Here is a 53,937-nt window from a genome sequence, read left to right on the forward strand (position 1 = left end):
AAAGCCTGCTGTGCGACAGCGGTTACGTGGGCCAGCCCTTCGCGCAGGGAGTGCGGGAGATTCTGGGCGGGTATGTGACGGTACAGATCGCGAAGAGAAGCGAGCTGCATACGTTCAAGGTGATGCCAAAACGATGGATTGTGGAGCGCAGCTTCGCTTGGTTGGAAAAGAGCAGAAGGCTGTGGAAGAACTGTGAGCGGAAACTCAATACCAGCTTGCAGTTCATCCACTTGGCTTTCCTGGCTCTATTGCTCCGGAGATCGTAAACAGGTTCTAAGCCCGCGCAAGCGGCGCCGTGTCTTCGCGGCGCGGCCGCCGCAACGCCTCTTTGCCGACCCCGCGGCAATGGAAGCGCTTTACGCCGGACGCCAAACCTGCCTACGATTCAGCAATAGGCCCTCGAGGCCCACAACAATATCGAGCGGAGACGCGGCGCACGCCGCGCTCCGTACGGGCAGCACGCATGCCGCGCGCACAGATTGAGCAAGGATTCGGGGAAATGATGAGACTTCGCAGCTGGCTGCTGGGCAGCCTGGCTGTAGTCCTGCTGGCGGCAGCTCAGCCGCAGGCCGCGCCACGTCTGAAAATCACCCTGTCCAACCAGGAGTGGCCGCCCTATATGGGCAAGGAACTGCCGTATGACGGCATTTTGTCGCGTCTGGTCAAAGAGGCGTTCGCCCGCGCCAACGTCGACGTCGCCTTCCGTTACTACCCCAACAACCGCACGCTGCAATCGGCGCGCAACGGCACCGTGGACGGGAGCTTCGGCTGGGCGCCGACGCCGGAACGCAAGCAGGATCTACTATTCACCCAACCCATGCTGCATGCGCGCATGGTATTTTTCCAGCGCCGCAACGCCACCTTCCCCTGGAACGACTTGTCCAATCTGCGCCACGCGCGGGTGGGCGTCACAGTCGGCAATTTCTATTCAGACGAATTCAATCAGCAGGTCAAGTCCGGCCACTTAGTGCCGGATATGGCGCCGGACGACGTCACCAATCTGCGCAAACTGCTGGCCGGCCGCATCGACTTGTTCCCCATCGACGCGGAAGTGGGTCAATACCTTATCGCCCGCAACTTCCCGCCCCGGCTGGCTCAGCAATTGGAGCCGCAAAGCAAATCGTTCTGGGTGGCGCCGCTGCATGTGGTGATCTGGCGCAAACACCGCCAGGGCCCGGAATTGGTGGAGCGTTTCAATCGCGGCTTGAAGGCCTTGCAGGACAGCGGGGAGTTTGATCGCATTGTGGCGGAGACCCGAGCCGCCAGCCTGGCCTACCACAAACCGATCAAGGCCCCGTGAACAGGGCCGGTGGAGAGGATGTGGCGCTACGGCGCGTCCGTGCTGCTCAACACCACCGGCCGGCCGTGGAAATAGCCCTGGAACCAGCGGAAACCCAAATCCCGGCAGCGTTCGAACTGTTCGCGGCTATCCACCTTTTCCGCCAGCAAAATGCCGTCGAAATCGCTCAACTGCGCCATCAGCGCCGGCAGGCGCTCTGTTTCCACCGCAGCCACGTCCACTTTGACAATGTCCACCAGCGGCAGCATCGCGGTCTGGTCCGGCCCCAAGTGGATCACATCGTCCAACGCCAGGCGGAAGCCGCGCTGGCGCAACAGCGCCATCCGTTGCAGCAAGGCCTCGGTGACGGTGACCGTTTCCAGTATTTCCAGCACCAGCCGTTCCGCCGGCAATTGGTCCAGGATGGCGTCTTGCAACAAATCCGCGCTAGCGTTGATGAAACCGGGAAACTGACCCAACACATCCACGTTGCCCAGTTCACCGAAGGCGTTGCGCAACACCTCGGCGCTGGCGAGCAGATCGTCGCGCACCAAGGCGAAATTGGCCGGGCTGGAACGGAACAATAGTTCATAGGCCACCAGTTGCTGCTGGCGATCAACGATTGCCTGCCGGCCAAGATAACGTGAAGAATTAGGCATGCCGACGATACTACAGGATATTTCCACCGTTGTTGGGCATCTCCTGCTGGGACCGTCAAAAAATATGACAGCTTATGCCTGACCACCGCCATTAAATGCGGTAAGGTTGCAAATTACCCTCAAGTCAGCGAGACCGCCATGTTGCCAACCCGACAAATTCCTCGTGAGGAGATCAAAGCGCTGCCGCTGTTCGCCGGCTTGACCCCGGAGCAGGTGCGGCTGGCCGCCACGCCGGAACTGGCCGCCGCCGCGTTGCGGGAGCTGGGCGGCTGCGCGGTGCTGGGCTTCGACACCGAATCCCGCCCCACTTTCCACAAAGGCGAAAAACCAACCGGCCCTCACCTGATACAGTTGGCCTGCGACGACGGCGCCTGGCTGTTCCCGGTGCAGGACGGCCAGTGCGCGCCGGAGTTGAAAACCCTGCTGGAAGACCCTCAGCGGCTCTTGGTGGGCTTCGAACTCAGTTCGGATCAGTCGCTGCTGAAGCAGCGCTTGGGCATACGTTGCGGCCGAGTGCTGGACTTGGTGTCTTGCTTCGACAGCGACGACCCGCGCATCACCGTCGGCGCGGTGCAGGCGGTGGCGCGGCTGTTCGGCCAGTACTTCCGCAAATCCAAGAAACTGTCCACCACCAACTGGTCCAAACTACCGCTGACGCCGGCGCAACAAGCTTACGCCGGCAACGACGCCTGGGTGGCGCTGCGGGTGTTCCGCGCGCTGGAAGCGCGCGGACGGCTGCCCCCAACGCCCTAACTCAAGGCAGACGCGTGATCCGGTTCAGCGCCGGCACCGCCACCGGCGACGCGCCGGCGAAATAACTCTCCAGCACGTCCACGTCCACGCCGCCGCCCACCCGGTTGCCGCCCTGAGTCAACACAGTGAAACCATCGCCGCCGCCGGCGATGAAGTTATTGACCTGCACCCGGTAGCTGGCCAAGGGATCAATGGCGATGCCGTTGATCTTGATGCTGGCGATGTCCACTTTGTTGCCCACCGGCGCCGCCTGGCTCCAGCTATAACTGAAGCCCTTGGATACTTGCAGAATCTTGACCTTTGACGGATCGCTCCATTGCTGCTCCAGCAGCTGATCAATCTGCGCGCCGGTCAGAGTCAAGGTGGTCATCACGTTGCCGAACGGCTGAGTGGTGAACAATTGGCTGTACGTCACATTGCCGCCGGCGCCGGGGATAATGTCGGCTCGCACTCCGCCCGGATTCATGAAAGCCACTACCGCGCCTTGAGCGGCGCCCGCCGCCAATTGCGCGTCGGCCACCACGTCGCCCAACGCGGTTTCGCCGGCCGCCGACGGGGTGCGATCCAAAATGCCCGCGGCCTGGCCCACTACTCGATTGGCCACCGGAGCCACCAGATCCTTATACAGCTTGACCAGATTGCTGACCGAGGCCAGCGGCGCGATTTCGCGGGCCACCACCCGGTTCTGCGCCTGAATCGAACCGGGCTTGACGTCACGGGTGGCCGGATCCAGCACAAAGTCGATTTCGGTGAACAACTGCCCGTAATTCTTGGCGCTGGTCACCCGGCGGCCATCGATCACGCAGTTGTAGGCCTGGTGGGTGTGGCCGGTGACCACGAGCTTCACAGCCGGATCCAGTTTTTTGACGATGTCGACGATGGGGCCGGACACGCCGTTGCACTCGTTGAAATTGCCGCTCTGATAGCCGCCCTCGTGCACCACCACCACCACGGCGGAGACGCCCTGTCGCTTCAGTTGCGGAATCAGTTGGTTCACCGTGGCCGCCTCGTCCTGGAAGCTCAGGCCCTTGATGCCGTCCGGCGACACGATTTCCGGCGTGCCTTTCAAAGTCATGCCGATGAAAGCCACCGGAATGCCGCCGAACTTCTTGATTTCATAGGCAGGGAACAAGGTGCCGCCATCGCTTTTCTTGACGTTGGCCGCCAGAAATTTGAACTTGGCGCCGGCGAATTTGCCGTTCAGACAGGAAGTCGTGGGCGCGTCCGTCTTGCAGCCGCCGTTCTGCATGCGCAGCAGTTCCTGCTGGCCGTCGTCGAACTCGTGGTTGCCCACGGCATTGAGGTCCAGGCCCAGTAAATTCATTGCCTCGATGGTGGGCTCGTCGTGGAACAAGCCGGACACCAGCGGGCTGGCGCCGATCAGATCGCCGGCCGACACCACCACGGTATTGGGCGATTTGGCGCGCAGCGACTGCACCCAGGCCGCCAGATAGTCGACGCCGCCGGCGTTGATCTTGACAGTCTTGCTTGGATCGGCCGGATCCGGCACCGTCAGTTGGCCCGGCATCTCCAGATTGCCGTGGAAATCGTTGAAGGCGATCATCTTCACCGCCACCGGCTGGCGCGAAACGCCGGTGGTCTGATCGCCCGGCCCCCAGCTGCCGGAGCCGGAGGAACAGCCGAACAACGCCAGGCTCGCCGCCAGACACAGGCTCATGGTTTTCAGTTTCACGAAACGCATCCTTGTCTTGTTTGTTGTCGCTCGCGCCGACGCCGCCGGCCGCGACCGAAATGAGGAGACGCCCGTCCACTGCCATGGACCGCGATAGACGCTCCGATCGCGCGCACTATAGCAAAACAAAATGACAAAGAGTTAAAACTTTCGTGATGCGAAACAAATCGCCATGCGGCCTCAGTTTTCGCCCGGCTTGGCCTCAAGCGCCGCCAGCGCGTCCGCGGTGTTGAGATTGGGGAAGAGATGGTCGAACGCGACTTCGACATGGTCCAGTCCGGCCAGCCAGCCGCGGATGGAACGGCCTCCGCCGGCCAGATAGGCGGTCAGACCGGCTCGCAGACCAGGCCCCAGGGCCAGCAGGCTGGGATGCCAGCCTTCGCGGTCCCTCGCGCTGGCCGCTTGGCGGCCAGCCGCCACTTCCGCCAGCAAACGACGCGAGAAATCCGCCGGCAGCCGCACCGCGTCGCAAGGCATCACCAACCAGACCGCGCCGTCGTCGCGCTCCAAGGCCGCCAGCACTCCGGCCAACGGTCCCGGGTAGTCCGGCAGGCTATCCGGCAGCAGTGGACAGCCGAAACCTGCGTACGCGTCCAGATTGCGGTTGGCCGAGATCCACACCCGTTGCGCCAGCGGCGTCTGCGCGGCCAGCGCCGCCAAGGCGTGCGCCAGCAGCGGCCGCCCGGACAACATCGCCAGGCCCTTGTCGACGCCGCCCATGCGCGTGGCGCGGCCGCCGGCCAGAATCAGCGCCTGGTGGCTCATTGCCAGCGTTCCGCCGCTTGAGCGTCGCTGTGTTTGGCCTCCACCCAGCGCGCGCTGCCATCGGCCAGAATTTCCTTTTTCCAGAACGGCGCGTCCTGCTTCAGGTAGTCCATCAGGAATTCCGCGGCGGCGAAAGCGTCGCGGCGGTGGCTGCTGGCCACCACCACCAGCACGATGGGCTCGCCCAGACTCAGCCGCCCAACGCGGTGGATGACGGTGGCCGCCTGCAACGGCCAGCGCCGGCGCGCCTCCGCCACAATGGCTTCCAACGCTTTTTCGGTCATGCCCGGATAGTGTTCCAGTTCAAGCGCTGTCACATCGCGACTGTCGCCGTAATCCCGCACCAGCCCGCTGAAGCTCACCACCGCGCCGCAAGCCGGGTTGCCGGACAGCGCGTCGATTTCCGCGCCGGCGCTGAAACGCTGCGGCTGCACCCGCACCGTGAACGGCCCCATGCTCATCCCCCGGTCACCGGCGGAAACACCGCCACCTCGTCGCCGTCGCTCAAAGCGGAGTCCAAGCGCGCCATCTGCTGGTTCACCGCCACGCGGAACACCCGGTCAGCGGCCAGCTCCCGCGCCCAGACCTCGCCGCGCAGCCGCAACTCCACCAGCAGCTCCTCCACCGTGGCCGCGTCGCTGTCCAAGTGTTCGCTCTCCAGACCGAACTCGTCCCGCAAGCGGGCAAAATACAAAAGATTCAGTTTCATCGCCTGCCTCTGTGCGCATTAAGCGGATACCGCAGTGTAAGCAATCCGGGCCGGGCCTCCAATACGTCAAGGTGGCTAGACGCCCGCCCGCAAAAAAGCCCGCTCGCGGCGGGCTGGTCCGGGCAAAAAGGCAGATCCTTACTTGACGATCTGCGCCAGTTCGCCCTTCAGGTATTTATTGGCCATGGTGTCCAGGTTGATCGCCTTGATCTTGCTGGCCTGGCCGGCGGAGCCGAAGGCCTCGTAGCGGGCGATACAGATGTCGCGCATCGCATCCGTGGACACTTTCAGGTATTTGCGCGGATCGAACTCGGCCGGGTGCTGGGCCAGGAAGCGACGGATGGCGCCGGTGGAGGCCAGGCGCAGGTCGGTGTCGATGTTGACCTTGCGCACGCCGTGCTTGATGCCTTCCACAATCTCTTCCACCGGCACGCCGTAGGTTTCGCCCAAATCGCCGCCAAACTCGTTGATGATCTGCAGCCATTCCTGCGGCACGCTGGAGGAACCGTGCATCACCAGGTGAGTGTTGGGGATGCGGGCGTGGATTTCCTTGATGCGGTCGATGCGCAGCACGTCGCCGGTGGGCTTCTTGCTGAACTTGTAAGCGCCGTGGCTGGTGCCGATGGCGATGGCCAATGCGTCCACGCCGGTATCCTTGACGAACTGGGCCGCTTCTTCCGGATCGGTCAGCAACTGGCTGTGATCCAGCACGCCCTCGGCGCCCACGCCGTCCTCTTCGCCGGCCATGCCGGTTTCCAGGCTGCCCAGGCAGCCGATCTCGCCCTCCACCGACACGCCGCAAGCGTGGGCGAAGTTGACCACGGTGCGGGTGACGTCGACGTTGTAGTCATAGTCGGCCGGGGTCTTGCCGTCGCTCTTCAGCGAACCGTCCATCATCACCGAGGAGAAACCAAGCTGGATCGAGCGTTGGCACACGTCCGGGCTGGTGCCGTGATCCTGATGCATCACGACCGGGATGTGCGGGAATTCTTCCACCGCGGCCAGGATCATGTGGCGCAGGAAGGGCGCGCCGGCGTATTTGCGCGCGCCGGCGGAGGCCTGCACGATCACCGGAGCGTTCACCTTGTCGGCGGCCTCCATGATGGCGCGCATCTGCTCCAGGTTGTTGACGTTGAAGGCCGGCAGGCCGTAGCCGAATTCCGCTGCGTGGTCCAGCAGCTGACGCATGGAAACGAGAGCCATGGTGTTCAATCTCCGCAAACTGCTCCGCCTGAGCGGAGCATGGTTGGCGCCCGGACCGCGCCGCGGCCCGAGGCGAATTCATCAATTCAGTGTCTGGACACGCTGGACAACAATACGCCGGCGCCGACAAAAGCGCCGCCGGATACCTTGTTGACCAGCTTGAGACGCCGCGCGCTATTCAGCCAGCCGGCCAAACGCGCGCCGCCGCCGGCGTAAGCCAGCTGCCAGGACGCCTCGATCACGTAAAACGTCGCCGCCAGGATCGCCAGCTGCGGCCCCTGCGGCTGTTGCGCGTTCATAAACTGGGGGAACAACGCGGTAAAGAAAATAAAGGCCTTGGGATTGCTCATCGCCACCAGGAAGCCCGTGCGGAACATGCCCCAGGGCGTGTGCTTCCCGGTCGCCGCCTCCCGGATTTCCTCCACCGGCTGCGGCTGGCTGCGCCAAGTCTTGATTCCCAGATAGATCAGATAGGCGGCGCCGGCGTATTTTACCAAGGAAAACAGCAGTTCGGAGGTGGCCAGCACCGCGCCCAGGCCAGCGGCGGAGCCGAACATGATCAAACCCAGCGCCGTCATCAGGCCAAAACACGTCATCAGCGTGCGCCGCACCCCGTAGTGGATGCCGTGGGTCATCGCCAGCAGCATATTGGGCCCGGGCGTGGCCGAGACGAAAAACACGGTGGTGACGAACAGCAACCAAGTATTGAGCGACATGAGTATCTCCGGCGGGTGGGCCATCAGAATGAAACGGCGAGGAATAAAACAGTGTAACGCAAGCCATTCATCCTGATAGCCTTTTTCCCTGGCCTCAGCTAGCGCGCTCGGCCAGGATAGCTACCGCCGGCAGCTCCTTGCCTTCCAGGAACTCCAGGAAAGCGCCGCCGCCGGTGGAGATATAGCTGATGTCGTCGGTGATGCCGTACTTGGCGATCGCCGCCAGCGTATCGCCGCCGCCGGCGATGGAGAAGGCCGGCGAGGCCGCGATGGCCTGAGCCAGGGTCTTGGTGCCGCCGCCGAACTGTTCGAACTCGAACACGCCCACCGGGCCGTTCCATACCACGGTGCCGGCCTTGGCGATGATGGCGGCCAGTTCGCGCGCCGAATCCGGGCCGATGTCCAGAATCATGTCGTCGGCGCTCACCTCGGCCGCGCTCTTGGTCACGGCGGCGGCGGTTTCGGCGAACTCCTTGGCGCAGACCACGTCGGCCGGCAGCGGCACGTCGCCGCCGCGGGCGCGGATCTTGGCGATCACCTTTTTGGCTTCCTCCACCAGTTCGGCCTCGGCCAGCGATTTGCCGATGGCCTTGCCTTCGGCCAGCAAGAAGGTGTTGGCGATGCCGCCCCCCACGATCAGCTGGTCAACCTTGTCGGCCAGCGATTCCAGAATGGTCAGCTTGGTGGACACCTTGGAGCCGGCGACGATGGCCACCAGCGGCCGCGCCGGCGCTTGCAGCGCCTTGCCCAGCGCTTCCAGCTCAGCGGAGAGCAGCACGCCGGCGCAGGCGGCCGGCGCGAACTGGGCCACCGCGTGGGTGGAGGCTTCCGCGCGGTGAGCGGTGCCGAAGGCGTCGTTGACGAAAACGTCGCACAAGGCGGCGTAGGCGCGGCCCAGATCGGCGTTGTTCTTTTTTTCGCCCTTGTTCAGGCGCACGTTCTCCAGCATCGCCACTTCGCCCGGCGCCACGCTGAAGCCGGACTGCCAGTCCGCCACCAGGCGCACCGGCTTGCCCAAGAGGCCGGACAAGCGCTCCACCACCGGCGCCAGGCTGTCTTCCGGCTTGGGCTCGCCTTCAGTGGGGCGGCCCAAATGGGTCATCAGGATGACGCCGGCGCCGGCCTTCAGGCACAGCTCGATGGACGGCAGGCTGGCGCGGATGCGGGTATCGTCGCCGATGACGCCGTTTTTCACCGGCACGTTCATGTCCACGCGGATCAGCACGCGCTTGCCGGCCAGGGCCTGTTCGGAAAGTTTATTGAATTTCATCGTTCGCTCGCTCGGGTTTGGATTCGCTTGTCGATTGATTCATCGGCGCAGACTCCGGCTTGGCGCCGGGGCGGCCGCATTTTTTGCAGTACGGAAAAAAGGCGAAATTGCGCGCGCCGCAGCCGCAGCTGCGGAACAGCTGCAGGCCGCAATGCACGCAGTAGTCGGCGTCGTCGCCGGCAATATTGTATTGATGGTCGCAGGATGGGCAAGTTTTCTTCTGGTAGGCGCCCAAGGCCTGGGCGTAAGCCACATGGCGCGCGCGCTCGCTTTGGCTTTGCTGCAGCTCGGCGCGCTTCTTCTCCGCGTAGCGCTGGAAGGCCTGAATCATGCGCAGTCCTGCAAACACCGTCAGCGCAATGCCCACCGCCAGCCTCACGTAGCCGCCGAAATTAGGCAGATAGGGCAACAGCTCGACAAAGAAGGCGAACAAGGCGAACAGCCCAAAGCCATAAACGAAGAACCAGTAGCGATGGGTCCGGTAACGGCTGAACAGCCATACCGCCAGCAATAGCAGCGGCAGAATAACCGCCAGCCGCAGCAGGAACACTTTCAACTCAAAACGCTGGTAGGCCTGCTGATAACGATCCTGGGCGACGGCCTCGGCCTTGTCGATCTGGCGCTGCAGGGCCTGCCGACTGTGCTCCAGCGCACGCAGGCCGTCGCTCGCCCGGTCTTCCTTCTGCTGCCATTGCAGGATTTGCGCCTGAAGGGCGTCCAGTTCCCGAGTACGGCGGCTGACTTCGGCGCTTTGCCGCGGATCGGTGCTGGCGGCGCGGCTGGCCAGCCAATTGGCCAGGCCCTTGCGCTGGGTCTGGTAATTGCGCTCCAGCTGTTCTCGGGTGGCGCCGAGGTTTTCCAGCTGGACGCGCTGGGCGTCGTTCTGACGCTGCAGCGCCTGCTGCCGTTGCCGCAACGGCGCAACGCCGGCTTGCTGTTGCAGCGCTTCCAGCTGCGGCGGGCCGCCGTCCGGCACGTAGAAAAGGTCGCGGATCACCAGCTCGCCCAGGTTGGACAAAAAGCCGGCGAACACCAAAGCCACCAGCCAGGAGACCAGCCGGACCCATTTCTCAGGGCGGGACAATGCTTGGTTCTGTCGCATGCTGCTTTCCTGTGACGGCGAGTTCAGCGGAAGCGATATTCATGATCGCCAGGCAAGTGTATGCCAAAAAAACGGCCCTACCTTAACACCAATCAAATGCCGGTGGATGTAGCGCCGGCGCTAGCAGACGCAAAAAATCCGGGCCGGCATGGCGCGCCGGCCCGGATTTTCCGAATCACATCATCATCAGCAAGCGAACATCGCACGCGCTGTGCGCAGCATCTGGCAGCTGAAACCCCATTCATTGTCGTACCAGGCCAGCACTTTCACCATATTGCCGCCGGTGACTTTGGTCAGCGTGGAGTCAAAGGTGGAGGCTTCCTCGGTGTGGTTGAAGTCCCCGGACACCAGCGGCAAGGTGTTGTAGCCCAGAATGCCTTTCATCGCGCCGTTGGCGGCTTCCTTCAGGATGTCGTTGACTTCGTCCTTGGTGGTGTCGCGCGCGGCGCTGAAAGTCAGGTCCACCAGCGACACGTTGATGGTGGGCACGCGCACCGAGAAGCCGTCCAGCTTGCCTTTCAGCTCCGGCAGCACCAGGCCCACGGCCTTGGCCGCGCCGGTCTTGGTCGGGATCATATTGTCGGTGGCGGAGCGGGCGCGGCGCAGGTCCTTGTGCTTGACGTCGGTCAGCACCTGGTCGTTGGTGAAGGCGTGGATGGTGGTCATCAGGCCCTTCTTGATGCCGATGGCCTGGTGCAGCGCCTTGGCCACCGGAGCCAGACAGTTGGTGGTGCAGCTCGCGTTGGACACCACGGTCATTTCCGGCTTCAACACGTCGTGGTTGACGCCGTAAACGATGGTGGCGTCGACATCATCGCCGCCCGGCGCGGAGATCAGCACCTTCTTGGCGCCGGCGTCCAGGTGGGCCTGGCACTTGTCTTTGCTGGTGAAGGCGCCGGTGCACTCCAGCACCAGATCCACATCCAGTTCCTTCCAAGGCAGTTCCGCCGGGTTGCGGGTGCTGAAAAACGGGATCTTGTCGCCGTTCAGGATCAGGTGCGCGTCGTCTTGCTCGACCTCGCCGGGGAAACGGCCGTGCACGGTGTCGAACTTGGTCAGGTGGGCATTGATGTTGAGATCGCCGGTGGCGTTGACGGCCACTACTTTGAAATCGTCGTGCAGCTGGTTTTCGTAGATGGCGCGCAGTACCTGGCGGCCGATGCGGCCGTAACCATTGATGGCGATGCGGATAGTCATGCTTCTAAATCTCCTGGGGGACGATCCGGAGCGCCCGGCTTCCCGGCCGGCGCTCCGCGTGTTGTGTAGTGCGTCCACTACATGAAACGGCGAACAAAAGGCCATTGCTTTCGCAATGGCCTGTCTTTACATCACAGCAGGGCTTTGGTCTTGGCCACTACATTGTCGACGGTGAAACCGAAGGCCTGGAACAACTGCGGGGCCGGAGCGGATTCGCCGAAGTGGTCAATGCCGACCACATCGCCGTCCAGACCCACGTATTTGCGCCAGAAGTCCGGATGACCGGCTTCGATCGCCAGTCGCGGCAAACCGGCCGGCAGCACGCTATCGCGCCAGGCCTTGTCTTGCCGGTCGAACACATTGGTGCAGGGCATGGACACCACGCGCACGGGGATGCCTTCGGCCGCCAGCGCGTCCTGCGCTTTCAGCGCCAGTTCCACTTCGGAACCGGTGGCGATCAGCACCGCGCGGGCGCCGGCGGCGTCGCGCAGCACGTAGCCGCCCTTCTGGATGGCGGCCAGTTGCGCCGCGTCGCGGGCGACGAAGGGCAGGTTCTGACGGCTCAGCACCATGCTGCTCGGCGTGGTCTTCTGCTCGACGGCGTGGGCCCAGGCCGCCGCGGTTTCGACGGTGTCGCACGGACGCCAAGTATGATGGTTGGGGATGTAGCGCAGCGTGGCCACTTGTTCCACCGGCTGGTGGGTGGGGCCGTCTTCGCCAAGGCCGATGGAATCGTGCGTGAACACGAAGATCGGGTTGATCTTCATCAGCGAAGCCATGCGCAGGGCATTGCGGGCGTATTCGCTGAACATCAGGAAGGTGCCGCCGTACGGGCGCAGGCCGCCGTGCAGGGTCATGCCGTTCATGATGGCGGCCATGCCGAACTCCCGCACGCCGTAGCTGATGTAGTTGCCCTGGCCGTCGTGGTCTATCCACTTGGAGCCGGACCAGTTGGTCAGGTTGGACCCCGTCAGGTCGGCGGAGCCGCCGACGAATTCCGGCAACGCCGGCGACAGCGCTTCCAGCGCGATCTGGCTGGCCTTGCGGGTGGCCACGGTCTGCGCGGCGTCGGCGATCTTGGCCAAGGCGGCGGCCTTGGTCTCTTCCCAACCGGCCGGCAGCTCGCCCTGCATGCGGCGGCTGAATTCGGCGGCCAGTTCAGGATAAGCGGCGCGGTAGGCGTCGAAGCGCTTGTTCCATTCGATTTCGGCCAGCGCGCCCTTGTCGCGCGCGCTCCACTCGGCGTAGATCTCGGCCGGAATCTCGAACGGCGCGTGCGGCCAGTTCAAGCCTTCGCGCGCGGCGGCGATTTCGGCCGCGCCCAGCGGTGAGCCGTGGCAATCGTGGCTGCCCTGCTTGGTGGGCGCGCCGAAGCCGATGGTGGTCTTGCAGCAGATCAGCGTCGGACGCGCGCCTTCCTTCTTCGCGGTGGCGATGGCGGTAGCCACTTCCACCGGATCGTGGCCATTGACGTTCTTGATTACCTGCCAACCGTAGGCTTCGAAGCGAGCCGGCGTGTCGTCGGTGAACCAGCCTTCCACGTGGCCGTCGATGGAGATGCCGTTGTCGTCCCAGAAGGCGATCAGCTTGTTGAGGCCCCAAGTGCCGGCCAGCGAGCAGGCTTCGTGGCTGATGCCTTCCATCAGGCAGCCGTCGCCCAGGAAAGCGTACGTGTGGTGGTCTACGATCTGATGGCCGTCGCGGTTGAACTGCGCCGCCAGCATTTTCTCGGCCAGCGCCATGCCCACCGCGTTGGTGATGCCCTGACCCAGCGGGCCGGTGGTGGTTTCAATGCCGGGAGCGTAGCCGTATTCGGGATGGCCGGGAGTTTTGGAGTGGAGCTGACGGAACTGCTTGAGGTCTTCGATGGAGAGGTCGTAACCGGAGAGGTGCAACAGGCTGTAGATCAACATGGAACCGTGACCGTTGGACAGCACAAAGCGGTCGCGGTCTGGCCAATTGGGGTTGGCCGGGTTGTGTTTCAGGTGATCGCGCCACAATACTTCCGCGATGTCTGCCATCCCCATCGGGGCGCCGGGGTGACCGGATTTGGCTTTTTCAACGGCATCCATGGACAGGAAACGGATGGCGTTGGCAAGCTCGGTACGGGTGACCATTTCGGGAAAACCTCAAGACTTGTGTGGAAACCGGGACGACGGCCGCGCCACCCGAACATGCCTCCGGCATGGACCAACCGTCGCAAAATCATGGAATTATCGCCGATTTTCACCATAGGCGGCAACCGCTGCGCCACGCGGAATACCGCGGCGGCATGAAGGGATGCGAAAAATAGCCGGATGCGGCCGTTTTGCAAGATAATGCCGATGTAGCCGCAAAATGCATTTTGAATCAAAAGCCTGCGAATAATTCCGCTTTCGATTCCATCAATGACAAATGGGCATAATGCGGATAAAAGGCGCAAGCGGGGAAACCCGCGTCGCAAATCGCGGTCAGTCTGGCTCTGTCTTTTTGCCGCGCAAACGACGCAACGACGCGAGCAGGCAGGCGCCGCCAAGCGCCGCCGGCTTGTTTGGCACAACCTTTTTGGAGATTTAGATGCAATCATTCGATGCCCTACCCGCTCCGCGCAAAGTCGCTTTCGGGCGCGGCTGGCGCTGGATCGTGGAGGCCTTCTACATTGTCCGCCAGCAGCCGCTGACCTGGATTTTGCTGGCGCTGGCCTATTTGGTGATCAATTTCATCGTCAGCATGATCCCCTTGCTGGGCGGCCCGCTGTCCTTCTTCCTGGCGCCGGTGTTCGCCGCCGGCTTCATCCTGGCGGCGAAGAAATGCGAGCAGGGATCGGAGCTGGAGTTGGGTGATTTGTTCGCCGGCTTCAAGACCGCGCTGCGCCCGCTGATCAATGTGGGCATGCTGTACCTGGCCATCCTGATCGTCATCGGCATCGCGCTGGGCCTGTTGATGGGCGCGATGGGGGTAAGCGTGGCCAAGAGCGACCCCAACGCGATCCCGGTGATCGCCGGTCCTATCGCGCTGGCCGCCTTCATCGGCGGCGTGGCCGTGTTCCTGGTCAGCCTGGCTTACTGGTTCGCGCCGGCGCTGGTGACGCTGAACCAGGCCGGCCCGTGGCAGGCGATCCGCGCCAGCCTGCAAGCCGGCCTCGCCAACTGGGGCGCGGTATTAGTGAGCGGCCTGATGCTGGCGGTACTGGCCTTCATCGCGATGATTCCGCTGGGCCTTGGCCTCTTGCTGTGGTTCCCGGTGCTGTACGTGACCGCATACACCGGCTGGAAGGATATTTTCGGCCAGTCGGCGGCGCCGGCGCGGCCGGACGAGCCGGTGGTGTTTTAAGAACCTGTTCAAAGTCTGCTGCGCGTCGTGAGACGTGGCACGGTGAGCACAGCTTCGAAATGTTCATGTACCACTTGACCATTCCGCTTCCTCAGCCGTTTTCGCCTTGTCTCGCCCTAGCTCGCGGGACTTTGAGCTGGCTCTAAACGCGGCTCGCCTCTTCAATCAAGCCCCGCTCAGCGGGGCTTTTTCATGCCCTCACGGCAGTATCGCGGCGATCCAGCCAAAGCCCAGCAAAGGCGGGTTGAAGTACAGGAAAGTCGGCAGCGCCGGGCTCGCCCCGACACGCATCAGGGTCTGATGGCTCATGATTATCGGCATCGCCGCCGGCTTGCCGGAAGCAAGCGCGCCGGCCCAGGCAAAACCTGGAGCCGGCGTTTTACAAGCTCCGCTTTCCGTTTACGCGGTTGGCGGCTGAACCTGTTCAAGGTCTACTGCGCATCGGCGAGACGGCGTTGAAAACACTTCGCTTTCTCAGCTGTTTCCGCCTTGTCTCGTCCTTGCTCGCGAGACTGTGAACAAGTTATTACAGCGACGGCAGCAGGCCGGGCTCGACGAAGCGGTTGTAGGAACCGCTGGCCACCAGCGCGGCGGCTTTCTCGATGTCAGGCGCGAAGTAGCGGTCCTTGTCGTAGAAGCTCACTTGCTCGCGCAACTCCGCCTTGGCCGCTTCCAGCTTGGCCGAGGTCTTGTGCGGCGCGCGGAAGTCCACGCCCTGGCAAGCGGCCAGCAGTTCCACCGCCAGGATGCCGGCGGTGTTGCCGGCCATGTCGCGCAGACGGCGGCCGGCGAAAGTGGCCATGGACACGTGGTCCTCCTGGTTGGCCGAGGTAGGCAGGCTGTCCACCGAGGCAGGATGCGCCAGCGATTTGTTTTCCGAAGCCAAGGCCGCGCCGGTGACCTGGGCGATCATGAAGCCGGAGTTGACCCCGCCGTTGTTAACCAGGAAGGGCGGCAGCTTGGACAGATTGCTGTCGATCAGCAGCGCCATCCGGCGTTCGGACAGCGAGCCGATTTCGGCCAGCGCCAAGGCCAGGTTGTCGGCGGCGAAGGCCACCGGCTCGGCGTGGAAGTTGCCGCCGGACAGGATGTCGTTGTCCGCGGCGAACACCAGCGGGTTATCGGACACCGAGTTGGCTTCCACCGTCAGCACCGCGGCGGCTTGGCGAATCTGGGTCAGGCAGGCGCCCATCACTTGCGGCTGGCAGCGCAGTGAATACGGATCCTGCACCTTGCCGCAGTTCTCATGCGAACGCTCGATCTCGCTATGCTCCAGCAGGCTGCGGTAAATGCGGGCGGCGTCGATCTGGCCGGCGTGGCCGCGCACCGCGTGGATGCGCTCGTCGAACGGCGTGCGGCTGCCCAGCGCGGCTTCCACTGACAGCGCGCCGGCCACCGAGGCCGAGGCGTACAGGTCTTCCGCGGCGAACAGGCCTTCCAGCGCGAAGGCGGTGGATGCCTGAGTGCCGTTCAGCAAAGCCAGGCCTTCCTTGGGCGCCAGAGTAATCGGCTCCAGGCCGGCGGAACGCATTGCCACCGCGCCCGGCACGCGGGTGCCGTTGACGAAGGCTTCACCCTCGCCGATCAGCACCGCGCTCATATGCGACAGCGGCGCCAAATCGCCGGACGCGCCCACTGAACCCTTCTGCGGAATCACCGGGTAGATGCGTTGGTTAAACAGGGTGATCAGCGCTTCGATCACCAACCGGCGGATGCCGGAAAAGCCGCGCGCCAGCGAGTTGATCTTCAAAGCCATCACCAGCCGCACGGTGGATTCGTCCATCGGCGCGCCGATGCCGGCGGCGTGGGAGAGCACGATGGAGCGCTGAAGCAACTCCAGCTCTTCCGGCGCGATGCGGGTGTTGGCCAGCAAACCGAAACCAGTGTTGATGCCGTAAGCGGTGCGGCCTTCGGACAGCACCCGCGCCACGGTGGCGGCGGAGGCGTCGATGGCGGCGTGGCTGGACGGATCCAGTTGCAGTTGCAAACCGGTTTCACGTGAAACGCGACGCAGCTCGGCCAGGCTGAGCGTGCCGGGAACAATGTTCAATACCATCTTGAGATTCTCCTTCTAAAACGTTTGCAGCGCCGCTCGCCGCGGTGAGCGCTGTTTTGGTGTTATCGCGCTCTGCCGGCAAGCGGCTTGAATGTTCCGGCGAGCCCGCGCCCGCCGGATAAAAACCTTGCGCCTAGCCTTTATGCGGCGTCGCGCTGAGCCTGCGCCTCCACGCCGGGCGCCAGCACTCGGCTCCACAGGAAATGTCCAGCCACCACCAGCGCCACCCACACCATGCCCACCAACAGCGCGGAGCGGGTATCCTCGAAGTAACCAAGCACGCCGATCACGAACAGCATGAAGCCAATCGCCGCCAGCGGGGCGTACGGCCAGAACGGCACCGGGAATTTCAGTTCCGCGGCCTGCTCCTTGCTCATCTGGCGGCGCATCGCCACCTGAGACAACAAGATCATCAGCCACACCCACACCGTGGCGAAGGTGGCGATGGAGGCGATCAACAAGAACACATCCTTGGGCATCAGGTAGTTGAGCACCACGCCTGCCAGCAAGGCGGCGGCCATGACCAGCACCGTCATCCACGGCACGCCGTTGGCCGACAGCTTGGCGAAGCTCTGCGGCGCCTGGCCCTGACGCGCCATGCCGTACAGCATGCGGCCAGCGCCGAAAATGTCGCTGTTGATCGCCGAAATCGCCGCCGAGATCACCACCGCGTTGAGAATGTGCGCGGCGGCGGGAATGCCCAGGCTTTCGAAAATCTGCACGAAGGGGCTGCCCTGGCTGCCGATCTGCGGCCATGGGAAGATGGACATCAGCACAGTCAGCGTCAGCACGTAGAACAACAGAATGCGGACCGGCACCGCATTGATCGCGCGCGGAATGGTGCGCTGCGGGTCCTGCGCCTCGCCGGCGGAAATGCCGATGATTTCGATGCCGCCAAAGGCGAACATCACCACCGCCAGCGAGGCGACCACCCCGCCCCAGCCATTGGGCATGAAGCCGCCGTGCGACCACAAATTGTGCAGACCGCTGGCCTCGGCGCTGCCAAAGCCAAACAGAATGATGGCCACGCCGCCGATGATCATCGCAACAATGGCCCCCACCTTGACGATGGACAGCCAGAACTCCATTTCGCCGAACACCTTGACGCTGCATAGGTTCAATGCGCCAATGAAGAAGATGATGCTCAGCACCCAGATCCAACGGTCCACTTCCGGAAACCACAAACTCATATAGATGCCGAAGGCGGTCACGTCGGCCAGGCAGACGATGATCATCTCGAAAGCGTAGGTCCAACCCGTGATCACCCCGGCCAAGGGGCCAAGGTAGCTAGTGGCGTAATGGCCGAAGGAGCCCGCCACCGGGTTATGCACCGCCATCTCGCCCAGCGCGCGCATCACCATGTAGACAGCCGCGCCGCCGATCAAATAAGCCAGCAATACCGCCGGACCGGCCATCTGTATCGCCGCCGCCGAACCGTAGAACAAGCCGGTGCCGATGGCCGACCCCAGCGCCATGAAACGGATGTGACGGGCGGTCAGACCGCGCGTCAGTGTTTGTGTCTGCATCTCTCTCCTCCTGGGCATGGCTGCGCTTGCCGGCCGAACGCGGATGCGCCCGCTACGCCGCATTCCGCGGCCCGACATGTTTCGTTGCGCAACCCAGCGCCGGCAAACTGTAGAGCCAGCGTGGACGGATCACAAGACCAAGACGCGGAATCAGCGCCAGGGCATGACGAAACCATGTGGACTGCGGACGCGAGCGCGCCGGCGCGTCTCTAACGAACGCGCAAGAACAACATGACCGTTTTTTTCCTTTGCAAGACGATTGCCTGCCCCGCCGCTTATTTGTACAAGCTTGTCGTGCGGAGCCACGGCTGCCGGGCCTTCCCGGCTGCCGTCAGCCGCCGCCTGCGTGAGCGCGGCGGCGGCATCCCTACCTTCAGAACATAAGTTCTCAGCGCTTCAGCATCGGCAGGTCCAATCCCTGCTCTCTCGCGCAGTTCTCGGCGATCTCATAGCCGGCGTCAGCGTGACGCATCACGCCGGTGCCCGGGTCGTTGCGCAGCACGCGGCCCACCCGCTTGGCGGCGGCGTCGCTGCCGTCGCAAACAATGACCACGCCGGAGTGCTGGGAGAAGCCCATGCCCACGCCGCCGCCGTGATGCAGCGACACCCAGGTGGCGCCGCCGGCGGTGTTGAGCAAGGCGTTCAGCAAAGGCCAATCCGACACGGCGTCGGAACCGTCCTTCATGCTTTCGGTCTCGCGGTTGGGCGAGGCCACCGAACCGGAGTCAAGGTGGTCGCGGCCAATCACGATGGGCGCTTTGAGCTCGCCGTTCTTGACCATCTCGTTGAAGGCCAGGCCCAGGCGGGCGCGGTCCTTCAGGCCCACCCAGCAAATGCGCGCCGGCAAGCCCTGGAAGCTGATGCGCTCCTTGGCCATATCCAGCCAGTTATGCAGGTGCGGATCGTCCGGAATCAATTCCTTGACCTTCTGGTCGGTCTTGTAGATGTCTTCCGGATCGCCGGACAGCGCCACCCAGCGGAAGGGGCCGATGCCTTCGCAGAACAGCGGGCGCACATAGGCCGGCACGAAGCCGGGGAAGTCGAACGCATTGGCCACGCCTTCTTCCAGCGCCATCTGGCGGATGTTGTTGCCGTAGTCCAGCGTGGCGGCGCCGCGTTGCTGCAGAGTCAGCATCGCGCGCACTTGCACCGCCATCGACTGCTTGGCGGCGGCGGTGATTTCGGCGGCGGACGTTTTCTGCTTGGCGCGCCATTGCTCCACCGTCCAACCCTGCGGCAGATAGCCGTGCACCGGGTCGTGGGCCGAGGTCTGGTCGGTGACCACGTCCGGAGTGATGCCGCGTTCAACCAGCTCCGTGAACACGTCGGCGGCGTTGCCCAACAGGCCCACAGACACCGCCTTGCCGCTGTGCTTGGCCTCGTCAAGGATGGCCAGCGCCTCGTCCAGGGTCTTGGCCTTGCGGTCCACATAACGGGTTTTCAGACGGAAATCGATGCGGGTCTCGTCGCATTCGACGGCGATTATGCTGAAGCCGGCCATGGTGGCGGCCAGCGGCTGGGCGCCGCCCATGCCACCCAGGCCGCCGGTCAGGATCCAGCGGCCTTGCGGCTTGCCGTCGAAGTGCTGGTTAGCCACGGAGAAGAAGGTTTCGTAGGTCCCCTGCACAATGCCTTGCGAACCGATGTAGATCCACGAGCCGGCAGTCATCTGGCCGTACATCATCAGGCCCTTCTTATCCAGCTCGTTGAAGTGCTCCCAATTGGCCCAGTGCGGCACCAGATTGGAGTTGGCGATCAAAACGCGCGGCGCGTCGGCGTGAGTCTTGAACACGCCCACCGGCTTGCCGGATTGCACCAGCAGGGTTTCGTCGTCCTCCAGACGCTTGAGCACGTCCAGGATGGTGTCGTAGCACTTCCAGTCGCGGGCGGCGCGGCCAATGCCGCCGTACACCACCAGGCTTTGCGGGTGCTCGGCCACTTCCGCGTCCAGATTGTTCTGGATCATGCGGTAGGCGGCTTCGGTCAGCCAGCTCTTGCAAGTCAATTCGGCTCCGCGCGGCGCGCGGATGTGGCGGGTCGGATCAAAACGCGGGTCGGACATCGGTATTCTCCTTTGTAAGCCCGCCGCCGGTTATGACCCGGCGGGCGGGGAATGACGCTATCGCTACTATCGGGTTCAGGCTTGTTTCAGATGCCGGCCTATGCTCCATGTCAACCGGGCGGCGGTCTTGGCGCCGTGGCTGTCGATGTCGAAGGCCGGGTTCAATTCCACCAGGTCGGCGGCCGCCAATTTGCCGCTTTCGGCCAGGCGCCGGACCAGGGCCTCAACCACTGGCAGCGCCACCCCCATGGCGGCGGGGGCGGAAACCGCCGGCATCACGCTGGCGGGCAATACATCCAGATCTATGGTCAGGTAGACGATGTCCACCTGATCGACGAAGGCCATCATCGCGCCGCGCACCGTGGACAAGGTATCCAGCGTCATGTCGCTGTCCAAGGTCCATTGCACGCCCAGCGCGCGGGCCCGGGCGAACAGCGCTTGGGTGTTGGACGGCTCGGCCACGCCCAGGCACAGATAGTGGAAAGGCCGGCCGGCTTGCGCGCAGTCGGCGGCGATTTGGGCGAACGGCGTGCCGGAAGTGGCTTCGGCCGCTTCGCGGAGGTCAAAATGGGCATCGAAATTGACAATGCCGATCACCTTGCCCGGATGCGCCGCCGCCAAGCCGCGCCAAGTGCCGTAGGCGGTTTCGTGACCGCCACCCAGCACCAGCGGAAAATGACCGTCGACGCGCAGCCGGCGCACTTGTTCGCCCAGCCGCGCCTGCGCGGCGTCCAGGTCGCCGTCGGCGCAGGCCACGTCGCCGGCGTCGCACAAAGGCAGCGCCTGGTGCCAGGCCAGATTGGCCAGCGCCTTGCGGATCGCCGTCGGCCCGGCGGCCGCGCCGACGCGGCCCTGGTTGCGGCGCACGCCCTCGTCGCAGGCAAAGCCGACGATGCCGACGCCCGGCTCCAGTCCGGCGGCGTAGGGCTGCGCCACTTGATGCCAGCGCCGCGCCAGATCGCCCTCGCCGGCGTCGATCCGGCCGCTCCAAACAGTCATGTCCACGCTCATGCTTCAACAGCCTTTCATATGCTGCGCCACGCCGCGGAACACGCGCTGACGCAAAGGATTGTCGCCCAGGCCGTAAACGATCTCGGCCGGCGAATCGATGTCCCACACCAACAAGTCGGCTACATGGCCGGCGGCCAGCCGGCCGTGGCTGCCGCCGCGGCCCAGCGCCTGCGCCGCGTGACGGGTAACGCCGGCCAGCGACTCTTCCGGCGTCAGGCCGAATAGGACGCAGGCCTGGTTCATCGCCAGCCGGATGGAGGCGAACGGGCTGGTGCCGGGATTGAGGTCGGTGGACACCGCCATCGGCACGCCGGCGGCGCGCAGCAGTTCCACCGGCGGTTTCCGGGTCTCGCGCAGGAAATAGAAGGCGCCCGGCAGCAGCACCGCCACGGTGCCGGCGGCCTTCAACGCGGCCACGCCGGCGGCGTCCAGGTATTCAACGTGATCGGCGGACCAGCCGCCGAACTCGGCCACCAGTTCGGCGCCGTGCAGATTGGACAGCTGCTCGACATGACCTTTGATCTTGAGGCCGTGGGCGCGCGCCGCCTCGAACACGCGGCGGGTCTGCGCCGGGCTGAATCCCACGCTTTCGCAGAAAGCGTCCACCGCCTCGGCCAAGCCGGCGCTGGCTGCGGCAGGCAGGATGGCGTCGACGATGTGGTCGATGTAGGCGTCAGCGCGGCCGGCGAACTCCGGCGGCAAGGCGTGGGCGGCCAGCAGGGTGGCGGACACCTCCACCGGCAGTTCGTCCCGCAAACGCCGCGCCGCGCGCAACTGCTTGAGTTCGTCTTCCAGACTCAAGCCGTAGCCGGACTTGATTTCCACCGTGGTCACGCCCTCGGCCATCAGCGCGCGCAGCCGCGGCTTGGCGGCGGCGGCCAGGCCGGCTTCGTCCAACGCCCGAGTGGCGCGCACGGTGGAGACAATGCCGCCGCCCTCGGCGGCGATCTGTTGGTAAGGCACGCCGTTGAGGCGCTTTTCCCATTCGGCGGCGCGGTTGCCGCCGTAAACCAAGTGGGTGTGACAATCGATGAAGCCTGGGGTGATCCAAGCGCCCTTGGCGTCGATCACCGCGCCGTCGAAGTCCGCGGGGTCAATGTCGGCGGCCGCCGGCAACGCGACGATGCGGCCGGCTTCCAGCAAAAGCGCATGGCCTTCCAACGCGCCGTAAGGCGCCGGGAGGCTGGGGTCCATCGTCGCCAGCCTGGCGTTGATCCACAGGCTGCGGCGATCCGTTTCGGCTTGACTCATGGTGGGCTCGCTGCGGGTTATTTGTATATACAATTAATCCTATCCAAACCCCCTGTCAAGTTTGGAGCCGTGATTTTTGTAAATAGCCAAATTGGCAGATTTTGCTTATAGGACAATCATTTGATGCTGCATGGCAACAAAAAAGCCGCCCAAAGGCGGCTTGTACGAACGCGAAAACTCAACGCTTATTTGTATATACATTGCAACACGACGCGCCAGCAGGCGCTACGGCGCGAGCGCTTAGCGCTTGACCCGAGTTTGCGAACGCAGCTTGTAGCGCGAGCCAGGATGGGTCAGCCGCGCAAAGCTGACCAGCTTCTTGTGCGACCAGGTGCGGCGTAAAACCAACAGGCAGGGTTCGCGCGCCGTCATGTCCAGCATTGCCTGCTCCGCCGCGCTGGGCAGCACCGCTTCCACGCTGTGCTCGATATCGGTCAGCGGACAATTTTTCATCAGGTAGTCGTTGGGCGTGCGGCTGCTGAAATCCTGTTCCAGGTAATCCGGCGCGAAGGCCGGGTTGACGTAGCGGTCTTCCAACTGAATGGCGACGTCGTCCTCTCGGTGCACGATCAAGGAGCGGAATACCGTGCTGCCTTCCTTCACTCCCAGGCGCAAAGCCACGTCCTCGGTGGCGAGCACGGCCTTGAGTTCGTAAACGTCGGCGCTGTGGCGGTGGCCGCGCGCCTCGATTTCCTCGGAGATATTATTGATGTCCAGCAAAGGCGATTCGGCTTTGCGCTCGGCCACATAAGTGCCGTCGCCGGCGAAGCGCAGCAGAATGCCGGCTTCGGCCAGATCGCGCACCGCCTTGTTGACGGTCATGCGCGACACTTGGAACTGGCGCGCCAACTCCAGCTCGGGCGGAATCTTGCCGCCGGGCAGAAACTGGCGGGAACGGATGCCTTCAAGGATGTATTCCTTGATGCGCAGATAACGCGGTTGTGCTGTGGATGACACCTTGGGAACCCAGAAGATTGAACGGTTGGCAAAAGGATTGTAGCCCAAGGCGGCTCGCAAGCCCCTGATCCAGCGCAGACAAAACCGGCCGCGAGCATTGCCGCCGTCCCGCGTCTGCGCCAAGATGGAAGTCCGTCGCCCGTTAGCGAGGCCTGACATGACGCTTGAGCAATGGTTGCAAGAGTATGATCTCAGTCACCGCCATCCCGTCAATATCCGCATCCACAAAATCTGCGTGCCCGCCATCGTGTTCGCACTGTTGGGTTTGCTCTCCAGCGTCCCGGCGCCGCTGAATCCGGCCTGGCTGGCGGTGGCCGCCGGCCTGGCCTTCTATTGGCGGCTGGGCCGAACCCCTGCGCTGGCCATGGCGGCGATGTGCCTGCCCATGCTGCTGGCGCTGGAAGCCGCGGCGCGCGCGGGCCTGCCGCTGGCCCTCCTCTCTCTGGCGCTGTTCGTCGTCGCCTGGATCGGCCAGTTCGTCGGCCACGCGATCGAAGGCAAGAAGCCCTCCTTCCTTCGCGACCTGCAATTCCTGCTGATAGGCCCGTTGTGGACGCTGCGCCGCTGGCTATAGCGCGCTATCATCGGTTTTTTTGCCCGGAAACCCGTATGTCCGTCGTCCTGCCTCCCGCCGCCTCGCTGTCCAACCGCGCGCCCGGCGTCGATATTCTCGTGATTGCCACAGCGGATTTCCACGCGGAAATATCCTTGCTGGGCGGCCAACTGCTCAGCTTCCGCGCCGCCGGCGAGCAGCCCTTGCTGTATTTGTCGCCGCAGGCGCGCTACCAGCCGGGCAAGGCCATACGCGGCGGCGTGCCGCTGTGCTGGCCCTGGTTCGGCCCGCATCCGGACGACCCGACGCAGCCGGCCCACGGCGTGGCGCGCACGCAAGCCTGGCGTCTGGACGAGGTGCGGGAAGACGCCGGCGCGTTCCACGTGAAACTCTCCGGCCCCGAACACGACGGCCTGACGGCGGAAATAGAATACCGGCTGAGCACGGCGGTGGAGGCGGCGCTAAGCACCCGCAATCACGGGGATCGTCCCCTGCGGCTGAGCGCCGCGCTGCACAGCTATCTGGCGGTGGGCGACGCGCGTCTGGCCACATTGTCCGGCCTGGACGGCGCACGCTGTCACGACAAGGTGGCAGGCCGCGAAAGCCGCTGGCCAGACGGCGAATTCCGCTTTCACGGCGAAGTGGACAGCATTGTTTACAGCGAGCGGCCCGCCTTGCTCCGCGACCCGGTCTGGCAGCGTTGCATTCGCGTCACAGCGGAAGGCGCCGGCAGCGTGGTGGTATGGAACCCGGCAGCGGAGAAGACGGCCTTGCTGGGCGACTTGCCGACAACCGCCTGGCTTGATTTCGTCTGCGTGGAAACCGCCAACGCCGGCGACGATGCCCGAGAGCTGGCTCCCGGAGCCAGCCATCGCATGGCGTGCCGTTTGACGCTGGAGCCCTTCCATGCCGAGGCCGGGGTATAATGAGGGCCGAAACCGCCGCGGCCGCCTAGCCCGGCGGACCGCGTTTTTCAGTTCCGGAACCCCTAGCGATGGCCAGACCCGACAAGATTTCCCGTTTCCTGCCGATTTCCTTTGCCAACGGCAACAGCGTGCGCCGTTTCGGTAAACACTGCCCCAACTGCCGTGCGATGGTGAGCTCGGAGCATATGGAAGGCATCGCCAGCAAGCAGCAGGACAAGATCTTCCTCGCGGCCCAGGCGCGCTGCCCGTCCTGCGGCGCCGGCTTTCCGGTGCGTTGCGTGATTACCGACGACAAACGCGTTCACCGCGTGCTTCTCCCGCACTGGGCCTTCCGCATGTGGCTGCAAATGGCCACCCGCAACGATCCTCAACCGCCCGGCGACGACAACTGGGCGCTGGAAGACGCCCCGGCGGAAACCGCGCAGCAAGGCTTCGTGCTGCCCGACAACGCCTTCGTCACCCGTTCAGAGGAAGTGTTGGGCCGTTTTCAGGGCGAGCCGATCAACGCCTGGATCGAATATCAGGGCCAGCGCTTCGTGTTCGAGCGCGCCGCGCCGCCCAGCGGCGACGCCCGGCTGGACGCCAGCGAACTACTGTTTGAGGGCCGGCTGATTTACCGCCAGGCTTGAGCGAAGACAAAGACAACGGCAGCCCGCGGGCTGCCGTTTTTGCGTTCTTATAGAGCCTGTTTACGATCTCGCCAGCTAAGGCGAGACAAGGCGAAAACTAGTGAAAAGCGGAATGCACATACAGTACATGAGCATTTCGAAGCGGGTTTCAACGCCGTACCGCCGCAGCGCAGCAGATTATGAACAGGCTCTTAGTGCGCCGCGGCTGGGTAACGCTCCCCCACCCACGCCTCGAAACGACGGCACATTTCAGCCTCCCCCGCGGTGTTGTCGGCGATCAGCTCGGCGCCATGCACCAGCCGTATCGTCGCGTCCAGCCGCTCCGGGTAATCCCGCGCGTAGTTCCGTTCCGCGGCGGCGGCGATCAGCCGCTCCGCTTCGCGCCAGGCCTCGTCCACGCTGAGGTCGCAGGCCTCCGCCAGGTATCGAGCGTTGAAATGCTCGCCGGTCAGGCTCAGCAAAGTGGCGTCGTGATCCAGGCTGTTGCCCGGGGCCCAGTAATGTTCGGCCAGCAGCGGGCCGATCGCCGGGTTGTCGGTCAGGTAGCCGTATTCGCGCAGGAAGTAGGCTCGGGTCTGATACACCGCCATATGCGCCAGCAAATAGCCGTGATAAGACGCCGCCGACTCCTGGTTCAACAAATGCGGAATCGCCAACAGTGGCCGCGGGCCGCATTCGACGCCCAGGATCTCGCGCTCGCAGCGGCGCGCCAGCGCCAACACCGTCTCCGGCGTCAGTTCCGCTTCCGGCAGCCGGTACAGCTCGCGCTCGAAGTAAGCGACCACGGCGATGGACCGCTCGGAGAAGGCGAAGAAAGGCTGGGTCGCCTCGATGCGCGCGCGGATCAGCGCGTCCGGCATCGCCTCGCCCGCGGCGTTGCGGGCGTAGCGCTTCAGCCAATCGGCGTCGTTCAGCAGGCTGTCGCAGAACATGCTCTGAGTTTCGGCGTAAGCCATCGAGGTGGGCGCGAACTCCTGTGAGAAGCACGGCGCGTTCTGGATCACATTGGCGAAGTGAGCGGCATGGCCGCCTTCGTGGAACAAGGTATTGATCGCCCGCGCGCCGCTGCCCACCTGATCCGGCGTGGCGTCGGCGGTGAAATTGATCCGGCCCGGCACCCAGCGGCCGTCGTCGTAGTAGCTGGGCACCGGCCCGTGGCAGAAGCCGTTCTGATACTTGCCTTTGCGCTCCACCAGGTCCAGCTGCATGGTGGCCTGCCGATACTGCACGCCCAGCCGGCGAAAACTCAGCACCCAGCGTTCCACCGCCTTGGAGAACGGCAGATAGGGATCCATCTGCCGGGTCACGTCGCCGCTCATGTGAAAGCGCAGATTGTACGGCAGCAGCGCGTCCGCGCCTTTGTCGTCGGCCAAGCGCCGCAGCGCCCGCTGATTGGCATCGCGGGTGCGCGCTTCGAAATCGTCGAGCACGGCGAACAGCTCATCCGACGTCATCTGCTCGTTCTTGCGCACCTTGTGCTCAAAATAATCGGCGCTGCCCAGGCTGCGCGCCAGCGCATTGCGCTGTTTGACGATGTCGAGAAAGCCGTTGTCCAGCACCCAGCGCTCCAGGTCGAGCAAGGCGTCGTGCGAGCTTTTACGTGCGGCGAGATCCGGGTTGGTGGCCATATTGATGGCCAGCATGGTGAGCGTCGCCTCTTCGCGCTCGCCACGCTCGTTGATGTGGCTGAGCGCAAGGTCGCGGCGCTTGGCGAACAACCCGGCCTCCATCTCGATCAGCCGGCGCATCTGTTCCTGCGCCGCCGCGCTGTCGATGATGTTGCTTTCAAACAGCGCCAGCCAGCCCTGATAGCCGTGCAGCAAGGCGTCGCGCTCCGCGCCGGCCGGCTGCGCCTGCAAACGATCCAAGGCCGCGCGCACCGCCGCCAGCCGCTCCGGGCTGGAGATAAAGGCCTTGTAGTCGGCTTCGGCGCGGGCGAAACCGTCGTGGTCGTCGGACACCGCCATATAGGTGTCCCAGAACAGGTCTTCCTTGGTTTTGTGCACCGCCAGGTAATCGCGGTTGAGCTGGTCGAACTCCGCGCGCAGTTCGGCAATCGCTGTCATCTTACTACTCTCCTTTGCGCTGTCCATCAGCCGCTTGCGGCAGGCCGGGACAGTCTGTTTATGAAATTTGCATTGAGTGTGCGCGAGCGTTCCACATGGGTCAAGCGCCGGCCGCGCCCATCGTTAAGGGCCTGTTCACGATCTGCTGCGCGTTGTGGAGTTTTACATGGCGAGTACCCCTTCGAAATGCTCATGTACCGAACGCACACTCCGCCTTCTCAACGGTTTTCACCTTGTCTCGCCCTTGCTCGCGAGACTTTGAACAGGCTCTAAAAGCCGCTTACAAAACTCAGTTTTATGGCTGAGGCCAGGCGCGCCGACGCAGACAGTACAATGAGTGCGACAAGTCGGCGCAACGCAGCGTCAGGGGTTTTTTAGCGGGCCTAACAACTGGCGGCGGCCCATTGCAGCACTTCGCGCCGAGGACCCGAGAACGGAGGCGGCACCGCCGACAACAGCAAGCTCAGCCGCGGCTCCGCGCCCAGCGGCTGCACCACAAAACCCAGCCGTCGCGCCAATTGCAACATGGCGATGTTGCCCGGCGCGCAATCGGCCCAGATCCGGTGCCAGCCCAGCTGACGGTAGCCGAAGTCCAGCATCATCCGCGCCGCTTCCAGCGCGTAGCCCTGGCCCCAGGCCGATTCCGCCAGCTCGATGCCGAAGCTGGCTTCGCCGCCGCGCTCCAGCCCGCGCAAGCCCACCGAGCCCAGCAGCGCCTTGTCTTCGCCGCGCACAATGGCCAGCTGCCAGCCACGGCGGGGGGTGTCGCGCTGCTGTTCCAAAAAGCGCAACAACAATTGCCCGCTGCGCGCCGGCGTCACTTCTTCAGGCGGGTAATGACGAGCGAACTCGCGGCCGCTGCGCGCCATCGTGTAGGCCGAGTGATCGTCCGGGCGGAAATCGCGCAGCATCAGGCGCCGACTGTAGAGCAAGGGGCTCAACATAAGCCGCCCTTCTCCAGCCTCAGCCGGTGAATGCGCTGTTCCAGCTCCTGGCGCTGGTGTTGCATTTGTTGATCTTGGTGCTGAGCCTGGCTTTCTTGCCATGCCTTATCGGCCGACGCCGCGTGGTCGTTGCCGAGGATGTTGCGCAGCAAGTGACGCGACAGGGGAATAAAGAACAATGCCATGATGGCGTAACCTGTAAAGAACGATAAAGATCATGGACGGCTGGCCCGCGGGGAGCGGAAAGACGTCCGGCATGCGCCGTCAAGCTTGTGGGGCCTGGCGACGCTGCGCAGTCTGCTACCGGGCCGGCATGACGTCAAGCATAATCTGCGTGAAACATTCTAATGGCATGACGCGAAAACAGCAGCGGCCACGCCCTCCGACGCGGCCGTCCAGCCTCGTCGCTCAGCGCCACCAGCCCAGATAACGGGCAAGGCTCGTGGAAATGGCCGCGTCGGTCAGCCCCAGTTGCAGGCCCACCAGCGCCGCGTAAATCTGCATGCCGTGCTCGTCCGGCATATAGGGCAAGGCCCAATCGCTCAGCATCGGATACAGCATGCAAGCCAGCAACAAACCCGCCGCCAAGGCCGCGCCCACCCAGGCGCGGGAACGCGCGCGCAGGGCCAAGCGGATCAAAAGGTCCGAACCAAAGAAAACCACGCTAACCAGATAGAGCGCCATGACGCGCCTCCTTGCAAAATATTGACCATGTCACTCCGCCGCCGGCAGCACGAAGGCGGCTCGGAGCGAATGCTTGTTTTTGGGGCAATCAGGGCGGCAACGGCATCATAACGATGCATCGGCGGCGCGGTGCGGCCGCGCTCGGAGCTATGGAACTGCGGACACGGGCCGGATTCGGCTCGGCAATGGGCCGGAACCGGAAGTGCCCGGCGACGGCCCATTGAGTGGTTTATAGCAAACTCTCCTAATGAAAACAGCCCGCGTTTCTTGCGAAACGCGGGCTGCTCTGGCGGGGGAAAACTCAGGCCGCTGCGGCGCGCCGCCCCTGCCACATTTGCAGTAATCCGGCGATGGAGTACAACAGCAATGCCGCCCAGATCAGGCCGAAGCCGATGGCACGACCGCTGTCGAACGCTTCACCGAACAACAACACGCCCAACGCCAATTGGATGCTGGGGCCGATGTACTGAATCACTCCCACCGTAGCCAGCTTGAGCCGGCGCGCGCCGGCGGCGAACAGCAACAAAGGCACCGCGGTCACCACGCCTGCGCCGATCAGCAAGCTGGTCTGCACGGCGGAACCATGACCGAAAGCCCCCTGTCCCTGCCATTCGAACCAGACTAAGGCACCCGCCGCCAGCGGCGTCATCAGGAAGGTTTCCAACGCCAGCCCCTCCAGCGAAGCCAGCGGCGCTTTCTTACGCAATAGACCGTACAGGCCGAAGGTGGCCGCCAGCGACAGCGCGATCCACGGCAACGCCCCGGCGCTGTAGGTGATCCAGGCCACGCCGCCCGCCGCCAGCAGCAAGGCGGTGTTCTGCAAACCGCTCAGACGCTCGGACAGAAAGAGCCTGCCCAGCAGCACGTTGAACAGCGGATTAATGAAGTAACCCAGGCTGCCCTCCACCACGTGGCCGGCGTTCACCGCCCAGATGTAGATCAGCCAGTTCAACGACAGCAGCAAGGAAGACAGGCCGAAAATGCCCAGCTTGCGGGGTTCGCGCACCGCCGCCGGCAGCCAGCCCCAATGATTGCGCACGGTCAGCACCGCAGCGACGAACACCGCCGACCAAACAATGCGGTGGCACAGAATTTGCAAAGCCGGGACATCGTGCAGCGGCTTCCAATACAGCGGAAACAGACCCCAACAGATGAAGGCGGCAACGGTGAAAACGACGCCGCGGCCGCTTTCGGAAGTAGAAGAATTTGAACTCATGGAATTTCACACAGCAAGGGAGGGGTCAGGATGACAGCTTAACCAAATTGCCACAGCGGAAAAACCGCTATTCAATCAACAGATTGTTCATTATTTAAAACAATGACTTTCCAGATGACAAGCATGCTGCGCTGGCACAATCGCCGCAGTCGACGTCCACATCAGTCAATCTCTTTGACGTTGACGTAAACGTAACTTATAGTCCGATCAAATAGAGAAAAGACTCTAGAATCCAGCCCCGGACCTGGGACCGCGCCGACATGCCAAGCAGCCGGCGATCAAAAACAACACCGGCTGGAGATAGAGCTCAACCGCTGACAACAAAGGAGAAGCCGTCGGCGCCGCATAGACCGCAACCATGCGGCGGGCGCAGACACACCGAGCCGCCGCCCTGGGTAGAGGCTGTTTACGATCGTAAATATGTTCTTAGGGGCGGTGGCGTCGGGCCAGCGGGTCTAAAACTTAAGGAGAAGGCCGGCCGCACGCGCCCACAAGGCGCAGGCCGGCCCCATCGCCACAAGCGATGGGACGTCCACAGCGCGGCGCAAGCGCCCGCGGGACGCGCCCGAGAATGACAGGAGGAGAAACCATGTCGATCCGCCACGCAGACCTGGAAGAAAAATACACGGCCCCCACCGGCCAGGTGCTGATGACCGGGATTCAGGCGCTGGTGCGCCTGCCCATGCTGCAACAACAACTCGACCGCGCCGCCGGGCTCAATACCGCCGGCTACGTCACCGGCTACCGCGGCTCGCCGCTAGGCAACGTAGACCAAACCATGCAGAAGGCCGGCAAATACCTGCAGGAGCACAATGTCGTGTTCCATCCCGGCCTTAACGAGGACCTGGCCGCCACCGCGGTCTGGGGCACTCAGCAGGTGAATATGTTCGATGGCGCCAAATACGACGGCGTCTATTCCCTGTGGTACGGCAAGGGCCCGGGCGTGGACCGCTCCGGCGACGTGCTCAAGCACGGCAACGCCGCCGGCACCAGCCGTTACGGCGGGGGGCTGCTGGTGGCCGGCGACGACCACGCGGCCAAATCCTCCACCTTTCCGCACCAATCCGACCACATCCTGGCCGCCAGCATGATTCCGGTGCTAAGCCCGTCCGGGGTGCAGGAAATCATAGATTACGGCCTGCACGGCTGGGCGATGAGCCGCTATTCCGGTTGCTGGGTCTCCATCAAGGCGATCTCGGACACCATTGAAAGCTCGGCCATCGTCGACATCTCGCCGGAACGGTTGCAGTTCAAGATTCCTCAAGACTTCCCCTTGCCCGAGGACGGCCTCAACATCCGTTGGCCGGACGCGCCGCTGGCGCAGGAAAAACGCGTGCTGCACCACCGTCTGTACGCGGCGCTGGCTTACGCGCGCGAAAACAATCTGAACCACATCACTCTGGATTCGCCCAAGCCGCGGCTGGGCATCATCACCTGTGGCAAGAGTTATCTGGACGTGATGCAGGCGCTGGATGATCTGGGCATAGACGAGGCGTTGGCCGCCGACATCGGCCTGCGCATCTTCAAGGTGGGCATGGTGTGGCCGCTGGAACCGGAAGGCGTGCGCCAGTTCGCCGAAGGACTGGAAGAAATCCTGGTGGTGGAGGAAAAACGCCAGATCATCGAATACCAGCTGAAAGAGCAGCTGTACAACTGGCGCGACGACGTGCGGCCGCGCGTGGTGGGCAAGTTCGCCGAAAAAGGCGAATGGGCGCTGCCCCACGGCGACTGGCTGCTGCCGGCCGCCGGCGAACTGACCCCGGCGATGATAGCGCGCGCCATCGCCGGCCGGCTGGCCTTGATCTTCGACAGCCCCATCATCCACGACCGGCTGAAGTTCTACGACGACAAGGAAGCCCAACTGGTCAAACCGCGCGAATCCATCGCCCGCGTTCCGCACTACTGCTCCGGCTGTCCGCACAACACCAGCACCAAGGTGCCGGAAGGCAGCCGCGCCGTCGCCGGCATCGGCTGCCACTACATGGCGCACTGGATCCAGGCCGACAGCACCAAGACCTTCACCCAGATGGGCGGCGAAGGCATCACCTGGGTGGGCCAGGCGCCGTTCACTCACACCAAACACATCTTCACCAATCTGGGCGACGGCACCTATTTCCACTCCGGTCTGCTGGCCATACGCGCCGCCGTGGCCGCCAAGGTCAACATCACTTACAAGATCCTGTACAACGACGCGGTGGCGATGACCGGCGGCCAGCATGTGGACGGTTATCTGGACGTGCCGATGATCACCCGCCAACTGGCGGCGGAAGGCATCAAGCGCATCGTGATCACCAGCGACGATCCGGACAAATACCAGAACGTCCAGGGCTTGGCGGCCGGCGTGGAAGTATTCCACCGCCGCGAGCTGGACCGGCTGCAAAAAGAACTGCGCGAAGTCGAGGGCACCAGCATCCTGATCCACGATCAGACCTGCGCCGCCGAGAAGCGTCGCCGCCGCAAACGCGGCGATTTCCCCGACCCCGCCAAGCGCGCCTTCATCAACCAGCAGGTATGCGAAGGCTGCGGCGACTGCGGCCAGAAATCCGGCTGTCTGTCGGTGCTGCCGGTGGAAACCCCGCTGGGCCGCAAGCGCAAGATCGACCAGTCCAGCTGCAATAAGGACTACTCCTGCGTAGAAGGCTTCTGTCCCAGCTTCGTCACCGTGGAAGGCGGCCAGCTGAAGAAATCCGCCGGCAGCAGCGCCAGCCTGAGCGCGATGCCCACACTGCCGGAACCGACGATCCCGCAACTCCACGAACCGTTCAGCATCATGGTCACCGGCGTGGGCGGCACCGGCGTGGTCACCATAGGCCAGGTGCTGGGCATGGCGGCCTATCTGGACCGCAAAGGCGTCACCGTGCTGGACATGGCCGGCCTGGCGCAAAAAGGCGGCTCGGTGTGGTCGCATGTGCGCATCGCCGACAGCCAGGACAAGCTGCACGCCGTGCGCATCGCAGCCGGCGACGCCAACCTGGTGCTGGGCTGCGACCTGGTGGTGACCGCCGCCGAGGAGGCGCTGGCCAAAATGCGCGACGGCTTCAGCCACGCCATCGTCAACAACTACGAATCGCCAACCAGCGCCTTCCTTAAGAACCCGGATGTGCGCTTCCCCAGCAAGGCGATGAAGGACGCCATCGTCGAATCTGTCGGCGCCGGCCGCTATAGCGAGGTCAACGCCACCCGGCTGGCCACCTCCCTGCTGGGCGACGCCATCGCCAGCAATATGTTCATGCTTGGCTACGCTTGGCAAAAGGGCTTGGTGCCGGTGACGCTGGAAGCAATCATGGAAGCGGTGCGTCTGAACGGCGCCGCGGTCAAGTTCAACCAGGACGCCTTCAGCTGGGGCCGTCACGCCGCCCACGATCCGGCGCGAATCGAAGCGCTAGTCAGCCCGTCGGCGGTGGTGGCCTTCGTTCCACGTGAAACCCCTGACGCCGTGCTGCACCATCGCGCCACCGCGCTGACCGCCTATCAGAACGCGGCGCTGGCCGAACGCTACAAGGCGCTGGTGGCGCGGGTGCGTCAGACCGAGGAAGCGTTGAACCCGGCAAGCAGCGCGCTGACGCTGGCGGTGGCCAAGAATTACTACCATGTGCTGGCGTACAAGGACGAGTACGAAGTGGCCCGGCTCTACACAGACGGCGGCTTCCAGCGCGAGCTGGCGCAGCAGTTTGACGGCGATTACCAGCTACGCTTCCACATCGGCGCCGGCTGGATTACCGGCGGGCAGCCGCGCAAAGTGGCATTCGGCCCCTGGCTGCTGACCGGCATGAAGTGGCTGGCCAAGCTGCGCTTCCTGCGCGGCACCCTGCTGGACCCGTTTGCCCGGCAGGCCGACCGCAAGCTGGAGCGTCGGCTGATCGGCGAGTTTGAGCGGCAGGTGGAAGACTTGCTGAGCGGACTGACGCTGGATGCGCTGCCGCGCGCGGTGGAGCTGGTGAAAACCTGGGAAGGCGTGCGCGGCTTCGGCCACATCAAGGAGCGCAACTACCAGCAAGCCAAGAGCAAACAGGCGCAGTTGCTGAGCGAACTGAAGCCGGGAGGCAAGAACCGCCAGGTGGCCTAAGAGCCTCTAACAAAACTCAGTTTTACGGCTGAGGCAAGGCGCGCCGACGCAGGCAATACCAGTCGTACGGCAAGGGGGGCGCAATGCAGTATCAGGGGTTTTGTTAGCAGGTCTAAGTTGAACGGATTGAAGTTGCTGTAAACGTAGTACCCGAGTGTTCCTACAGCTTGCGGGCGTCGACCATGGTCGACGCCCTCTTTTTTTCCTGCCCGTTCTTTCTGCCGGCTATGCCTGTTTCAAATTGAAAATGCCAATCGCATTTTCTAATATTAAAAATGGTGTTCTGCCGCCAACCCAAAAACTCGAACGATCCAATAAGGAGACCCTCCATGCCCCTGACTCCTCGCCACTGGCTGCTCGCTTCCGCCTGCGCGCTCCTGCTCGGCTGCGCGGCCACGCCCGGCAACGACCGCTGTGTCGGCCAGATCCAGCCGGCCTTGCCCGGCATGGCCGCGGTGGACAATCCCGATCTGCTGAACAGCGCATTGGGACAGCCCGGCAAAGGCGGCTTGTGCACCGGCCAAGTGCGACGCCAGGAGCCGGCGGATCAAACCGTGACGGTCTACCGCGTGTACGACAACAATAAGGTCAATTCGCGGCTGGGCCGCTGGTGGTCTTTCAGCCAGCCGCAAGGCTCGGTGGCCGCCTACCGCGCCGCCAACGCCATCTGCCCAAGCTGGAGCCAGCTCAATCGCATGGTGCGCTGCCAACTCAAAGTGGGGGCGCAAGTGGCGGTGGGCACCGGCCAAAGCGCCGATTGCGCGCCGGACGCCAATTACCCGCCGTCGCCGGTCAATCAGGTGTACATCCCCAACTCCGGACCAGACACCTTGTGGGTGGAGCAATGCCAGGATATGGGCGATTTCCCGCCGGCCTCCTGAAAACATGTTTAACATCTCGCACGCTAGAGCGAGACAAGGCGAAAACGAGCGAAAAAGCGGAATGTACACGTGGTACATGAGCATTTTGAGCTTGTACTCACCGTGCAACGCTTCACGCAGCGCAGCAGATCGTGAACAGGTTCTGAGACGAACCGCCCGGTTGACGCTGCTCACCCAAGCCATCAGCATGGCCGTTTCATCCAAGATGAGGAAACGGCCATGCGCCTTCGCCCCCTTCTCGCCGCCGGCCTGAGCGCCGTCCTGCTTCACTCCTCCCCCTTGCTCGCCGCCGAAGACAGTGTCGTCGCCGCCAAAGCATTGCTGCAAACCATGCGCTACGACGAGATGATCGTGCAGACGATGCAGCAGATGGAGGCCACCATGCAGCAGCAGATGGAGCAACAGCTGTGGCAAAACCTGCCGGACTGCGCGCAAACGCCTGGCTGCAAAAGCAAGGTCGGCGCCTTCCTGCAGCAGGTTCTGAAAATCCAGCAGGCCTATTTCCGCTCCCCAGAAACGCGCAAATTGATGAATGAAGTACAGGTCCAGGCCTTGAGCAGAAATTTCAACGTCGCTGAGATCCGCGAAATGAACGCCTTCTACCAAACCCCGACCGGCAGCAAGATGTTACGGCTGATGCCCAAAATCCTGGCGGAGACCGGTCCCGTGCTGATGGAGGACATCAGCAAGCGCTTGCTGCCCGAACTGAAGCGGCAGACAGACGAATTCGCGCGCCAGAACGGCGCCGGCTAAACCGGCAAGCACGCAGCAAAACGGGGCCGTCGGCCCCGTTGTCGCATTACTCCCGCAGCGCTCAGCTCTGACGCACCACCATCGCCTGTTCCGGCGCCGGGAAACCGCCGGCGACCAGGGTTTCGCGAATCGCGCGATTGCTGTCGAAATACACCTGCCAATAGTCCTGCGGCTTGCAATAAGGCCGCACCGCCAGCACTGGCCCCAAGGGAGTGAACTCCAGCAGGCCCACGTCCGGCGCCGGACTGGCCAGCACATTGGGCACCTTGGCCACCGTTTCCCGCAACAAGCTTATCGCCGCGGCGTGGTCCGCGCTGGCGGCCAACTGGGCTTTCAGATCTACCCGACGCTGCTCGGTGACACTGAAGTTCTGGATGGTATCGGAGAAGATTTTGTTGTTGCCGATCAAGGTCAGCACCCCGTCCGGCGTATCCACCGCGGTGGCGAACAGACCGATGTGCTTGACCGTGCCGACGACGCCGGCCACCCCCACCAAGTCGCCCACTTTGAACGGCCGCAATACCACCAGGAAGATGCCTGCGGCGAAGTTGGCCAGCAAGCCGCTCCAGGCCATGCCAACCGCCACGCCGGCGGCGGCGATCACTGCGGCGAAGGTCGTGGTCTGCACCCCGAAGAAACCGAGGATGCCGATCACCAGCACAATGGTTAGCGTCACATCCAGGAAAGACTTCACATACTGACGAATAGTGTGGTCCAGCGACTTGCTGGCCAGCTTGGCGTCCAGCATCCGGGTAGCGAAATTGATCAGCCAGCGGCCCACCAGCCACAGCAAGATGGCCGACAAAATGTTGAGGCCGATTTTCACCGCCAGATCGGCCCAGTGACTCCAGTTAATGGCATCCATTTGTAAATTCCCCTTTTCAACGGTTTTGCAACATGTTTAAAGATAGGAGCTTGCCACAGAAATACCAAATGAATTTTAATGCGAAGATTCGCCGCCCTTATTCCGCCGCCCGCGCACTCCGCGTCTGGCCAAATCCCGCAAGCCGGAGCGAACAGCTCTTCAGAGCCAGTTCAACGCCTCGCGAGCAAGAGCGGGACAAGGCGAAAACAGTTGAGAAAGCGGAATGGTCGAGCGGTACATGAGCATTTCGAAGGAGCGCTCACCGTGCGGCGTTCCACTCAGCGCAGCGGACTTTGAACAGATTCTCAGGCCCCGGCCAAGGCGCGGCAGGTCTCCCCAATGCCGCCCATGATGCGCAGGTCGAAAACGTGGTCCATGCGCGTGGGCGTGTAATTGATCAAGGCGGTGGCCACGCCGGCCTGCGCGGCTTCCAAAGGAATCAAGTTGACCGGCGACACCTCCAGCGACGAACCCATCACCAACAGCAGGTCTGCCTTCAAGGCGGCGTCGAACGCTAATTCGATCAAGGGCACCGCCTCGCCGTAAAGCACCACGTCCGGCTTGAGCACATCGTGGCAGAACCGGCAGACCGGCAAAGGATGGTGCAACACGTAATCCAGCGCGTGGGTGGTGTCGCAACTGGGACAACTAGCGGTCAACAAGCTGCCGTGCAGCTCCAATACTTCGCCGCTGCCGGCGCGAGCGTGCAGACCGTCAATGTTCTGGGTCAGCACCGTCACCCGCTTGCCCTGTTGCTCCAGTTCCGCCAGAAATTGGTGCCCGGCGTTGGGCTGGTAATCGCCAATCAACTTGATGCGGAAGATTTCGCGGAAGGCCTGCCAGAACGACTCCGGATCGCGGCGGAAATAATCGATGGACACCACCTCGGCCAGGCTCATGCTGCGCGACCATAGGCCGTTGGCGGAACGGAAGTCGGGGATGCCGGACTCGGTGCTCATGCCGGCGCCTGTCAGCGCCACAATGGTTTCCGCCTGCTCCAGCATCTGGCGCAGGCGGTTGATTTGCTCGGACATTTATGCATTCCAGCTATTGATTGAATCCACTATAGAAGCTGGCCGCGTCGCGCACTCGCGTACCGTGGCTTCAGCTTAGCCGTTTTCATCACCTAGACTCAGCCGGCCGTTGGCACAGGGTATTTAATGGCGTTCTTGGCCATCTTGTCGCGGACCGCCGCGTCCAGATCCACGCCCGTCACCATCGCCAGCCGCGTCAGATAGAGCAACACATCGGCAATCTCCTCTTGCAGATGGGTGAAGCGCGCCGGGTCCTCGCGCAGCGAGGCGGCCTCCTCGTCGCTCAGCCACTGGAAGATTTCCGCCAGTTCGCCCACCTCTCCCACCAAGGCCAGCATCAGGCCGCGCGGCGTATGGTAGCGATTCCAGTCGCGTTCATCGGCGAAACGCTGCAATGCGGCGGTGAGTTTTTCAGTAGAGATCAGGGTTTCGCTCATCGTTCTATCCGGGTTTCACGTGGAACATCAGGCGCTTGCAGCCTCAGAGCCGGTTCAAAGGACTCGCAAACAAGAGCGAGACGCGACCTTGCGGCTGAGAAAGCGGAATGATCAGTGGTATATGAGCATTTCGAATGCGGTTCCCGCCGTGTCACGTCTCTCGAAGCGCAGCTGCGTTGAACAGGCTCTCATGCGCCAAGCACCTTCAAGGCCGCCTGCTCCCCCCACCACGCGGCTTCTTCGAACAGCGACAGGCCGCTGAGATCGGAATGGGCGAACAGCAACGGGCCGTCGGCCGCGCGCAAGGCTTGCAAGCCAGGGTTGGACAAAAAACCCGGCGCCGGGCTGGCCATCGCATGACCTCGAGCGGTCAGCTCCACCTGCAGCAGCGACTGACGGAAACGCCAGCCGTAGACGGTCTGCAGATCGGCGGCGGCGGTGGCAAACAAATCCTCGGCGCTGGCGGCTTCCAGCATTTTACGCGCATCCGCCGGCGCCAGGTCGGCGAAGGCGTGGTAGCTGGTGAACACGCTGCGCTCCGGCTTGGCGGCGCGGATCAGCTGGTGGGTGGATACCACATAGCCCAGCCCGCGGCTGCCGTACACCACATTGTCCCAGGCCAGCGGCGCGGCGGCCGGCTCCGCCGGAAAACGGTCGATCAGGAAATTGCCTATCAACCACGGCGCGCGCGGCGGCAGGTGGCGGCGCTCGAAGCCCAACTCCGGCAATTGACCGCTCAGGTGCAGGCTGACATGCAAGGGCGTCGCCAGGATGACCCGCTCGGCCAGCAGGCGCCGGCTGTCGCCGGCCGCGTCCAGATAATCCACCGCCATGCCGGCCCCCGCCGGCGCCGTCCGCCAAGCCACGCCCGGCCATTGCCGCTCAGCGCCGATGCGGGCGCGCAGATGGCGTATCAGCGGATTCAGTCCGTCCGGCCAGGTCAGCACCGCCCCTTCTTCCGCATTGGCCCCCAGCCCGCCGCGGCTGCAGAAATAATGCAGGCCGGCCCAGGCCGAGGTGGCGGCCAGCGCGCTGCCGTAATCGTCGCGGCAGCAGTAATCCAGATACCAGAGCAGGCCCGGCGCGGTGTAGCCGTTGGCGCGCAGCCAGTCCGCGAAGCTCAGCCGGTCCAGCGCGGTCCAGGCCGGGTCTTGCGAGGACAAAGCCACCGGCACGCAGAACACGCGGCGGCCGTCGCGGCCGCGCTGTTCGCGCCAGGCGGCGGTTTGGGCGAGAAAACGCCGCTGCTGCGCCAGTTCGTCCGCGCCCATGCCCAGCCGCGGCAGCAGGCCTTCCTGCCAGTGGCCGTTTACCCACAGCCGCTCGTCCGGCGCGTGCACGGTCACGCGTTCGTCGAAACGCGGCCGCGCGCCGAAGGGATCGGACTCGATCACCCCCATCTCTGCCAGCAGCTCGCGCACATGGCGCGACTCCATCGAGGGCAGCGGCAAATAGTGGGCGCCGGTTGGGTAGCGATAGCCGCCGAAGGCGCCGGCGGCGGCGTTGCCGTCCGGCTCCGGTCCGTCCAGCACCACCACATCGTCGAAGCCCTCCTTGCGCAGCCGCCAGGCGGCGAACAGGCCGGCCACGCCGCTGCCGACGATGGCGACGCGGCAGCGGCGCTCGTCGCGGGGGGGCGGCGGCGTCATGCCGCCGCGCAGCCGGTGGCCGGCCGCCATGCCCGGCCAGTTCAAGCGCAAGGGCACGCCCAGCCACAACACGCGTTCGCAACCGGACAACAGGGGCAGGCCGGCCAGCGCCGCCGCCAGCCGCAAGACCTCGCGCCGCCGCATCAGCGCAGCACCTGCGACCAGTCCTGCTCGAAGTAGTGCACCAATTGCTGATTGTTCAGTTCATTGGGCAAGACTTTCCAGCGCGGCATGTCGGGCGGGAAGAAGAACATCTGGCGCGTGGCCTCCTTGTCCAGAAAGCGCAGCGGCACCGAGTAGCGCTCCGGCGGGGTATAGCCCGGCTTCTTGGCGGCGATAATGAAGCCCCATTCGCCGAAGGAAGGCACGTAGGCGTGGTAAGGCGTGGTATGCAGGCCGGCGGCGCGCAAGGTGGCGTCCACGCTCCAGAACGAACGCGGGGCGTGCATCGGGGAGGTGGACTGCACCACCGCCAGGCCGTTTTCCGCCAGGTGGCGCGCCAGCAGCCGGTACAGCGGCACCGAATACAGTTTGCCCAGCGCGAAATTGGACGGATCGGGGAAATCGACGATGACGGCGTCGAAGCTGCCGTGGTCCTGCTCCAGCCAGCGCGCGGCGTCGTCGTTGACCACGGTGACGCGTGGATCGGTCAAGGACCCCTGGTTCAGCGCGCGCAGCGGTTCGGAACGGCTGAACAGCCGGGTCATCGCCGGGTCCAGGTCCACCAGAGTGATGCGCTGGATATTGCGGTATTTCAGCATCTCGCGCACCGCCAGGCCATCGCCGCCGCCCAGCACCAGCACATTACGCGCCCATGGCAGCTTGGCCAGCACCGGATGCACCAGCGCCTCGTGGTAGCGGTGTTCGTCGCGGCTGGAGAATTGCAGATTGCCGTTGATGTAAAGCCGCAAATCGCTCTTCCACTTGGTGATCACTAAACGCTGGTAGGGCGTGGTCTCGGCGTGGATGATCTCGTCTCCGTACACGGCTTTCTCGCTCCAGCGCGTCAGGTGATCGGAGGCCAGGAAGCCGCCGGCCAGCAGCAGCAAAACCACGCCGCTGCGCGCCAGCTGCAGGCCGGGCTGACGCAACTCATGGCGGAAAGCGCGACAGGCCCACAGCGCCACGCCTGCGTTGAGCAAGCCAAACAACAGTGCGCTGCGCGACAGGCCCAGCTTGGGCGCCAGCACCAGCGGAAACAGCAGCGATACCGCCAGCGCGCCCAGGTAGTCGAAGGTCAAGACCTGGCTGACCAGTTCGGAAAAGCTCGCCTGGCGCTGGTTCATCGCCCGCATCACCAGCGGGATCTCCATGCCCACCAGCACCCCGATCACGAAGACCAGGCCGTAAAGCACCAGCCGGAACGGTTCGCCGGCCCAGGCGAACACCAAGAACAACACGGCGGCGGACATGCCGCCGATCAGGCCGACCAACAGCTCGATTTCAATGAAGGCATCCAGCACCCGCTCGTCCTTCACATACTTGGACAAGTGGGAGCCCACGCCCATGGCGAACAGGTAACAACCTATGATGGAAGAGAACTGCAACACCGAGTCGCCCAGCAAGTAACTGGCCAGCGCGCCGGTGATCAGCTCGTAGGCCAAGCCGCAGGAGGCCACGATAAACACTGATACTATCAGCAAGCGATTTCGCATTGGATTGTCATTGTGGGTAAAATAGCCGCCATTATGCCCCAGCCCGCGGCCAACCGCCGCCCGCACACCGCATCGACAAAGGACGCCTGACCATGATTGCCGCCTTCCTGCCCGCCCTGCTCGCCTACCTGACCTATATGGGCAGCGGCCTCGCGCTGCTGGCGCTATTCGCGGTGCTCTATTGCTGGATCACGCCGATAGACGAATTGAAGCTGATCCGCGACAACGGCCACGCCGCCGCCGTCTCCTTCGCCGGCGCGCTGCTGGGTTTCTCGCTGACGCTGGCCTCCAGCGCCTGGCACCTGAACAACTGGAACAGCTTCATGCTGTGGGCGCTGCTGGCCATGCTGGTGCAGATCGTCGTCCACATGGTGGTGGCGCGCTGCCTGAAAGATCTGAGCCGCGCGCTGATAGACAACAATCTGGCGATGGGCATCCTGGCCGGTTCCATCCACCTCGCCGTGGGCCTGATCAACGCCGGCAGCCTGTCCTGAACCCGGCCGCGCCTCTTCAACTGGAGCAAACACTATGAGCCTGATGTCTTTCATCAAGAAGCAGTTCATCGACATTCTGGAATGGCAGGAGCAGGAAGACGGCGTGCTGGCCTGGCGTTATCCGATGCAGGACAACGAGATTCAGTACGGCGGCAGCCTGACGGTGCGCGAGTCGCAGGCGGCGGTGTTCATCAACGAAGGCAAGATCGCCGACGTGTTCGAACCCGGCATGTACAAGCTGACCACCCAGACCCTGCCGGTGCTGACGTATCTGAAGAACTGGGACAAGCTGTTCGAATCCCCCTTCAAATCCGACGTGCACTTCTTCAGCACCCGGCTGCAACTGGGCCGCAAATGGGGCACCGCCCAGCCGGTGACCATACGCGATCAGGACTTCGGCATGGTTCGGCTGCGCGCCTTCGGCGTTTATTCCTACCGCGTCGCGGATCCGCGCCTGTTCTTCACCGAGGTCAGCGGCACCCGCGACAGCTACACCCGCGATGATCTGGAGCTGCAGCTGCGCAATCAGGTGGTGGCCACCATGAGCAGCGTGCTGGGCGGCAGCGGCGTGCCCTTCCTCGACATGGCCGGCAATCAGGGCCTGATGGCGGACAAGATCCGCGAGGCGCTGGTCCCGGCCTTCCAGCGCCTGGGCCTGGCGCTGGACAGCTTCGCGGTGGAAAACATCTCCTTGCCGGAAGAGCTGCAAAAAGCCATAGACAAGCGCATTGCCATGGGCATGGCCGGCGACCTCAATCAGTACACCCGCTACCAGGCGGCGGAAAGCATTCCGCTGGCGGCGCAGAACGAGGGCGGCATCGCCGGCCTTGGCGCCGGGCTGGCGGCCGGCGTAGGCGTCGGCCAGTTAATGGGTCAGGCCATGCAACAAGTTGTGCAGCCGGAGGCCACGCCCGCCGCGCAGACAGCCCAGGCCGCCGCGCCGCAGACTCCGGCCGCCGCCCCGGCGGCGGACAATCCGCAAGCCAAGCTGGCTCAGCTCAAGGGCCTGCTGGACCAGGGGCTGATTACACAGGCGGATTACGACGCGGCCAAGGCCGACGTGCTGAAAAAACTGGTGGGTTAAGCTAGCGCATGTACCGTATTGCCTGCCCCTCCTGCGGCGCCGATGTCGAGTTCAAGTCCGAAGCCTCCGCCATGGCGGTGTGCGCTTACTGCCAAAGCACGCTGCTCCGCGACGCGGACAGCGTGCGCGACATCGGCAAGATGGCGGCGCTGCTCAATGATTATTCGCCGCTGCAAATCACCAGCTGCGGCCAGTACTTGGGCCGCGGCTTCAACGTCGTCGGCCGCATCCAGCTGCGCTACGACGCCGGCCTGTGGAACGAATGGTATTTGCTGTTCGACGACGGCGGCGACGGCTGGCTGTCGGAAAGCGTCGGCCAATACACGCTGACGCTGGCCGGCGGCGCGACACAGGAAGCCGGCGGCTTCGATAGCCAGCGTCCCGGCGCCGTCTTCCGCCACGGCGACGCCGACTTCGTGATTTCCGATGTGCGCACCGCCGAATGCACCGCCGGCGAAGGCGAACTGCCGTTCCAGGTGGGCGCCGGCTGGCAAGCCAAGGTGGTGGACGCGCGCCGCCAGGCGCAATTCCTGACGCTGGACTACTCCGACGACCCGCAAAAGCCTCAGCTTTTCCTTGGCAACGCCGTTACGCTGCCGCAGCTGCACATGGAGCGGCTGCGCGACACGCGGATGATAGAAGAAGCCACCGGCAAGCTGAAAGGCAGCGTCGCCTCGCTGGAATGCCCCTCCTGCGCCGCGCCGCTGAGCTACCGCGCCGGCACCGCCACCCAACTGGTGTGCGGCCACTGCCACACCCAGGTGGACGCCAGCGGCGACCGCGCATTGGCGCTGGGCGCCGCACAACAGCAGTTGGACACGCCGCTGACGCTGGAACTGGGCAAAACCGCCACCATAGACAAGCTGCCATGGACGCTGACCGGCGCGCTGGTGTGGGCGGAGGAGGAAGACCCGGACAGCCGCTGGTGCGAATACCTGCTCTACAACGTGGACAAGGGCTTCCGCTGGCTGGTGGAGAGCGGCGACGGCTGGTTTATCGGCGAGTTGATGGATGTGTGGGTGGACAGCCTGCGCGCCGATTACGCGATGCTGGGCAACAAAGCCTATCAGCGCGCTTATCCCGACTACGCGGCCCGCATCGTCTACGCCGCCGGCGCCTTTCCCTGGCGCGCCAAGCTGGGCGACAAGGTTGAGCTCAGCGAATACCAGATCTCCGGCGGCCAAAAGCGCTTGTCGCGCGAGCTGTCGGCGCACGAGCTGACCTGGAGCTGCAGCAGCCTGGCCACCTCGGTCGAGGTGGGCCGCTGGTTTGGCAGCGCGACGCCGATAGAATCGGGATTCTCCGCCACGGAGGGCGAGGGCGAAGACTTGAAGGCCATCGCCGTCAAGTTCGGCCTGGTGCTGTTATTGATCAACCTGCCGCTGGCCTTGCTGAGCCAGGATATCGGCGATGGACTGCTGATCTGCTTCTTCGCCTGCTGCGTGCTGGCGATCCCGCTCAAGCAGAAGGAATGAAAGCCGATGTCGCCAGGACTCTATAAAGCCTTTTGCCTGCTGGTGATCGCAATCACCACCATGATCAATTTCTCCAATATGGACAACACTAACCGCGGCACCGGCTCGCGCAGCTGGAGCAGCGGTAGCGGCGGCGGCGGCTCCTCCGGCTGGGGCAGCGGCGGCGGCGGCCATAAATGAAAGCGGCGATTGGCCGGCACCTGCTGGCGGATTTTCACGGCTGTCCGCCGCAGCGCCTCAGCGACCCGGCCCAGGTGGAGCACGCGCTGCGCCAGGCGGCGCAGGCCGCCGGCGCCACCGTGCTGGCCGGCCACGTCCACCACTTCGGCGAGGCTCAGGGCGTCACCGGCATCCTGTTGCTGATGGAGTCCCACCTCAGCATCCACACCTGGCCGGAACACGGCTACGCCGCGCTGGACCTGTTCATGTGCGGTCAAGCCCGCATCGACGCCGCGCTGGCGCGGCTGCGGGAGGCGCTGCAGCCGGCCGAGGTCCGCAGCCAGCTGCATCGACGCGGGGAACTGACGGTATCGCCCATTCCCGATATTGCCAACGGCACGACTCGGGAACAGGCTTAGAGCCTGTTCAAAGTCTCGCGATCCAAGGCGAGACCGGGCGAAAACGGCTGAGACAGCAGAGTGCGCATACGGTTGAGCATTTCGAAACCGCACTCGCCGTGTCGCGGCTCACGAAGCGCAGCAGACTAAGAACAGGTTCTTGACCCTTTCTCTTATTCCACCAATTCTAGGCTAACCGAACCATCGCCATGCTCCGCGGCCAGGCGGAACTGCGGCTGGCGCGCCAGATAGCGCAGCGCGCCTGCGCCGGTGTCAAAGCGCATCGCGACGCCGGCCACGGGCTGAATGCGCCAGGCAGGTTTGGCCGCCGGGTCCACCACTTTGCGCTCGGCCAGATAAGCCGCCACCGCCGCGCGGTTTTCGTCCGGCGAATCCACCACCACGCGGCTGGCGTCTATACCGGGGAAATGGCCGCCCCCGGAGGCGCGGTAATTGTTGGTGGCCACCAAAAAGCTGGCGTCCTCGTCTATCGGTTTGCCCTGATAGCTCAGCTTGACGATGCGGCGGCTGTTCGGCGCAACCAGCTTGCCGTCGGCGTCGTAGCGCGCCGGCTGGCTGACGTCGATCTCATAGCTGACACCGGCGATGCTGTCGAAGTTGTAGGAGCGGAATTCCGGATTCAACAGCGGCTGGGTCTTGGGGCCCTTGGGATCGATGCGCAGAAACTGCCCCGCCGACATTTCCAGCCATTCGCGCACTTCGCGGCCGCTGACCTTCACCGCCTTCAGCGTGTTGGGGTAGATGTAGAGATCGGCCAGATTGCGGATCGCCAGCGGGCCGGCCGGGATATCGGTGTAGTAATTCCAGCCCTGACGGCCGCCGGCCTTGAACGGCGCGGCCGCGGACAACACCGGCAAACCTTCGTACTCGGTGCCCTTGACCGCGTTCTTCACATACCAGGCCTGAGCTTCGGCCACGATCTGCACCGACGGGTCGTCCACCGCCTGGGCGAAGTAGCTGTAAATCGGCGCGCGGGTTTCCGCCACCTTGCCGCGCACATAGTCCAGCGTCTGGCGGTGTTCGGCGGCGATCAACTCGGCCACCTTGGGCTCGGCGGCCGCCAGCGGCCGCTTGGCTTTCTTGTCGTAGATGGCCCGCAGGGCGGCCTGCTTGCCGCTCACCTTCCAGCCGGCGTCGCCACGCTCCAGCACCAGATCCACCACGCCGATATGGTCGCCCCAGCGTCCCGGCATCACCGCCGGCACGCCGTTGATGGTGCCGGCGGCCAGGTCCACCTTGGGGTAGCCGGCGAAGGCGGCGGACGGGAACTCCGCGTGGGCGTGGCCAAACAGAATGGCGTCGATGCCGGCCACCTCGGCCAGACCAGCCACCGAGTTCTCGGCAAAGCGCGCGCTCTCGCCTTTTTCAAAACCGGAATGCGGCACCGCGATCACGATGTCGGCGCCCTTGCGCTTGAGTTCAGGCAGATAGCGGCGCGCGGTGTCGACGATGTCCCGCACTTCCACCTTGCCCTGCAAATTGGCCTTGTCCCACTGCATGATCTGCGGCGGCACAAAGCCGATCACCCCGATGTTCAGCGTCTGCGGCTGGCCGTCCTCGTCCTTGAACTCCCGCTTGAGCAATACATAGGGCTGGAAATACGGCTGGCCGGTCTTGGCGTCCACCACATTCGCGTTAACGTAGGGGAAAGCCGCCGTCTTCAGCGCCTGACCCAGAAAGGGCAAACCGTAATTGAATTCGTGATTGCCGATATTGCCGGCGTCGTAGCGCAGCCAGTTGAGCACTTTATAGGCGGGATGAACCTCTCCGGCGCGCAGCGGCTGGATCTTGGCCACCAAGTCTCCCAACGGATTGCCCTGCAGCAGATCGCCGTTGTCTATCAGCAGACTGTTGGGCGCCTCTTGCCGCGCCGCGCGGATCAATGTCGCGGCGCGCGCCAGGCCGAAGTCCTGCGTCGGCTTGTCCTGGTAGTAGTCGTAATCCAGCAAGTTCATGTGCACGTCGGAGGTTTCCAGCACCCGCAGCTTCAGCGGAGCGGCCCAAACGTTGACGGCCGTCGCGGCCAGCAGGGAGGTGACGAGGAGAGGCGCAAGTTTCACGGGACAGCCCTTTTCTGGTTTTATCGCGCCCGCATTATACGCCCGCCGCCGGCCGCTCCAGGTAGAAAGCGCCCCAGGCGCACATCGCGTCTATCACTGGCCGCAGCGTGTCGCCCAGCTCGGTCAAGCGGTATTCCACCCGCGGCGGCACTTCCGCGTAAACCGTGCGCGCGATCAGGCCGTCGCGCTCCAGTTCGCGCAGCTGCTCGGTCAGCACCTTCTGCGACACTCCCCCCAGCAAACGGCGTAGTTCGCCGGTGCGCCGGCTGTCTTCGGACAAGTGGCACAGTATCGCGCACTTCCATTTGCCGCCCACCAGCCGCACGGTGGCGTCGATGGGAAAATTCAGTTCGCTCATGCGGACACAGTTACCTTTTGGTGCTTATGAAACAAAAAAGTACATACTTATCAACAACTTGATCCATTGATAGCATGGCCGTTCCCATTTTACAGGAAGCTCCATGAAAACCCTGATCATCGTTGCCCATCCCGATCTTGAGCAATCCCGAATCAACCGCCGCTGGATGGCCGCGCTGCGCCGGCATCCGGAACACTACACCGTGCATGCGCTATACCAGGCTTATCCGGACGGGAAGATCGACGTGGCGCGCGAACAGGCGCTGCTGAGCAGCCACCAACGCATCGTCTTGCAGTTTCCGCTGTACTGGTTCAGTTCGCCGCCGCTGTTGAAAACCTGGCAGGACCAGGTGCTGGACGAGGGCTTCGCCATCGGCGCGCGGCCGGAAGATTGGCGCATGCGGGACAAGCGCATCAGCGTGGCGGTGTCCACCGGCATACGCGAGCGGGACTTCGCGGCGGACGGCCGCTATCTGTACCGGATGGAGGAAGTGTTGCGGCCGTTCGAACTGACCTGCCGCTACATCCGCGCCGAATGGCTACCCGGCTTCGCGTTGCACGGCGCCGAGCACGATCTGAGCGACGCCGAGATCGAGGCCAGCGCGGATGCTTATCTGCGGCACCTGCAGGCCGAGGCAGTATAAATCCACTCGCCATGAAAAATGCCCGGCCGGAGCCGGGCATGATCTTGTCTGGAACGGAGAACGTATTCCCGTTCCAGTGGAATTATTCCAGCAAGCCTTCCGCCTTCAGCGCTTGTTGCACGAAGGGCAAGGCCGCCACGCGTTTCTGGAAGTCGATCAACGCCGGGAAATCGCCCAGCGAACGCTGTACGAACTGCGCCCAGTTCAGGCAGGTGAACAGATAGGCGTCGGCCACGCTGAAACGCTCGCCCAGCAGATAGGGCGTTTTCGCCAGTTGCTCTTCCGCCAGCGCCAGCCGACGGGTCAGCTTGTCCCAAGTCTGCTGCTTGACTTCGTCGCTATTGGGATAGAACAGCGGCGAGAAACCCTTGTGCACCTCGGTGGCGATATAGTTCAGCCATTCTTGCAGCCGGTAGCGCTCCAACGTGCCGTTGGCCGGCGCCAGTTGCTTGGCCGGCGCCTGATCCGCCAGGTATTGCACAATGGCCACGCCCTCGGTCAGCAGCTCGCCGTTATCCAGCTGCAAGGCCGGCACATAGCCGCGCGGATTGATGGTGGAGAAGTCCACCCCGCCCGCGGTCAGATGCGGCTGGACCTTGAGATTGACCTTCTCGGTGTCGAACGGCAAGCCGCTGGCGAACAGTACGATATGCGGGGACAGCGAGCAGGCGCCGGGGGAAAAATACAGTTTCATCGCTTTTCTCCAGTTCAGAATGTCTCGGGACAAAACGCAGGAATGCGGAAAACCCGGACAGCCTGAGCCAAATCGATGACAGTTGCAACCCTGCCGCCGATAGGGCCGCTCCCGCGCCCCTCAGCCCAACAAAGAAACGATCCAGCCCGGATGAATATTCCAGCCGGCAAAACCCGCCAGCCAGAAAAACACGCCCACCGCGCCAAAAGCCCAAGCGCACAGCAAAGGAATGAAATTGGCGGCCAGCGCCGCCACCGCGGCGCAGGCCACGGCGATGGACAGGCCGGCGTCGCTGACGTCGAACAGCTCATGGCGAGCGTTCAACTCTTCAAACCCCTGCTCCTTGGCCTTGGCCTTCAGCTGCAAAGCCTGCGCCTCCGCGGCGTAGCGAGCGATGTCGCGTTGGATCGCCGCCTGCTCCGGCCGCAAGGCCGCCGCCGCCGCAGGATTGGCCAACTCCAACAAGCGCGCCTGACGCTGGCTGCTTTCCGCCAGATGCTGCTTGATCTTCTTGGACTGGTATTCGGACCAACTGTCCACCGCGTCGGTCTTCAATAGCTGACGCGCCTGCACGATATTGTCGTCCTTCAGCTTGCCCAGGCCCATGAACACCGATAGCAGCACCACGGTCAGCGCCACCAGGCTGTTCAGGTACTTCTTCTCCGCTTCCACGCTGATTTCCAATTCCATATTCCCGCTCCACAGTGAGAACATCATCGCCGCCGGCCCGGCGGACGGGCAGGTTTTAAGGCCTGTTCAAAACCTAGCGAGCAGGAGCGAGACAAATCGAAAACCGCTGAGAAAGCGGAATGTACGAGCGGTACATGAGCATTTCGCAGGAATTTTCAACGCTGTATGCCGACGCGCAGCGGATCGTAAACAGGTGCTTAAGCCTTAACGCAAGGCTGCCTGCTTCCGTGGCCAATGGCAATGGCCATCAGGATGACTTCTTGGCGAACAACCGCGGGCGGGAGTCCACTCCGGAACCAGCCGGCGTCTGCGGCCGGGTCTTCAACGCCACGAACAAGTCTTCCACCTGCTGACGCGCCCACGGGGTGCGCCGCAAGAAAGCCAGGCTGGATTTGACGCTGGGGTCATGATTGAAGCAGCGAATCTGGATGCGCCGCCCCAGCTCGGGCCAGCCGTAATGGCCGACCAACTGGTTCAGCATCTGTTCCAGCGTGACGCCGTGGGTGGGATTCTTGGGTTGCGGTGCGCTCATGGTCGTGTTTTCTGGCTTGGGCGGGCGCAGTGTACCTTGCGCCCGCCGCGCCGCAAAGCCGTGCTCACGCGGCCGGCTTGGGCTTGCGTTGCCGCGGCGCGCGTTTGGGCGCGGGCTTGACCGGCGCCGGAGCCTCCGGAGGCGAGCTGTTCCGCTGGGCCAAGCCCATCGCCAGCGCCAGCCGGCCCAGGCGCTGCTGCTTCTCGCCGCTGATGGGCCCCGCCGCTTGCAGCAGCAGAATCGCCAGCTCCAGCGCGAACTGGCGCTGTTGCTCGGTGGGCAACAAATGTTCCAGCGTCGCCAGCGCGCGCTTCTCGTCGTTGCGCACCAGCCAAGTCTGGCGCCGCACCGCCTGCTTGAACTGCTCCAGCGTCAAATCCTCGCCCAAGGCGGTTTCCTGCATCACCCGGCGAATAGCGTTGAACGGCCTCACGTCCACCACGCCGTTGCCGATGGCGACATAGATCAACAACCGCAAAAAGCCGTCCACCGGCCCGCCTTCGGCGTAATGGGCCTCCAGCTCCTGGCGCTTGAGCCGCAGCATCTCACTGCGCTCCCAACTGCCGTCCGCCTTGCGCACTCCGTATTCGCGCTGCGGTTTCAAACCAGTCAGCGCCGCGCTCCACGGCGATTCGAACAAAGTTCGGAAGCTCAGCTCCTGCCAGGCGTCGCGACCGTCGCGCCAACCGTTCAGCGCCGTCTCCATCCACTGCGCGTAGCTTTGCTGCCATTGCCAGAACGGATTGTCCTCCGCCGCCGGCCGCCGTTCGTCGCGTACCTTCTCCGCCCATTGCCGCAGCCCGGCCAGCCAGGGGTTGCGGCTGGAAAACCAGCGTCGCTCCAATCGCGACGGATGCATTTCGCGCCACCAGCGCGCGGTATGCTCGTTGCCGTATAAGCGCAGCCAGGGAGAGACGAAGGTATCGTACAGCTGCTGGTTGACCTCTCCCACCCGGCGCACCACTTCGAAGGCGGCCTCGCCCTGGCGGCCGTCGCCCAAAGCCAGAATATCGTCGATGTCGCGCGGCTCGAAGCGGATCACGTAGCGGCCTTGCAAGTATTCCAGCCCGGCCATTTCCGGGTGGGTATCGGTGATGATGGCTTCGTACAAGCCGGGCGGCAGCACATCGATCAAGTCCAGCGCGCTGGCCAGCTCGCTGTGTTCCTTGTTGGCCACGCCGGCGGACACGAAAATGCCCAGGTGGCCCACCTGCTCGTGCAGGCAATAGACGATGGTCTGCTCATTGACGCGGATGTCCTCCACGCTGTGGTACAGGTCCGCGATCCAGAACAGCGCCTGCTGTGGCGGGGTGATGTTGTCGCCCCAGGAGGCGAACACCACGATGGGCGAGCGGATGTTGCGCAAGTCCACCGCCTGCCGTCCCTGCTCCAGCGTCACTTCGCCATGGCTCAGCCGGTTGCCGACGAACAGGTTTTGGGTAATCCATTCCATCTCGGCCTTGTTGAGCAGATAGTGGCCGCCCCACCAGCGCTCGAACTCCAGGAAGCGCTCACGCTCGGTGTCCACCTTGGCGTACAAAGAGTAAGGCTTTTTCCAGTAGGTGTTGGCTGGGTCCAGCTGTTCGAAATTGCTGACCAGATGAGCCCCGTCGAACTGGCCGTGGCCCAGGTCGCCCACCAGCGAGGCCATCCAGGTGCCGCCGTACAAACCGCCGGAATAACGCATCGGATTCTTGCCGGCCACGCCGGCCCAGTAAGACAACGGCGAGCCGGCCAGCAGGATGGGGCCCACCAGCTCCGGCGCGGTGGCCGCCAGCATCGCCAGCGCCCAGCCGCCCTGGCAATTGCCGATGACGAAGGGTTTGCCGGCGCTGTGCGGATGCAGCTGGTTCACCTTTTGCAGGAAGATCTTCTCGGCGCGCCACACGCATTCAATCGTCTGCTTGGGCTCCGGCACCGGGAAAAACATCACGAAATAACAAGGATGGCCTTGGCGCAGCGCGATGCCGATCTCGCTATCCATCTTGAAGCCGCCGATGCCGGGGCCGTGGCCGGCGCGCGGGTCTATCACCACGAAGGGCCGTTTGGCCGGGTCAGGTTTCGGACAACCGTCCGGCGGGCGGATCGCCGACAGCGCGTAATTGACCGGCTGCTCCAGTTCACGGCCATCCACGATGATGTCGTAGTCGAAAACCAACACCGGCGGATGGCCGGAGGCGGCGTGCTCCAGATAGGTGTCCCCGCGCTGGCGCAGAATGTCGCAATACAGCACCGAACGCTGCCAGGCGTCGATCCAATACTCCACCAAGGCGCCGTTCAAACCCCCGGCGCCCAGCGCGGAGAACCAAGGAAATGAAGAATCAGGCAGGCTCATGCGAAACGCTCCGGCGACGATAAGGGAATGCCGCAATTCACTCTAGTCCAAATCCCCGCCCCGGTCGGGAAAAAGCCCATCGGCAAAACGCTTGCCGGCGGGCTTTACATTTGGTAACAATTGACCCCGGCCAACTCACACTTAATTGACAGTCGCCATCCAGAATAATGGAGTGATCCTGCCGATGTCGTCCGCCCGCATCACAGCCATCAATGGAATGGCCCGCCTATGAAACCGCAGATACCCTTTATATTCGCCAGCCTCGCCGCCGGCGCCGCTCTGGCCGCGCCGCCGGAACCCGCATGCCCCCCGATGGGCAATTTCGCCGGCCGCCCGTGGAAGATAGACCCGGCCAAGCGCGACGCTTTCATCGCCCAACATCAGAAAGCGCTGCACGACAAGCTCAAGATCCAGCCAGCCCAGGAAGCCGCGTGGCTCGCCTTTGCCAGCGCCACCCGCCCCGGTCCGATGCCGCCCTGCGAAAACGCGTCCACCGCGCCGGAACGCATGGAACAGCGCGTGCTGATGGCGCAGCGCCACCTGCTGAATCTGCAAAAGCGTTTGGAAGCGCTCAAATCCTTCTACGGCCAGCTCACGCCAGAGCAGCAAAAAATCATGGACCAGGACAGCCCGCCGCTGATGGGCGGCCGGGGCCAGGGGCCAATGCGCAAACTGCAGGCAGGCCAAGGCAACGAGCCTCACAACTAAAACCCGTTACGATCTGCGACGATTCGTGAGCCGTGGCGCGGCGAGCCCCGCGCATTGTTGCAAACTGCTAAGACCCGCTAACAAAACCTCTTGATGTCAGATGCGTATGCCCGCATTTGGCGAAGATGAAACGGAAAGTCGTCAGTCAGAAGCTCTGGAAGTCATTGCAACCACTACTTCCTCCACCACCGCGTTCCCGCCGGGGTGGGCGGCCGCGGTTGGATGATTTTGCCGCCCTCAACGGCATCTTGTTTGTTCTCACTACCGGCATTCCTTGGGAGGACCTCCCACAGGAACTCGGTTTTGGCAGCGGTATGACCTGCTGGCGAAGACTGCGCGATTGGCAAGCGCTAGGCATTTGGGACCGCCTACACCTAGCCCTGCTGATACAACTGCGCCAACACGAT

The 53,937-nt window shown here is 63.7% G+C and carries 51 protein-coding genes; 18 read left to right on the forward strand and 33 right to left on the reverse strand.

The window, feature by feature from the left end:
- Together BR71_RS17040 and BR71_RS17045 are read left to right on the forward strand one after the other, a co-directional pair.
- The coding region (locus BR71_RS17040; protein WP_043640327.1) for a transposase at positions 1 to 266 on the forward strand (266 nt) is incomplete at its 5' end.
- Between the two features lie 233 nt (positions 267 to 499).
- A complete protein-coding gene (locus tag BR71_RS17045) occupies positions 500 to 1,300 on the forward strand; it encodes a substrate-binding periplasmic protein (protein WP_052370743.1) in 801 nt (266 codons plus the stop codon).
- Positions 1,301 to 1,326: 26 nt separating this feature from the next.
- Here the strand turns inward: BR71_RS17045 and BR71_RS17050 are convergent, their stop codons facing one another.
- Positions 1,327 to 1,938 carry an EAL and HDOD domain-containing protein gene (locus BR71_RS17050; protein WP_052370745.1) on the reverse strand — a complete coding sequence of 204 codons (612 nt, stop codon included), beginning with the start codon at positions 1,936 to 1,938 and terminating at the stop codon, positions 1,327 to 1,329.
- Positions 1,939 to 2,076: 138 nt separating this feature from the next.
- Here BR71_RS17050 and BR71_RS17055 point away from each other — a divergent pair, with 138 nt between their 5' ends.
- Positions 2,077 to 2,691 carry a 3'-5' exonuclease gene (locus tag BR71_RS17055; RefSeq protein WP_043640329.1) on the forward strand — a complete coding sequence of 205 codons (615 nt, stop codon included), beginning with the start codon at positions 2,077 to 2,079 and terminating at the stop codon, positions 2,689 to 2,691.
- Position 2,692: 1 nt separating this feature from the next.
- Here the strand turns inward: BR71_RS17055 and BR71_RS17060 are convergent, their stop codons facing one another.
- The 10 genes from BR71_RS17060 to tkt form a co-directional block, all read right to left on the reverse strand.
- Positions 2,693 to 4,384: a bifunctional metallophosphatase/5'-nucleotidase gene (locus BR71_RS17060; RefSeq protein WP_208854896.1), complete on the reverse strand. Its 1,692-nt coding sequence runs from the start codon at positions 4,382 to 4,384 to the stop codon at positions 2,693 to 2,695.
- Positions 4,385 to 4,564: 180 nt separating this feature from the next.
- Positions 4,565 to 5,149 (reverse strand): molybdenum cofactor guanylyltransferase MobA, encoded by a 585-nt coding sequence (gene mobA / locus BR71_RS17065; RefSeq protein ID WP_043640335.1) that lies wholly within the window; start codon positions 5,147 to 5,149, stop codon positions 4,565 to 4,567.
- Positions 5,146 to 5,604, reverse strand: a complete 459-nt coding sequence (gene moaE, locus BR71_RS17070) for a molybdopterin synthase catalytic subunit MoaE (RefSeq protein ID WP_043640338.1) — start codon at positions 5,602 to 5,604, stop codon at positions 5,146 to 5,148. Before moaE ends, mobA begins: the two co-directional genes overlap by 4 nt.
- A gap of 2 nt (positions 5,605 to 5,606) precedes the next feature.
- Positions 5,607 to 5,858, reverse strand: coding sequence for a molybdopterin converting factor subunit 1 (gene moaD, locus BR71_RS17075; protein ID WP_019103633.1), 252 nt, complete (start codon positions 5,856 to 5,858; stop codon positions 5,607 to 5,609).
- A 138-nt stretch (positions 5,859 to 5,996) separates the two neighbouring features.
- On the reverse strand, positions 5,997 to 7,061 hold the full coding sequence (gene fba / locus BR71_RS17080) for a class II fructose-bisphosphate aldolase (protein WP_043640341.1): 1,065 nt from the start codon (positions 7,059 to 7,061) through the stop codon (positions 5,997 to 5,999).
- 86 nt (positions 7,062 to 7,147) lie between these two features.
- Complete coding sequence (locus BR71_RS17085) at positions 7,148 to 7,777, reverse strand: LysE family translocator (protein ID WP_043589187.1); 630 nt, start codon at positions 7,775 to 7,777, stop codon at positions 7,148 to 7,150.
- A gap of 94 nt (positions 7,778 to 7,871) precedes the next feature.
- Positions 7,872 to 9,047, reverse strand: a complete 1,176-nt coding sequence (locus tag BR71_RS17090; RefSeq protein WP_043640344.1) for a phosphoglycerate kinase — start codon at positions 9,045 to 9,047, stop codon at positions 7,872 to 7,874.
- Entirely contained in the window at positions 9,034 to 10,149 is a 1,116-nt protein-coding gene (locus tag BR71_RS17095; RefSeq protein WP_052370746.1) for a zinc ribbon domain-containing protein, read from the reverse strand. Before BR71_RS17095 ends, BR71_RS17090 begins: the two co-directional genes overlap by 14 nt.
- 186 nt (positions 10,150 to 10,335) lie before the next feature.
- On the reverse strand, positions 10,336 to 11,346 hold the full coding sequence (gene gap / locus BR71_RS17100) for a type I glyceraldehyde-3-phosphate dehydrogenase (protein ID WP_043640348.1): 1,011 nt from the start codon (positions 11,344 to 11,346) through the stop codon (positions 10,336 to 10,338).
- A gap of 131 nt (positions 11,347 to 11,477) precedes the next feature.
- Positions 11,478 to 13,463, reverse strand: a complete 1,986-nt coding sequence (tkt, locus tag BR71_RS17105; RefSeq protein ID WP_043640350.1) for a transketolase — start codon at positions 13,461 to 13,463, stop codon at positions 11,478 to 11,480.
- A 439-nt stretch (positions 13,464 to 13,902) separates the two neighbouring features.
- On the opposite strand from tkt, the gene BR71_RS17110 reads away from it, so the two are divergent.
- The gene (locus BR71_RS17110) at positions 13,903 to 14,658 is read left to right on the forward strand and encodes a BPSS1780 family membrane protein (protein ID WP_052370748.1); all 756 of its coding nucleotides are present in this window, start codon (positions 13,903 to 13,905) and stop codon (positions 14,656 to 14,658) included.
- Positions 14,659 to 15,184: 526 nt separating this feature from the next.
- Here BR71_RS17110 and hutH read toward each other — a convergent pair.
- The 6 genes from hutH to hutC form a co-directional block, all read right to left on the reverse strand.
- Complete coding sequence (gene hutH / locus BR71_RS17115; RefSeq protein WP_043640353.1) at positions 15,185 to 16,714, reverse strand: histidine ammonia-lyase; 1,530 nt, start codon at positions 16,712 to 16,714, stop codon at positions 15,185 to 15,187.
- A gap of 140 nt (positions 16,715 to 16,854) precedes the next feature.
- Positions 16,855 to 18,240, reverse strand: a complete 1,386-nt coding sequence (locus tag BR71_RS17120; protein WP_043640356.1) for an amino acid permease — start codon at positions 18,238 to 18,240, stop codon at positions 16,855 to 16,857.
- A 388-nt stretch (positions 18,241 to 18,628) separates the two neighbouring features.
- Positions 18,629 to 20,302: a urocanate hydratase gene (hutU, locus tag BR71_RS17125; protein WP_043640360.1), complete on the reverse strand. Its 1,674-nt coding sequence runs from the start codon at positions 20,300 to 20,302 to the stop codon at positions 18,629 to 18,631.
- Positions 20,303 to 20,377: 75 nt separating this feature from the next.
- Entirely contained in the window at positions 20,378 to 21,301 is a 924-nt protein-coding gene (gene hutG, locus BR71_RS17130) for a formimidoylglutamase (RefSeq protein ID WP_156039021.1), read from the reverse strand.
- 15 nt (positions 21,302 to 21,316) lie between these two features.
- Positions 21,317 to 22,564 carry an imidazolonepropionase gene (hutI, locus tag BR71_RS17135; protein WP_043640448.1) on the reverse strand — a complete coding sequence of 416 codons (1,248 nt, stop codon included), beginning with the start codon at positions 22,562 to 22,564 and terminating at the stop codon, positions 21,317 to 21,319.
- Positions 22,565 to 22,804: 240 nt separating this feature from the next.
- The gene (hutC, locus tag BR71_RS17140; protein ID WP_019104164.1) at positions 22,805 to 23,521 is read right to left on the reverse strand and encodes a histidine utilization repressor; all 717 of its coding nucleotides are present in this window, start codon (positions 23,519 to 23,521) and stop codon (positions 22,805 to 22,807) included.
- Between the two features lie 157 nt (positions 23,522 to 23,678).
- Here hutC and BR71_RS17145 point away from each other — a divergent pair, with 157 nt between their 5' ends.
- The 3 genes from BR71_RS17145 (at position 23,679) to BR71_RS17155 (ending at position 25,629) form a co-directional block, all read left to right on the forward strand.
- The gene (locus BR71_RS17145; protein WP_043640366.1) at positions 23,679 to 24,095 is read left to right on the forward strand and encodes an Mpo1 family 2-hydroxy fatty acid dioxygenase; all 417 of its coding nucleotides are present in this window, start codon (positions 23,679 to 23,681) and stop codon (positions 24,093 to 24,095) included.
- 35 nt (positions 24,096 to 24,130) lie between these two features.
- Complete coding sequence (locus BR71_RS17150; protein ID WP_043640369.1) at positions 24,131 to 25,000, forward strand: D-hexose-6-phosphate mutarotase; 870 nt, start codon at positions 24,131 to 24,133, stop codon at positions 24,998 to 25,000.
- 68 nt (positions 25,001 to 25,068) lie between these two features.
- Complete coding sequence (locus BR71_RS17155; RefSeq protein WP_043640372.1) at positions 25,069 to 25,629, forward strand: hypothetical protein; 561 nt, start codon at positions 25,069 to 25,071, stop codon at positions 25,627 to 25,629.
- A gap of 191 nt (positions 25,630 to 25,820) precedes the next feature.
- On the opposite strand, the gene BR71_RS17160 is transcribed toward BR71_RS17155, so the two are convergent.
- The 5 genes from BR71_RS17160 to rarD all read right to left on the reverse strand — a co-directional run bounded on the left by BR71_RS17160 (position 25,821) and on the right by rarD (position 30,539).
- A complete protein-coding gene (locus tag BR71_RS17160; RefSeq protein ID WP_043640375.1) occupies positions 25,821 to 27,695 on the reverse strand; it encodes a M3 family metallopeptidase in 1,875 nt (624 codons plus the stop codon).
- Between the two features lie 383 nt (positions 27,696 to 28,078).
- Complete coding sequence (locus tag BR71_RS23070; RefSeq protein ID WP_052370751.1) at positions 28,079 to 28,639, reverse strand: GNAT family N-acetyltransferase; 561 nt, start codon at positions 28,637 to 28,639, stop codon at positions 28,079 to 28,081.
- Positions 28,633 to 28,824 (reverse strand): hypothetical protein, encoded by a 192-nt coding sequence (locus BR71_RS24500; RefSeq protein WP_043640377.1) that lies wholly within the window; start codon positions 28,822 to 28,824, stop codon positions 28,633 to 28,635. The genes BR71_RS23070 and BR71_RS24500 overlap by 7 nt, the downstream gene beginning before the upstream one ends.
- A 223-nt stretch (positions 28,825 to 29,047) precedes the next feature.
- Positions 29,048 to 29,323 (reverse strand): hypothetical protein, encoded by a 276-nt coding sequence (locus BR71_RS17175; RefSeq protein WP_019100417.1) that lies wholly within the window; start codon positions 29,321 to 29,323, stop codon positions 29,048 to 29,050.
- A gap of 301 nt (positions 29,324 to 29,624) precedes the next feature.
- Positions 29,625 to 30,539, reverse strand: a complete 915-nt coding sequence (gene rarD / locus BR71_RS17180) for an EamA family transporter RarD (RefSeq protein ID WP_043640379.1) — start codon at positions 30,537 to 30,539, stop codon at positions 29,625 to 29,627.
- 589 nt (positions 30,540 to 31,128) lie between these two features.
- Here rarD and BR71_RS17185 point away from each other — a divergent pair.
- The 3 genes from BR71_RS17185 (at position 31,129) to BR71_RS17195 (ending at position 36,239) form a co-directional block, all read left to right on the forward strand.
- Positions 31,129 to 34,605, forward strand: coding sequence for an indolepyruvate ferredoxin oxidoreductase family protein (locus BR71_RS17185; protein WP_043640383.1), 3,477 nt, complete (start codon positions 31,129 to 31,131; stop codon positions 34,603 to 34,605).
- 329 nt (positions 34,606 to 34,934) lie between these two features.
- Positions 34,935 to 35,486 carry a hypothetical protein gene (locus tag BR71_RS17190; protein WP_043640386.1) on the forward strand — a complete coding sequence of 184 codons (552 nt, stop codon included), beginning with the start codon at positions 34,935 to 34,937 and terminating at the stop codon, positions 35,484 to 35,486.
- 219 nt (positions 35,487 to 35,705) lie between these two features.
- Positions 35,706 to 36,239: a DUF2059 domain-containing protein gene (locus BR71_RS17195; protein ID WP_043640389.1), complete on the forward strand. Its 534-nt coding sequence runs from the start codon at positions 35,706 to 35,708 to the stop codon at positions 36,237 to 36,239.
- Between the two features lie 61 nt (positions 36,240 to 36,300).
- Here the strand turns inward: BR71_RS17195 and BR71_RS17200 are convergent, their stop codons facing one another.
- From BR71_RS17200 to BR71_RS17220, 5 genes are all read right to left on the reverse strand, one after another.
- Entirely contained in the window at positions 36,301 to 37,104 is an 804-nt protein-coding gene (locus tag BR71_RS17200) for a mechanosensitive ion channel family protein (RefSeq protein ID WP_043640392.1), read from the reverse strand.
- A gap of 305 nt (positions 37,105 to 37,409) precedes the next feature.
- Positions 37,410 to 38,138, reverse strand: a complete 729-nt coding sequence (locus tag BR71_RS17205; protein ID WP_043640395.1) for an NAD-dependent protein deacylase — start codon at positions 38,136 to 38,138, stop codon at positions 37,410 to 37,412.
- A gap of 98 nt (positions 38,139 to 38,236) precedes the next feature.
- Positions 38,237 to 38,575, reverse strand: a complete 339-nt coding sequence (locus BR71_RS17210) for a nucleotide pyrophosphohydrolase (RefSeq protein ID WP_043640400.1) — start codon at positions 38,573 to 38,575, stop codon at positions 38,237 to 38,239.
- 188 nt (positions 38,576 to 38,763) lie between these two features.
- Positions 38,764 to 40,368: an FAD-dependent oxidoreductase gene (locus BR71_RS17215; RefSeq protein WP_043640404.1), complete on the reverse strand. Its 1,605-nt coding sequence runs from the start codon at positions 40,366 to 40,368 to the stop codon at positions 38,764 to 38,766.
- Positions 40,368 to 41,879, reverse strand: a complete 1,512-nt coding sequence (locus tag BR71_RS17220) for a polyamine aminopropyltransferase (protein ID WP_043640407.1) — start codon at positions 41,877 to 41,879, stop codon at positions 40,368 to 40,370. The genes BR71_RS17215 and BR71_RS17220 overlap by 1 nt, the downstream gene beginning before the upstream one ends.
- Before the next feature lie 92 nt (positions 41,880 to 41,971).
- On the opposite strand from BR71_RS17220, the gene BR71_RS17225 reads away from it, so the two are divergent.
- From BR71_RS17225 to speD, 5 genes are read left to right on the forward strand one after another with little or no spacing between them, the layout of a single operon-like run.
- Positions 41,972 to 42,373: a DUF350 domain-containing protein gene (locus BR71_RS17225; protein ID WP_043640409.1), complete on the forward strand. Its 402-nt coding sequence runs from the start codon at positions 41,972 to 41,974 to the stop codon at positions 42,371 to 42,373.
- 40 nt (positions 42,374 to 42,413) lie between these two features.
- Positions 42,414 to 43,457: an SPFH domain-containing protein gene (locus BR71_RS17230; RefSeq protein ID WP_196783877.1), complete on the forward strand. Its 1,044-nt coding sequence runs from the start codon at positions 42,414 to 42,416 to the stop codon at positions 43,455 to 43,457.
- Between the two features lie 8 nt (positions 43,458 to 43,465).
- The gene (locus tag BR71_RS17235) at positions 43,466 to 44,932 is read left to right on the forward strand and encodes a DUF4178 domain-containing protein (protein ID WP_043640415.1); all 1,467 of its coding nucleotides are present in this window, start codon (positions 43,466 to 43,468) and stop codon (positions 44,930 to 44,932) included.
- 6 nt (positions 44,933 to 44,938) lie between these two features.
- Positions 44,939 to 45,112 (forward strand): hypothetical protein, encoded by a 174-nt coding sequence (locus BR71_RS24295; protein ID WP_156039022.1) that lies wholly within the window; start codon positions 44,939 to 44,941, stop codon positions 45,110 to 45,112.
- Positions 45,109 to 45,510 carry an adenosylmethionine decarboxylase gene (gene speD / locus BR71_RS17240; protein WP_043640418.1) on the forward strand — a complete coding sequence of 134 codons (402 nt, stop codon included), beginning with the start codon at positions 45,109 to 45,111 and terminating at the stop codon, positions 45,508 to 45,510. The genes BR71_RS24295 and speD overlap by 4 nt, the downstream gene beginning before the upstream one ends.
- Positions 45,511 to 45,662: 152 nt before the next feature.
- Here speD and BR71_RS17245 read toward each other — a convergent pair whose 3' ends face one another.
- Together BR71_RS17245 and BR71_RS17250 are read right to left on the reverse strand one after the other, a co-directional pair.
- Positions 45,663 to 47,570 (reverse strand): bifunctional 2',3'-cyclic-nucleotide 2'-phosphodiesterase/3'-nucleotidase, encoded by a 1,908-nt coding sequence (locus BR71_RS17245; RefSeq protein WP_043640420.1) that lies wholly within the window; start codon positions 47,568 to 47,570, stop codon positions 45,663 to 45,665.
- Positions 47,571 to 47,604: 34 nt separating this feature from the next.
- Complete coding sequence (locus BR71_RS17250; protein WP_043640423.1) at positions 47,605 to 47,928, reverse strand: winged helix-turn-helix transcriptional regulator; 324 nt, start codon at positions 47,926 to 47,928, stop codon at positions 47,605 to 47,607.
- 103 nt (positions 47,929 to 48,031) lie between these two features.
- Between BR71_RS17250 and BR71_RS17255 the strand changes: the two genes are divergently transcribed.
- Positions 48,032 to 48,571, forward strand: coding sequence for an NAD(P)H-dependent oxidoreductase (locus tag BR71_RS17255; protein WP_043640426.1), 540 nt, complete (start codon positions 48,032 to 48,034; stop codon positions 48,569 to 48,571).
- A gap of 82 nt (positions 48,572 to 48,653) precedes the next feature.
- Here the strand turns inward: BR71_RS17255 and gstA are convergent, their stop codons facing one another.
- The 4 genes from gstA to BR71_RS17275 all read right to left on the reverse strand — a co-directional run bounded on the left by gstA (position 48,654) and on the right by BR71_RS17275 (position 52,822).
- Positions 48,654 to 49,265, reverse strand: coding sequence for a glutathione transferase GstA (gene gstA / locus BR71_RS17260; protein ID WP_043640429.1), 612 nt, complete (start codon positions 49,263 to 49,265; stop codon positions 48,654 to 48,656).
- A gap of 120 nt (positions 49,266 to 49,385) precedes the next feature.
- Positions 49,386 to 49,955, reverse strand: a complete 570-nt coding sequence (locus BR71_RS17265) for a DUF4337 domain-containing protein (RefSeq protein ID WP_043640432.1) — start codon at positions 49,953 to 49,955, stop codon at positions 49,386 to 49,388.
- 247 nt (positions 49,956 to 50,202) lie between these two features.
- Positions 50,203 to 50,487 carry a VF530 family protein gene (locus tag BR71_RS17270; protein WP_043640436.1) on the reverse strand — a complete coding sequence of 95 codons (285 nt, stop codon included), beginning with the start codon at positions 50,485 to 50,487 and terminating at the stop codon, positions 50,203 to 50,205.
- Between the two features lie 64 nt (positions 50,488 to 50,551).
- Positions 50,552 to 52,822: a TerB family tellurite resistance protein gene (locus BR71_RS17275; RefSeq protein ID WP_081556421.1), complete on the reverse strand. Its 2,271-nt coding sequence runs from the start codon at positions 52,820 to 52,822 to the stop codon at positions 50,552 to 50,554.
- Between the two features lie 228 nt (positions 52,823 to 53,050).
- On the opposite strand from BR71_RS17275, the gene BR71_RS17280 reads away from it, so the two are divergent.
- On the forward strand, positions 53,051 to 53,530 hold the full coding sequence (locus tag BR71_RS17280; protein WP_052370753.1) for a Spy/CpxP family protein refolding chaperone: 480 nt from the start codon (positions 53,051 to 53,053) through the stop codon (positions 53,528 to 53,530).
- 125 nt (positions 53,531 to 53,655) lie between these two features.
- Positions 53,656 to 53,937 (forward strand): transposase (locus tag BR71_RS23745; RefSeq protein ID WP_156038988.1); only part of this gene is annotated, 282 nt, incomplete at its 3' end.

The organism is Chromobacterium haemolyticum DSM 19808 (assembly GCF_000711885.1).
Classification (GTDB): Bacteria; Pseudomonadota; Gammaproteobacteria; order Burkholderiales; family Chromobacteriaceae; genus Chromobacterium; species Chromobacterium haemolyticum.

Bases quoted from the DNA above. Each gene is read 5' to 3' on its own strand.
- BR71_RS17110 (WP_052370748.1), top strand. From the start codon at position 13,903: ATGCAATCATTCGATGCCCTACCCGCTCCGCGCAAAGTCGCTTTCGGG.
- BR71_RS17150 (WP_043640369.1), top strand. From the start codon at position 24,131: ATGTCCGTCGTCCTGCCTCCCGCCGCCTCGCTGTCCAACCGCGCGCCC.
- BR71_RS17200 (WP_043640392.1), bottom strand. From the start codon at position 37,104: ATGGATGCCATTAACTGGAGTCACTGGGCCGATCTGGCGGTGAAAATC.
- BR71_RS17175 (WP_019100417.1), bottom strand. From the start codon at position 29,323: ATGGCGCTCTATCTGGTTAGCGTGGTTTTCTTTGGTTCGGACCTTTTG.
- rarD (WP_043640379.1), bottom strand. From the start codon at position 30,539: ATGAGTTCAAATTCTTCTACTTCCGAAAGCGGCCGCGGCGTCGTTTTC.
- BR71_RS17145 (WP_043640366.1), top strand. From the start codon at position 23,679: ATGACGCTTGAGCAATGGTTGCAAGAGTATGATCTCAGTCACCGCCAT.
- BR71_RS17275 (WP_081556421.1), bottom strand. From the start codon at position 52,822: ATGAGCCTGCCTGATTCTTCATTTCCTTGGTTCTCCGCGCTGGGCGCC.
- BR71_RS17225 (WP_043640409.1), top strand. From the start codon at position 41,972: ATGATTGCCGCCTTCCTGCCCGCCCTGCTCGCCTACCTGACCTATATG.
- BR71_RS17250 (WP_043640423.1), bottom strand. From the start codon at position 47,928: ATGAGCGAACTGAATTTTCCCATCGACGCCACCGTGCGGCTGGTGGGC.
- BR71_RS17265 (WP_043640432.1), bottom strand. From the start codon at position 49,955: ATGGAATTGGAAATCAGCGTGGAAGCGGAGAAGAAGTACCTGAACAGC.
- BR71_RS17185 (WP_043640383.1), top strand. From the start codon at position 31,129: ATGTCGATCCGCCACGCAGACCTGGAAGAAAAATACACGGCCCCCACC.
- BR71_RS17235 (WP_043640415.1), top strand. From the start codon at position 43,466: ATGTACCGTATTGCCTGCCCCTCCTGCGGCGCCGATGTCGAGTTCAAG.
- gap (WP_043640348.1), bottom strand. From the start codon at position 11,346: ATGACTATCCGCATCGCCATCAATGGTTACGGCCGCATCGGCCGCCAG.
- BR71_RS23070 (WP_052370751.1), bottom strand. From the start codon at position 28,639: ATGTTGAGCCCCTTGCTCTACAGTCGGCGCCTGATGCTGCGCGATTTC.
- hutI (WP_043640448.1), bottom strand. From the start codon at position 22,564: ATGAGTCAAGCCGAAACGGATCGCCGCAGCCTGTGGATCAACGCCAGG.
- BR71_RS17280 (WP_052370753.1), top strand. From the start codon at position 53,051: ATGAAACCGCAGATACCCTTTATATTCGCCAGCCTCGCCGCCGGCGCC.
- BR71_RS17215 (WP_043640404.1), bottom strand. From the start codon at position 40,368: ATGCGGCGGCGCGAGGTCTTGCGGCTGGCGGCGGCGCTGGCCGGCCTG.
- BR71_RS17255 (WP_043640426.1), top strand. From the start codon at position 48,032: ATGAAAACCCTGATCATCGTTGCCCATCCCGATCTTGAGCAATCCCGA.
- BR71_RS17210 (WP_043640400.1), bottom strand. From the start codon at position 38,575: ATGAGCGAAACCCTGATCTCTACTGAAAAACTCACCGCCGCATTGCAG.
- hutU (WP_043640360.1), bottom strand. From the start codon at position 20,302: ATGTCCGACCCGCGTTTTGATCCGACCCGCCACATCCGCGCGCCGCGC.
- BR71_RS17045 (WP_052370743.1), top strand. From the start codon at position 500: ATGATGAGACTTCGCAGCTGGCTGCTGGGCAGCCTGGCTGTAGTCCTG.
- BR71_RS24295 (WP_156039022.1), top strand. From the start codon at position 44,939: ATGTCGCCAGGACTCTATAAAGCCTTTTGCCTGCTGGTGATCGCAATC.
- BR71_RS17160 (WP_043640375.1), bottom strand. From the start codon at position 27,695: ATGACAGCGATTGCCGAACTGCGCGCGGAGTTCGACCAGCTCAACCGC.
- moaD (WP_019103633.1), bottom strand. From the start codon at position 5,858: ATGAAACTGAATCTTTTGTATTTTGCCCGCTTGCGGGACGAGTTCGGT.
- BR71_RS17190 (WP_043640386.1), top strand. From the start codon at position 34,935: ATGCCCCTGACTCCTCGCCACTGGCTGCTCGCTTCCGCCTGCGCGCTC.
- BR71_RS17050 (WP_052370745.1), bottom strand. From the start codon at position 1,938: ATGCCTAATTCTTCACGTTATCTTGGCCGGCAGGCAATCGTTGATCGC.
- BR71_RS17155 (WP_043640372.1), top strand. From the start codon at position 25,069: ATGGCCAGACCCGACAAGATTTCCCGTTTCCTGCCGATTTCCTTTGCC.
- BR71_RS17220 (WP_043640407.1), bottom strand. From the start codon at position 41,879: ATGCGAAATCGCTTGCTGATAGTATCAGTGTTTATCGTGGCCTCCTGC.
- BR71_RS17055 (WP_043640329.1), top strand. From the start codon at position 2,077: ATGTTGCCAACCCGACAAATTCCTCGTGAGGAGATCAAAGCGCTGCCG.
- gstA (WP_043640429.1), bottom strand. From the start codon at position 49,265: ATGAAACTGTATTTTTCCCCCGGCGCCTGCTCGCTGTCCCCGCATATC.
- mobA (WP_043640335.1), bottom strand. From the start codon at position 5,149: ATGAGCCACCAGGCGCTGATTCTGGCCGGCGGCCGCGCCACGCGCATG.
- BR71_RS17270 (WP_043640436.1), bottom strand. From the start codon at position 50,487: ATGAGCGCACCGCAACCCAAGAATCCCACCCACGGCGTCACGCTGGAA.
- BR71_RS17090 (WP_043640344.1), bottom strand. From the start codon at position 9,047: ATGAAATTCAATAAACTTTCCGAACAGGCCCTGGCCGGCAAGCGCGTG.
- hutH (WP_043640353.1), bottom strand. From the start codon at position 16,714: ATGGTATTGAACATTGTTCCCGGCACGCTCAGCCTGGCCGAGCTGCGT.
- BR71_RS17195 (WP_043640389.1), top strand. From the start codon at position 35,706: ATGCGCCTTCGCCCCCTTCTCGCCGCCGGCCTGAGCGCCGTCCTGCTT.
- BR71_RS24500 (WP_043640377.1), bottom strand. From the start codon at position 28,824: ATGGCATTGTTCTTTATTCCCCTGTCGCGTCACTTGCTGCGCAACATC.
- BR71_RS17120 (WP_043640356.1), bottom strand. From the start codon at position 18,240: ATGCAGACACAAACACTGACGCGCGGTCTGACCGCCCGTCACATCCGT.
- tkt (WP_043640350.1), bottom strand. From the start codon at position 13,463: ATGGTCACCCGTACCGAGCTTGCCAACGCCATCCGTTTCCTGTCCATG.
- BR71_RS17205 (WP_043640395.1), bottom strand. From the start codon at position 38,138: ATGTCCGAGCAAATCAACCGCCTGCGCCAGATGCTGGAGCAGGCGGAA.
- hutG (WP_156039021.1), bottom strand. From the start codon at position 21,301: ATGACTGTTTGGAGCGGCCGGATCGACGCCGGCGAGGGCGATCTGGCG.
- BR71_RS17095 (WP_052370746.1), bottom strand. From the start codon at position 10,149: ATGCGACAGAACCAAGCATTGTCCCGCCCTGAGAAATGGGTCCGGCTG.
- moaE (WP_043640338.1), bottom strand. From the start codon at position 5,604: ATGGGGCCGTTCACGGTGCGGGTGCAGCCGCAGCGTTTCAGCGCCGGC.
- BR71_RS17085 (WP_043589187.1), bottom strand. From the start codon at position 7,777: ATGTCGCTCAATACTTGGTTGCTGTTCGTCACCACCGTGTTTTTCGTC.
- fba (WP_043640341.1), bottom strand. From the start codon at position 7,061: ATGGCTCTCGTTTCCATGCGTCAGCTGCTGGACCACGCAGCGGAATTC.
- speD (WP_043640418.1), top strand. From the start codon at position 45,109: ATGAAAGCGGCGATTGGCCGGCACCTGCTGGCGGATTTTCACGGCTGT.